29 protein-coding genes (1 of these 29 running past the window's edge) are annotated in these 57,671 nt (G+C 65.2%); 14 read left to right on the top strand and 15 right to left on the bottom strand.

The window, feature by feature from the left end:
• From pseC to ACOYYX_RS19435, 8 genes are all read left to right on the top strand, one after another.
• Window positions 1-129 carry the 3' portion of a UDP-4-amino-4,6-dideoxy-N-acetyl-beta-L-altrosamine transaminase gene (pseC, locus tag ACOYYX_RS19400; RefSeq protein ID WP_422931561.1) on the top strand. Its footprint begins 1,074 nt before the window's first position, so 129 of the gene's 1,203 nt are visible here — the last part of the coding sequence; its start codon lies off the left edge, out of view; its stop codon occupies window positions 127-129.
• Window positions 126-851, top strand: coding sequence for a cytidylyltransferase domain-containing protein (locus ACOYYX_RS19405; RefSeq protein ID WP_422931562.1), 726 nt, complete (start codon window positions 126-128; stop codon window positions 849-851). The genes pseC and ACOYYX_RS19405 overlap by 4 nt, the downstream gene beginning before the upstream one ends.
• Window positions 852-1,916 carry a UDP-2,4-diacetamido-2,4,6-trideoxy-beta-L-altropyranose hydrolase gene (gene pseG / locus ACOYYX_RS19410; protein WP_422931563.1) on the top strand — a complete coding sequence of 355 codons (1,065 nt, stop codon included), beginning with the start codon at window positions 852-854 and terminating at the stop codon, window positions 1,914-1,916.
• Complete coding sequence (locus ACOYYX_RS19415; RefSeq protein ID WP_422931564.1) at window positions 1,891-2,499, top strand: formyltransferase family protein; 609 nt, start codon at window positions 1,891-1,893, stop codon at window positions 2,497-2,499. Before pseG ends, ACOYYX_RS19415 begins: the two co-directional genes overlap by 26 nt.
• Window positions 2,500-2,545: 46 nt before the next feature.
• The gene (gene pseI / locus ACOYYX_RS19420; protein WP_422931565.1) at window positions 2,546-3,610 is read left to right on the top strand and encodes a pseudaminic acid synthase; all 1,065 of its coding nucleotides are present in this window, start codon (window positions 2,546-2,548) and stop codon (window positions 3,608-3,610) included.
• A 32-nt stretch (window positions 3,611-3,642) separates the two neighbouring features.
• Window positions 3,643-4,995, top strand: coding sequence for a lipopolysaccharide biosynthesis protein (locus ACOYYX_RS19425; RefSeq protein WP_422931566.1), 1,353 nt, complete (start codon window positions 3,643-3,645; stop codon window positions 4,993-4,995).
• Window positions 4,992-6,536: a hypothetical protein gene (locus ACOYYX_RS19430; RefSeq protein WP_422931567.1), complete on the top strand. Its 1,545-nt coding sequence runs from the start codon at window positions 4,992-4,994 to the stop codon at window positions 6,534-6,536. Before ACOYYX_RS19425 ends, ACOYYX_RS19430 begins: the two co-directional genes overlap by 4 nt.
• Window positions 6,537-6,678: 142 nt before the next feature.
• Window positions 6,679-7,329: an RNA polymerase sigma factor gene (locus tag ACOYYX_RS19435; RefSeq protein WP_422931568.1), complete on the top strand. Its 651-nt coding sequence runs from the start codon at window positions 6,679-6,681 to the stop codon at window positions 7,327-7,329.
• A gap of 133 nt (window positions 7,330-7,462) precedes the next feature.
• Here ACOYYX_RS19435 and ACOYYX_RS19440 read toward each other — a convergent pair whose 3' ends face one another.
• Together ACOYYX_RS19440 and ACOYYX_RS19445 are read right to left on the bottom strand one after the other, a co-directional pair.
• On the bottom strand, window positions 7,463-9,631 hold the full coding sequence (locus ACOYYX_RS19440) for an Ig-like domain repeat protein (RefSeq protein ID WP_422931569.1): 2,169 nt from the start codon (window positions 9,629-9,631) through the stop codon (window positions 7,463-7,465).
• A gap of 13 nt (window positions 9,632-9,644) precedes the next feature.
• Window positions 9,645-26,708 (bottom strand): PKD domain-containing protein, encoded by a 17,064-nt coding sequence (locus ACOYYX_RS19445; protein WP_422931570.1) that lies wholly within the window; start codon window positions 26,706-26,708, stop codon window positions 9,645-9,647.
• Window positions 26,709-27,456: 748 nt separating this feature from the next.
• Here ACOYYX_RS19445 and ACOYYX_RS19450 point away from each other — a divergent pair.
• Entirely contained in the window at window positions 27,457-32,592 is a 5,136-nt protein-coding gene (locus ACOYYX_RS19450) for a protein kinase domain-containing protein (protein WP_422922856.1), read from the top strand.
• A gap of 73 nt (window positions 32,593-32,665) precedes the next feature.
• Here the strand turns inward: ACOYYX_RS19450 and ACOYYX_RS19455 are convergent, their stop codons facing one another.
• From ACOYYX_RS19455 to ACOYYX_RS19475, 5 genes are all read right to left on the bottom strand, one after another.
• Window positions 32,666-35,476, bottom strand: coding sequence for a sigma-70 family RNA polymerase sigma factor (locus ACOYYX_RS19455; protein ID WP_422922858.1), 2,811 nt, complete (start codon window positions 35,474-35,476; stop codon window positions 32,666-32,668).
• 244 nt (window positions 35,477-35,720) lie between these two features.
• Entirely contained in the window at window positions 35,721-35,996 is a 276-nt protein-coding gene (locus tag ACOYYX_RS19460; RefSeq protein WP_422922859.1) for a hypothetical protein, read from the bottom strand.
• Window positions 35,997-36,021: 25 nt separating this feature from the next.
• Window positions 36,022-37,029, bottom strand: a complete 1,008-nt coding sequence (ahr, locus tag ACOYYX_RS19465) for an NADPH-dependent aldehyde reductase Ahr (protein WP_422922861.1) — start codon at window positions 37,027-37,029, stop codon at window positions 36,022-36,024.
• Window positions 37,030-37,163: 134 nt separating this feature from the next.
• Complete coding sequence (locus ACOYYX_RS19470; RefSeq protein ID WP_422931640.1) at window positions 37,164-38,123, bottom strand: alpha/beta fold hydrolase; 960 nt, start codon at window positions 38,121-38,123, stop codon at window positions 37,164-37,166.
• 143 nt (window positions 38,124-38,266) lie between these two features.
• The gene (locus ACOYYX_RS19475) at window positions 38,267-38,872 is read right to left on the bottom strand and encodes a CGNR zinc finger domain-containing protein (protein ID WP_422922863.1); all 606 of its coding nucleotides are present in this window, start codon (window positions 38,870-38,872) and stop codon (window positions 38,267-38,269) included.
• A 130-nt stretch (window positions 38,873-39,002) separates the two neighbouring features.
• Here ACOYYX_RS19475 and ACOYYX_RS19480 point away from each other — a divergent pair, with 130 nt between their 5' ends.
• The gene (locus ACOYYX_RS19480) at window positions 39,003-40,157 is read left to right on the top strand and encodes an NAD(P)H-dependent flavin oxidoreductase (RefSeq protein ID WP_422922864.1); all 1,155 of its coding nucleotides are present in this window, start codon (window positions 39,003-39,005) and stop codon (window positions 40,155-40,157) included.
• A 75-nt stretch (window positions 40,158-40,232) separates the two neighbouring features.
• Here ACOYYX_RS19480 and ACOYYX_RS19485 read toward each other — a convergent pair whose 3' ends face one another.
• Together ACOYYX_RS19485 and ACOYYX_RS19490 are read right to left on the bottom strand one after the other, a co-directional pair.
• On the bottom strand, window positions 40,233-40,664 hold the full coding sequence (locus tag ACOYYX_RS19485; RefSeq protein WP_422922865.1) for an ISAs1 family transposase: 432 nt from the start codon (window positions 40,662-40,664) through the stop codon (window positions 40,233-40,235).
• A gap of 22 nt (window positions 40,665-40,686) precedes the next feature.
• Window positions 40,687-41,400, bottom strand: coding sequence for an ISAs1 family transposase (locus ACOYYX_RS19490; RefSeq protein ID WP_422922867.1), 714 nt, complete (start codon window positions 41,398-41,400; stop codon window positions 40,687-40,689).
• A gap of 197 nt (window positions 41,401-41,597) precedes the next feature.
• Between ACOYYX_RS19490 and ACOYYX_RS19495 the strand changes: the two genes are divergently transcribed.
• The gene (locus ACOYYX_RS19495; protein ID WP_422922868.1) at window positions 41,598-42,239 is read left to right on the top strand and encodes a zinc ribbon domain-containing protein; all 642 of its coding nucleotides are present in this window, start codon (window positions 41,598-41,600) and stop codon (window positions 42,237-42,239) included.
• Between the two features lie 76 nt (window positions 42,240-42,315).
• On the opposite strand, the gene ACOYYX_RS19500 is transcribed toward ACOYYX_RS19495, so the two are convergent.
• Window positions 42,316-45,396: a serine hydrolase gene (locus ACOYYX_RS19500; RefSeq protein ID WP_422922870.1), complete on the bottom strand. Its 3,081-nt coding sequence runs from the start codon at window positions 45,394-45,396 to the stop codon at window positions 42,316-42,318.
• A gap of 506 nt (window positions 45,397-45,902) precedes the next feature.
• On the opposite strand from ACOYYX_RS19500, the gene ACOYYX_RS19505 reads away from it, so the two are divergent.
• Window positions 45,903-49,253 carry a PAS domain S-box protein gene (locus tag ACOYYX_RS19505; protein WP_422922872.1) on the top strand — a complete coding sequence of 1,117 codons (3,351 nt, stop codon included), beginning with the start codon at window positions 45,903-45,905 and terminating at the stop codon, window positions 49,251-49,253.
• Window positions 49,254-49,265: 12 nt separating this feature from the next.
• On the opposite strand, the gene ACOYYX_RS19510 is transcribed toward ACOYYX_RS19505, so the two are convergent.
• From ACOYYX_RS19510 to ACOYYX_RS19530, 5 genes are all read right to left on the bottom strand, one after another.
• The gene (locus tag ACOYYX_RS19510; protein WP_422922874.1) at window positions 49,266-50,399 is read right to left on the bottom strand and encodes an acetate/propionate family kinase; all 1,134 of its coding nucleotides are present in this window, start codon (window positions 50,397-50,399) and stop codon (window positions 49,266-49,268) included.
• Window positions 50,400-50,455: 56 nt separating this feature from the next.
• On the bottom strand, window positions 50,456-50,890 hold the full coding sequence (locus ACOYYX_RS19515; RefSeq protein ID WP_422922876.1) for a CBS domain-containing protein: 435 nt from the start codon (window positions 50,888-50,890) through the stop codon (window positions 50,456-50,458).
• A 414-nt stretch (window positions 50,891-51,304) separates the two neighbouring features.
• Window positions 51,305-51,562, bottom strand: coding sequence for a hypothetical protein (locus ACOYYX_RS19520; protein ID WP_422922878.1), 258 nt, complete (start codon window positions 51,560-51,562; stop codon window positions 51,305-51,307).
• A gap of 177 nt (window positions 51,563-51,739) precedes the next feature.
• Window positions 51,740-52,300 carry a DUF1440 domain-containing protein gene (locus ACOYYX_RS19525; protein WP_422922879.1) on the bottom strand — a complete coding sequence of 187 codons (561 nt, stop codon included), beginning with the start codon at window positions 52,298-52,300 and terminating at the stop codon, window positions 51,740-51,742.
• 285 nt (window positions 52,301-52,585) lie between these two features.
• Entirely contained in the window at window positions 52,586-52,870 is a 285-nt protein-coding gene (locus ACOYYX_RS19530) for a DUF2171 domain-containing protein (protein ID WP_422922881.1), read from the bottom strand.
• A gap of 1,416 nt (window positions 52,871-54,286) precedes the next feature.
• On the opposite strand from ACOYYX_RS19530, the gene ACOYYX_RS19535 reads away from it, so the two are divergent.
• Window positions 54,287-54,991 (top strand): ferritin-like domain-containing protein, encoded by a 705-nt coding sequence (locus ACOYYX_RS19535; protein WP_422922883.1) that lies wholly within the window; start codon window positions 54,287-54,289, stop codon window positions 54,989-54,991.
• Between the two features lie 351 nt (window positions 54,992-55,342).
• Window positions 55,343-57,454: a catalase gene (locus ACOYYX_RS19540; RefSeq protein ID WP_422922885.1), complete on the top strand. Its 2,112-nt coding sequence runs from the start codon at window positions 55,343-55,345 to the stop codon at window positions 57,452-57,454.
• The last annotated feature ends 217 nt before the right edge of the window (window positions 57,455-57,671 follow it).

Raw genomic sequence — 57,671 nt, forward strand, 5'->3', positions numbered from 1 at the left:
CTCTGCCCCGTCGCCGAGGCGGCGTACGAGCAGGTCCTCTCGTTGCCGATCTTCCCCGCGATGAGCGATCGCGATGTCGAAGACGTCATCGTCGCCGTGGACAAGGTCGTCGGAGCCTACGCCTCATGAAGGTTGTCGCCATCGTCCAAGCCCGGCTCGGGAGTACCCGACTCCCGCGCAAGGTCCTGCAAGACCTCGACGGCGAGCCGATGCTCGCGCGGGTCCTGAATCGACTGCAACGCGCCCGGTTGGTCGATCAGGTCGTCGTGGCGACCACCACCGAAGCCAGGGACAGTCCCCTGGTGGAGTGGTGCGAGTCGTCGGGCTGGCCGGTCTTCCAGGGCAGCGAGACCGACGTCCTCGATCGCTACCTCGGCGCGGCGAAGGCATTCAACGCCGACGTCGTCGTGCGGATCACCTCGGACTGCCCCCTGATCGACCCCGGCGTCGTGGACCTCGTCGTCAAGGCGCTGTTGATCCGGCAGCCGCCCCTGGACTACGTGAGTAACATCCTCACGCGAACATACCCTCGCGGTTTGGATACCGAGGCCTTCCGTCACGCGGCGCTTGAAAGTGCCTGGATCGAGGACCAGGACGTGTCATCGCGCGAGCACGTCACGCCCTATCTCTATCGCAAGCCCGGCCGATTCCGACTCGGCGGGGTCGAGAACGAGAAGGACGTGTCGCACCTCCGCTGGACCGTCGACACGGCCGAGGACCTCGAGTTGATCCGCCGGATCTACGAGACCTTCGGCCATGACGAGATGTCCTGGCGTGAAGTCCTCGACCTGATCGAGCGGAACCCGGAGTGGTCGGAGATCAATCGCCACATCGAGCAAAAGGTCATCTGAATGAGCAGCCGAGATGCCACGCTCCTGATCCGGACGGACGCCGGGCCGGCGATCGGGTTCGGCCATGCGATGCGTTGCCTCGCACTGGCCCAGGCCTGGCAGGACCAAGGCGGGCGCGTCGTCTTCGCCATGTCCGCGAGCGTGCCATCCTTCGAAGACCGACTCCAGCGCGAGGGGATCACCTTCCGGCAGATCCTCGCCGATCCGGGAAGCGAACAGGATGCGGCTTCGACTTTGACCCTCGCCGAAGGTGCTTCGGCCATCGTGCTCGATGGTTATCACTTCACGGACTCGTTTCAACAAACCATCAAACGAGGAGGGATACCGCTTCTGGCTATCGATGATGATGGCCATACGTCTCATCGTCATGCCGACATCGTCCTGAATCAAAACATCTCGGCGCATGAGATCAGCTATCGTTCCGGGCCGATGTTCCTCCTCGGGACACGATACGCAATGCTGCGTCGCGAATTCCGAGAGGCTACCTGGATCGATCGCGACTTCAGCAAGTCGGCCTCGAAGATCCTGGTCACGCTCGGCGGCGGCGACCCTGGCCTCGTGCTCTCGAACGTCATTCAGGCATTGTGCCGTCTCCATGTCCGAGACGTGAAGATTCGCCTCATCGCAGGGCCGGCTTCAGGACGACTCGAAAGCCTTCGTCAGGGCCGGGAAGTCCTGGGATCGCGACTTGAGATCCTTGGCGCTGTTGAGGACATGCCTGCTGAAATAGCCTGGGCCGATATTGCCTTGACGGCCGCCGGAAGCACCTGCTGGGAACTCGCATTCATGGGGTTGCCCGCCCTCACGATCGTGCTGGCGGAGAACCAACGAGGGATCGCTCGAGGGATGGACGCCGCCGGAGCGACGCGGAACCTCGGCTGGCATCAGGATCTCTCGGCCTCGACGTTGACCGAGGGATTGGAGGCGCTGATCGAGGATCACATAGCTCGCCGGAGCATGTCGGAGCGGGGCAGGACGATCGTGGACGGGCGTGGGGCGGAACGGGTCTGCCGTCAAATCAAAACCCTCGTGGCGGAACATGCAAGTTCTCCTACTCTGCAATAACCGCGTCGGCTGGCAGGTGACAGACTGGCTCCGCCGTCGCGGCGAGGAGTTGATGCGCGTCGTGGTCCACCATCCAGGACGCCGCAAGTTCGGGCCAGAGATCCTCGAGGCATCCGACCTCAACGAGTCTCGGGTCTACGACGGCTCGCGCCTCGATGAGGCGAGCGGCCTCGCCGAGATCCGGAAACTAGGGGACGACACCGCCGTATCGGCCCTCTTCGGTTACATCCTGCGGGAGGCATTCCTCCGCCTCTTCCCCACCGTCTGCGTCAACATCCACTCATCGCACCTCCCTTACAACCGCGGGACGTATCTGAACGTCTGGAGCATCGTGGAGGGGGCGCCCTTCGAGTTCTTCCAGAAAGCTTGGCCCTCGATTCGGAACGGAGCTTGCCAGCGAGTCCCCCAATCGCCCGACGCCGAAACGTGCCACACGGTCGAGGATCTCACGCAGACCGATGAGATCAACCTCGATCGCGAGTACATGGGCCGAGAGCTCATCGACATCCTTCGCGCCCGCACGTTCCCGCCCAACGCTGGAGCCTATTTCAGCAGGACGGACGTAATGTCGACATGCGGTTGAGCCTGTCCTACGAACCCGACGCACAAACGCCGAAACGGAGCGAAGCATGATCCCTCAACATTACATCCGGATCGGAGACCGGCGGATCGGGCGAGGATATCCCACGTTCGTCATCGCCGAACTCTCGGCCAACCATAACCACGACATCGAGCAGGCGATCGCGATCATCCGCGCAGCGAAAGACGCGGGTGCCGACGCGATCAAGATCCAGACATATACGCCCGACACCCTGACGATCGACTGCGACCGTGAGTGGTTCAGGATCGGTGGAGGGACCCTCTGGGAAGGGCGGAACCTCTACGAGCTCTACGGCGAAGCCTACACGCCCTGGGAGTGGCAGCCGAAGCTGATGGAGGTGAGCCGCTCGCTCGGCATGGAATTCTTCTCGACCCCGTTCGACGCAACGGCCGTCGATTTCCTCGAAAAGATGGGGATGACCTTCTACAAGGTCGCCTCGTTCGAGATTGTCGACCTCCCACTCCTCCGGCTCGTCGCGAAGACGGGTAAGCCCGTCATCATGTCAACCGGCATGGCCTCGCTCGCCGAGATCGACGAGGCGGTCCGGACACTACGCGACGAAGGGTGTCGAGAGCTGGCCCTGCTCCAGTGCACCAGTGCCTACCCTGCACCGCCCGAGGAAATGAACCTCAAAACGATCCCCCATCTGGCCGACGCGTTCGGGGTCCCGACCGGGCTGTCCGACCATACGCTCGGCATCGCCGTGCCGGTGGCGGCCGTGGCCCTCGGAGCCTGCATCGTCGAGAAGCATATGACGATCTCTCGCAAGACCCCCGGTCCCGACTCGGCCTTCTCGCTCGAGCCCGACGAGTTCAAGGCAATGGTCGATTCCATCAGGACCGCGGAGAGCGCCCTGGGGAATGTCCACTACGGCGTCGGGGCCCGCGAAGCCAAGAGCCGGGTCTTCCGGCGCTCGCTCTTCATCGTCCAGGACATCCAGGCCGGCGAGCCCTTCTCCGAGGCGAACGTCCGCTCGATCCGCCCGGGCTATGGCCTGCACACCCGCCATCTCGGCGAAGTCCTCGGCCGACGGGCGAGCCAGGATATTCAACGCGGGACCCCACTCTCGTGGCAGCATGTCGCGGGCAGTTGAACGATCACGAAGCCTTCGAGGCAGCCTTTTTCATGGCCACCGACCAGAAATCCGAACCGACGACCGTGACCAGGCCCTCTGACCCGGCCCCGGCTCCTCCCCGCGCGGAGCCAGCCTCCCAGCGCTCGGCGGCCAAGCTTACGGCGATCTTCACGGGGGGCAACGTCCTCTCGACAGGCCTGCGATTCGTCGGGGGGATCCTCACCGCACAGGTCGTCGCGCCGGCGACCCTGGGCATGTTCAACGGGGTCTCCCTCGTCCTCGGTTACCTGACGTTCTTCCAGCTCGGGATCATCAACGGCCTGAACCGCGAACTGCCCTATCACATCGGTGCCGGCCACCGCGAGAAGGCGCTGGATCTGGCCTCGGTCACGCAGGCGTGGTCGCTGATCGTGGGGTCGGCCGTGGCGGTCGTGCTCCTGGTGATCGCGGCCTGGCAAGGCATGGTGGGTAACTGGGAACTCGCCGCCGGCTTCGCGACAGTCGCCTTTGCCTCGTTCCAGTATTACTTCGCCCAGTTCTATCTCCAGGTCACCTTCCGCACGGGGGGCGACTTCGCGCGACTGGCCATCGTCAACGTGGCACATAATGCCTTCGCGATCGTCATGATCGCCTTCGTCTGGCTGGTCGGGTTCTACGGGCTCTGCCTGAGGCAGCTCGGCGTGGCCATATTTCAGGCTGTCTTGCTCTGGATCTGGCGCCCGCTGAAGGTCGGGCTGAAGTGGGATTGGCCTCTCTTCCGACACCTCCTCAGGATCGGCTTCCCGATCATGGTCGTCGGGCAGATCTGGCAGTGGTGGACGGTCTTCGACGCTACCCTCGTGCTGGCACACCTGGGAAAGCAAGGGCTCGGACTCTATACCCTCGCGACGGTCACCAGCACGACATTCTCACAGCTTTATCTCTCGACCTCGCAAGTCATCTATCCGAGGATGGCTAGCCAGTACGGCCGGACGGGGCGGCTAGATGATCTCCTGAGCCTCTCCATCAAGCCCACGCTGGCGCTCTCGGCGATGATGCTGGGGTCGGCCGTCGTCGGCTGGTTCCTGATGCCGACGGTCGCCCGGATTGTCCTCCCCAACTACGTCGAGGGCGTGCAGGCGGCTCGGTGGACGCTCGTCGCCACGGCGCTCATGGGATTGAGCCCGCCGCTGAATATTTTCACGGTCGTCCGAAGATTGGAACTCTACTGCGCGGCCAACGTCGCGGGCCTGACGAGCTATTACCTGTCGCTCCGCTGGCTCGGCCAGGGGCATCCGACGCTCGAGACATTCCCGAAGGCGATGGCTATCGGTTATGTTGTGTACTTATCTTTATGCTTTATCTTCATCTACGTGCTTCTCCGAAAGGAGCGGCGGAGCCAAGCCCGGGGCTGCACGACATGAAATTCGGGAAGCACACACTTTTCGGTTTCAAGCCCCGGGCTCCGCTGTTCGTCCCGCATCGAGTCCTCCTCGAGATGGAGGAAGAGCTCGGCCGGCCGACCTTCCAGGGGGTTCCCATCGGCGCGACTCTCGCCGATCTCTTCTTGCAAGACCTCTACCTCGGCAAGAAACGCTGGGCCGTCGCTGATGCTTGGAAGGCGCGTCTGCGGTACGCGGCCCACTGGTTCCTCGGGCCTCGCATCCGTCGATCTCATCGAGCCAATGTCCCCACGCCGACGCCCGGCAAGATCCTGGTGACCTGGCTCGCGGAACGTCCTCACTTCCGCGACCTCGTCATGCCCGTCATCGAGGCCGTCGGCCCGGGACTCTGCATCGTCCTCTGCGCCAGGAGTTCGATGCTGGAGAAGCTGCCGGAGGGCTGCGAAGGATACTCCTGGGACCAGTTGGCCCCTCCGGACCTCGCCGCCTGGAGGCGGGATTATCGCCGGTGTGTGGGACGTTGGCACAAGACCCTTCGGGCCGCTCTACGCAAGCATGGGTTACCGAGGAGGATCGCCCCGCACATTCAGGACACGATGCTGGTCAACTCCCAGGTCGTCGCCCAGATCGGGACATTCCTGGAACTCGCCAGGCCGAGGGCGGTCCTGACGGAATTCGACCGTAGCCCGACGTCCTCGTGCCTCGTGAAGGCCGCCCAGCATAGGGGCGTCCCCACGTTCACGATGATCCACGGGGTCGTCAACCCTCCTTACGGCATGATCCCCCTGCTTGCCGACCTCGCCCTTTGCTGGGGAGAACGCCAGCGAGAGCAATTCATCGAGCTCGGGACCGACCCCAGACGCCTCCGCGTGGTCGGGTGTCAGCGGCTCAACCCCGAGCTCGAGGCCTTACCCGCCTCGGTCAAATCCAAGCTCGGATTGCCTCTCGAACAGCCCCTCGTGATGCTCGCGACGAATCCGATCGCGATGGAGGATCGGCGGACCCTCGCCCGGACGTTCTGCGAAGGTGTTGTCGCCCACGAGGCACTCTCCGCCATCGTCCGATTGCACCCATCCGAGCGACTCGACGACTATCGAACGCTGATCGAGGAATACCCGTCGGTGAGATTCCTGGGGAACGAGACCTTGAGCCTCGATGAATCGATCGCCGCCGCGGATGTGGTCGTTTGCCACAATAGCGGCGTCGGGCACGATGCTCTCATCAAGGGCCGACTCGTCGTCGTCCTGGACGTGCTCCCGACACCGCTGGGAAATGGAACCGAACTCATCGAGGAAGCGGGATGCCCCAGGGCCCGAGGCGCACGCGAATTTCTCCACGTACTGACGCGAGTCCTGACCGATCCGCTGGGTCGAAGTGGGCTCGAAGAGAGCCGAGCCCGCTATGTCCACGGGTTCTGCTCGACCTTCGGCGAGGACGCCGCCAGGAACATCGCTCGGATCCTCCTCCGGGCCGAAGACTTCTCCGAACATCAGCCACGGCCATCCGGCGAAAGTGTCGAGGACGACGATCCATCCAACTCTCGCCGCCTCCGCGCCATTTGAGCGCCGGGCGAGGGGTCGAACGCCCTTCCCCATCCCGCGGCTCGTCGGGTCGATAGTCTGACGATGACATGATTCGGCCTCGCACCACGAGACCGCCATGATGCGTCGGACCGCGCGAACCTGCTATCATGGAACGATAGCGATGCCCGGAGAGGCGGCCGAGGGGTCGGTCGTCTCCCTATTCGGAGCCGACGGGATGGAGCGTGCCGAGCATTCGGAAACGAGCGTGAGCCTCCTCTTGCGATTGCGCGGAACGCCGTCCAACCAGGTCTGGAGCGAATTCTTCCGCCGTTACGAGCCCAAGATCGTCTCGTGGTGTCGCGCGAGGAATTTGCAGGAGGCGGATGCACTCGACGTCACTCAGGCGGTCCTCGTCAAGCTCGTCGAGCGGATGGCGACGTTCCACTACGACCGGGGCCGGAGCTTCCGCGGCTACCTCAAGACGCTCACGCATTACGCCGTCATCGACGTCCTGAATGCCCGCAAACGCCCAGGCCAGGGGCGTGGCGGGCCCGAGGAGATCCAGGCCCTCGAGACGCTCGAGGCCCGCGAAGATTTGGCCCGTCGGCTCGAGGAACAGTTCGACCACGAGCTCATCGACGAGGCCATGAGGCGGGTCTCGAGACGGGTCGAGGATCGGACCTGGAAGGCATTCCAGTTGCTGACCTTCGATGACCTCCCGGTCAAGGAAGTGGCCGATCGCCTGGAGATGAAGGTGGCCTCGGCCTACGTTTCGAAGAGTAAGGTCCTCAAGATGATCCGCGAGGAGATCGATCGACTGGAGCAAACCTGAGACTCATCGCACTGGCCCAAACACCTCTTACCAATATTGATTATCATATCATTTTGACTCCTTCTCGAGAATTGCAATCCGGGGTGGTTGAGAAAACCGTCCCATCCCGGCCGAGGTCCCATCCGTCGAGGGATCAGTTCCAGCGAGACTTGGAGTTGCGGGTGGTCCAGTTTCGTGGGTTGGTAGAGAAGAACCAGTTGCGCCCGTTGCCGGCGGCGAGGCCGTTCGGGTGGCTCACGTTGTACGTCACCTTCACGCGGCTATTCACGGATGTTGAGTCGCTCGCCTTCCAGTCGGTGAGGATCTTGCGGAGCGAGTCCCCGGGTTGCGTCAGCGTGACCGACCCGTCGATGAGGATGTTGTTGCCGTTGCCGAGCTGGATGGTGTGCTGGCCGAGGCCACCGACGACGAGGTTGGCACCATTCCCAGCGGAGATATAGTCGTTGCCATCCCCGGCCAACACCACGTTGTCGCCATTGCCGAGTTGTACGGTGTTGGAGCCATCGCCGACCGTTACGGTATTGTCGCCGCTGCCGGCGGCGACGTAGTCGTTGCCATCCCCCAGATTCACGGTGTTATGGCCATTGCCGAGTTGGACAACGACGTTGCCATTGCCGGCGGTCACGGTATTGTTCCCGTTCCCGGCGGCGAAATAATCGTTGCCGTTGCCAAGCATGACTGTGTTGGCACCGTCGCCGAGCACGACGACGTCCGTCCCGTTGCCCGAGGTGACGACGTTCGTGCCGTTACCGGCGCGGATGTAATTATTCCCGTTGCCAAGCGTCACCACATTATCGCCATTGCCGACGCTCACGAGGTCGGTGCCGTTCTGCATCGTGATGATGTTGTTGCCGTTGCCCAGGAAGACCTGGGCGTTGCCCTGGCCCAGCGAGAAGACATGGTTGCCGTTGCCGAAGTTGTAGAAGCTGGAGGCCCCGGCCACGTCGTTGGCGGTCACCGTCTTGTCACCATTGCCCCCGAAGACCTGGTTGCTGCCCGTGCCGAAGGTGAAGGAGTCGTTACCTCCTCCGGCCTGGATATAGTTGTTGCCGTTGCCCTGGACGACGGTCGTCGCCAGGGTCAGGCTCGGGGTGAGTTGGAAGTTGTCGTTGCCCTCGCCGCCGAGGATCGAGATCGCCGTGAAGGGCTGGAGGAACGTCCTGGAGATCCAGTTGTTGTTGAGGGTCGCCGAGACCTTGAGGCCGGTGGTCCCGTCCGACTTCGAGCCGGTCGGGCTGATCTGGGCATAGTCGCTGCCGCTGGCCCCCGTGATATACAGCGTCGTGCCGACGACCGACACGCCCGCCCCGAGGATCGCCTGCGTCGCGGCGGCCGAGGAACTGGTCAGCAGGTTCGCGTCACCGGCATACACCGCCGTGATCGCATGGCTGCCCACGGCGAGGGACGACGTCGAATACTTCGCCGTGCCGTCGGCGGCGAGCGCGACCGGAGCTCCGGCCTTCACACCGTCGACCCAGAACTGCACGTATTCCCCGGCCGGCACGGCCAGCCCTGGGAGGTTGGTCGAGACAGTCGCTACGAACGCGGCCGCCTGGCCGGGGAGCGTCGGCGGCGTCGAGGCAACAATCGAGGTCGTCGTGGCTCGTTGCAGGATCGCGAACGTGGCCGGGGCCGACTGACCACTCGAGTAGTCCGCATTCCCCGAGAAGACGGCGACCACCTGATAACGACCGGCATTCGTCGGAGCCTGCGAGAGCGGCGAGGCCAGGGTGGTATCAGACGCGAGGAAGTATCTCAGACTCACAGCACCGAGGTCGATCCCTCCCAAACCATACGCATGGGCGATGGCCGAGTGATACGACGTGCCCTCAAAGGTGGAACTCGGCGCCGAGATACTGAAGCTCGGGCTCGCCTTACCAATTGTAATGGACGTCGATGCCGAGAGGCTCTTGCCTCCATCCTTGTCGGTCGCCTGGATCGTGACGGAGAAAGTGCCGGCCGAGTTGAAGGTATGCGAGACCGTCTGAGAGGTGGCGTTCGCATACGTACTCGTCGTTCCATCGCCCCAGTTCACGACGAACTGGAACCCGGCGGATGCGTCGACCAAGGATGGATCGATGGCCTTGATGGTGAACAATCGCGACTGCCCGACAATGCCCGACTCGACGCCCGTGATGGAGGCCGTCGGCGCGACGTTGTTGACCGTGATCGTTCGGGTCTCCGGGGAACTGACGGCTCCGCTGAGGTCGGTCACGACCACGGCGATCGCATAAGCACCCCCCGTCGCGATACCCGCGGGATTGTCGAAATATGTGTGTTCCGGCGTCTGGAAGCTCGACACCCCCGCTGCGACATCAACCGAGGTCCGGGGCGATCCATCTCCCCAGTCGATGCAGGCCCGTGTGCGGCTGATTCGAACCCGGATCCGCGAAGGTTCCAGACACGGAGACCCCACTTCCCTCGTTGAGCGAGGAGACGATCGGCAATAGCGAAGTGATCGTCGGGGCGACGTTGAGCACCTCGATCGTGGCCGAGGCGATGTCCGAGGCTCCCGCGGCGTCGGTGACGCGGACCCGGACCGTGACGGTTGCCGACCCGTCGAGGTTCAGGGCGGAGAAGGTCGGGCTCGGACCAGTCGCGTCATTGAACTCGCCGGTCCCCTTGAAGTCCCAGGCATAAGTGAGCGTCGAGGCGGGCTGATCGACGTCGAACGAGCCCGAGAGGGCGTCGAGCGTGACCGTGCCCCCGGCGTTGACCGTGTACGGGCCCCCGGCCGAGGCGTGCGGCGGGGAGTCGAGCACGGGTAGCAGGCCCGAGGCCCTGTCCTGGCCCCCCGCCCCGTCAGAGACCACGAGGCGTACGCCGTAGTTCCCGAGTTCAGCCGGTGTGAACGTGACCTGGGGTCCGGCCAGTGTCGCGAACGGGGTTCCATCGGGCGAGACGATGGTCCAGGTGTAGGTCAGGGATTCGGCGGCTCCCCCCACGTCGATCGCCAGGGCGGAGAGCACGACCGGGGTGTCCATCGTCGAGGAGTCGGGCAAGCTCATCCGCTGGATGACCGGCGCCACGTCGGCCACCGCCAGGGTCCCGGAGGCGGCCGCCTGGCCGTTCGGCGTGCTCGCGATCAGAGTCACTGAGTAGTTGCCGTAGATCGGCGGCACGAATGAAATATTGGTCCCGTTCCCGCTGACGGGCAATGGCCGTCCGTCCGTCCCCTTGACGTTCCAGGTGTACGTCACCGCGCCGCCGAGGGCGTCGAAGGCGGCCGCGGAGAGGTTCACGCGAGAGGCCTCCATCGAGCCGGTCGGGAGCCGGAACGAGGTGATGCTCACCGGCGAGGCCGACACCAGAATCGAGCCGGTTCGACTCGTCGACTCGCCTTCGGGATCGGTGACGGTCAGGGTCACGCCGTAGGAACCTGCGACCGAGGGCGAGTACGTCAACTTCGACCCCGTGAGGGTCTGCGCAGGGCCGGAGGGCGGAGTGATGGTCCAGGTATAGGCCAGCTTGTCCGCGTCGTCAGGCACGTCCGTCGCGGCCCCTTCCAGATTCAGGGGGAACCCGACGTAGCCTCCCGTTGGGATTGTCCAGCCGGTGATCGTCGGGGCGATGTCGGCCACCGAGAGGGTCACGCGGCTGGGCGACGACGCGAGCCCGTCCTTCTCAGTGGCGGTCGCGGTGATGGTGTAATCGCCGCCGGCCCGGAAGGTGAAGGGGAGTGACGTCCCCTGGTCGTTGAACGTTTGCAGGCTCCCGTCCGGACTCAGGACCGTCCAGTCGTAACGGATCGTCGGCAGTTCGGCGGGGACCGTACCGGCCAGGGGCACCGTCAAGGTAACGGATTGGCCCTCGGCGATCGGACCGGCGGGCACCTTGATCGCGCCCAGCGTGGGAGGAACGTCATCGACGAGGATCGTCCCGAGTACCTTCGAGCCGATGCCACCGAACGAGTCCGTCACAGTCAAAGAGACGCTGTAGGAACCGTGGTCGGGAGGCGTGAAGGTCGGGGCGTCGCCGACGAGGAAGGACACACTCTTATCAGGTCCGGTGATTGTCCACGTGTAGCTAAGAGGATCCTTCGAACCGCCGGGATCGGTGGCCGTGGCCGAGAACGTCACCGGGCTCCCTTCAGGCGTTCTCGGCGGGATGATCGCCGAGATGATGGTGGGGGCCACGTTGGCCACGTCGACCGTCGCCGAGGTCCGCGCCGTCAGGCCGATCGAGTCGGTCGCAGTGACGCTAACCGTGTACTTTCCCGGGATTGTGTACGTATAAGAGACCGGCACTCCCTCGAATCGACTCAGGTTCCCGTTCGGGTCGACGACCTGCCAGGTGTAGGTGAAGGTCGAGTTCGGGTCGGGGTCGATGGCACTCACGCTAAAGGTTGCCTGGCCCCCTTCGATGCCGGTGGTCGGGACGACCAGGGCACCCGCAGGGATGGACGGTCCGGGGTTGACGACCCGGATCGTGGCCGACTTCGTCGCCGACCCGCCATAATCGTCGGTGGCGGACAGTTGCACGAGATACGCGCCATACTTCGGCGTGAAGCCGGGAGTCGCCCCAGTCAGGGTCTGCACATGGCCGGTGTTCTGCTCGGTGACGGTCCAGGTATAAGCGAGGGGCTCGACCAGGCCGGCCGGCTTTTCGGCGGACGCCGAGAGGGAGATCGGCTGGAATGCCGAGCCGGTCGTCGGCACGACGAACGAGGTGATCGTCGGCGAGACGACCTGCACCTGCACCGTCTGGCTGTAGCTCGCCTGCCCCCCTTCGTCGTCCTTCACCACAAGGGCGACGGTATAGTTGCCGGGGACGAGTGGGGTGTACGCGTTGGAGTTGCTCGTGGCGTACTGATAACCGATGAGGAGGCTGCTGTCGGCCAAATAGGGCTGCGAGGCGTCGGTCGCCGGCAAGGTCACAGGCTGGCCGTCGGGGCCCGTAACCGTCCACGTGAAGGTCAAGGGCTTGATGCCCATCTGCAACGAGGTCGCGACCGCGCCGAACCTCAACGGTTGCCCCTCCGAGCCGATCGACGGGACCTGCCAGAGGCCCGTCGCGATCACCGGGGGTGCATTGAGGACATCGACCGACAGTGTATTCGACGGATTGGCATAGGTGCCGTCGCTATTCGTGATCGAGGTGACCGAGATCGGGAAAGTTGCACCTGGGCTGGCCATCCTGGCGTAGGTATGCGTCAGCATCTTCACATCGCCCGAGACCGTCGTCGGGCTCGAGCCGTCGCCCCAGTCGACGGTGTAGGAGAGGATCGCGGCCGTCCCCGGCTGGTTCACGCTGACATTGAGCACGAACTCGTTCGCCACACCTTCGGTGACGGTCGACGTCATCGTCGAGAGCGACACCGACGGGGCGACGTTGTTGACCGCAGACTGGGACGACTGGATCACGTCGCCGCCGTTCGTCGTCGCGGTGACGGTGATCGGATAGGCGGCGTTGTTCGGCAGATTATCGCCGTAGACGTGGCTGAACGCTTGCGAGAGGCCGCCGCTGCCGGCGAGGCTGGTGACCGATCCGTCGCCCCAGGTGACGAGCCAGGAGATCACCGAGGCACCCGGTCCGGCGACCGTCGCCATGAAGGTGGCGATGCCGCCTTCGTCGATCGGGTTCGGGGTCGTGAGGCTCAACGTGGGGGCAACAGGCGTGACGGTGTATGCCGCCTGGAGGACGGTCAACATGCCGTCGGGTGCCACCAGATCCGCACGAATCGAGGCGACGCCGGGCGTCGCGAGGAAGCTGGCCGGGACCGCGAGTGGCTGGGAGGCCGGGATGTCCTGCCCGCCGGGCACGGCCATGCCGTTGATGATGTAGCGGACCAGGTACGTCGGATTCGCATTGCCGGGGGCTGGGTCGATGATCGAGCCGACCGACAGCGTGATCGCACCCGATGCGCTCCCCTGCGGGACGGTCGGAGTGCTGACGTTGAGGACGCCGGTCGGGGCGATGGATATGATCAGCAGCGAGTTCGACATGGATGCGGTTTTATCCGCGCCCGGCCCGTAGGAAGCCGTCACGCTCAGGGAGTACGTGCCCGCCGCCGAGATGTTCAGTGACGAGAACGACACATCGAGATTGCTTGTGCTCCCATTCAAGGTGGTCGAGCCCCCCGGGCCGGTCAGGATCCAAGCGTAGTTGGGCGAGCCCGGGGCCGTCGCGGTGGCCGTGAGCCGGTTCCCCGCGATCAGGCTGCTCGGCGAGACGAGCGTCACCGTACCTTGTCCCGCCGCGGCGGTGATGGTCCCCAGGACGCTCGAGGTCGCCAAGGCCCCCTGGTACGCCGTGACCTTGGCTGTCGCATAAGAGTCGGGCTTGTTGTAGATGTGGCTCGCCGTCGACGCGCTGGCGTCATAGGTCGTTGTTGTGCCATCGCCCCAGTTCACAACCCATGACGTCACGGGGTCGGTCCCCGGCTCGCTGAACTTGAGGTCGATGCTGAACGGAACGCCAACGATGGCCGAGCCGCCCGGGGCCTGGACGGTCGGCGGGGTATCGGCGATCGTCAGGACGCTCGAGGCGTAGGCCGACGCCTGGAAAACCTGCCCGCTGTACTGGACCGGGTTCTGCGTAGTGGTCACCTGGACCGCAACGGGATAGCTGCCGCGATTGTTGATCCCGAGCGACTGGAGCTGCGCCCAGCTCAGGTTCACGATCGGGCCGAAGGCGTCGGTGAACTGGCCGTCCCCGTTGAGATCCCAGGCGAACGAATCGCCCGGGAGGTTGGCTTGGTCGGTTGCGATGAGGGTCACGCCATTGCCCTCGGCGATGGGATTGCCGGAGACGAGCGGGGAGATCGTGATGGACGGGTTCGGCGAGGTGAGCACGAACACCTGCTGCGTCCCCACGCCATTGTTCAGATCATTGAACGAGATCGCCCCATATCCCGCCGGCCTGATGCTGCCCGAAGTCCCGGCGGCGGGGAGACTGCCGGGGCCGTTGTCGATCAGGACGGGGCCGTAGACCTTCCCATTCGACGTCGTCGCAACCGATCCATAGACGGCAACCGACGACGTCGCGGGGAGTCGAGAGCCGACGACATTGACGACATCGACCTTCTGTTGGCTGCCGCCGAGGTTGATCGTCGCATTCGACCCCGTCCCCAACGACTGGATGTTGACCATGAGCGGGCCCGAGCCGCCGTTGACGGTGAGCGCCCCGGCCGAGCTTTGAGCCACCGTCTGATTGACGTCCAGCTCGCTGTTACCCGAGTCGAAGTTGACCGTGGTCGAGTTCGAGCCGCCCCCCAGGTCATAGAGGCTTACCAGGTCCCCGCCCCCCCCGCCGTTCACGACCAGGGGCGTGCCGCCCGTCGCATACCTGACCTGGAACGTGTCGGCACCGCCGCCGCCGTTGACGGTCAGCTTGCTCATATTCTGGAACGATGTCAGGTACTGGGCCGGCGTGGGGATCGCCCCTTGCAAGATGTCGAGGTAGGCGATCCCGCCCCGACCGCCGGATCGACCCGCGCCGCTCGCCACGATTAATGATTTTCCGTCGCTGATGAGACCCGTCGGGCTCGTCAGGCCGTTCGCACCTCGGCTATCGCGGACGAGTTGCTGGAAGGTCAGCCTGCCCGTCGAGGTGTCGCGGGAGAAGGCGGCAACCGAGTTGCCCGTCGCGCTGGCGACGAACACGAAGTTCCCGTCGGAGCTGACCGCCACGGAGCTGGCCCCATCCAGGCCTTGCACGCCGGCGCGCCCGTTCGTGGACGTATCACCGAGGAGCGTCAACGCCCCCTTCGACCCGATGGCCACGTGGTAGAGTGTGCCCAAGGCGCTCGAGCTGGAGGCGTAGATGTCGCTGCCGTAGAACGCGAGCCCGCTCACCGAAACGAGGCCGGTGACGCTGTTGTAACTTCCGAGATTCGAGCTGAAAGCGAAGAGGGTCGGGGTCGCGCCGTTGGAGAAGGCGTACAGGCTGCCCTTGTTGTACGCCAACACGCTCGAGTTGGCGAGCGCGTTGAACGAGGCCTTGTTCGAAGACTTGATCGAAGCGGCAACCTCATTTTTGGAATTGATGATCGATGCCACGTCGTAGGCATAGATAGATTTGTCGACGGCGACATAGATCGTCTTCCCGTCGGACGAGGTGGTGATCGCGGTCGCCCCCGACGTGAAATCCTTGAGGCTCGTCTGGCCGAGGTAAGTCGAGCCCGAGAAGATCGTCAGGACGTTCGAGCCCGGGGCCATGACGAATCCGAGGTCCTTGCCGTTGCTGGACGTCGCCGCCACCATCGAGGCTCCGACCAATCCCGAGGCGAAATTGAAGTTCGTGATGTACGAGGCCCACGTTCCCTGGACCTTATCGAAGATCGCGACCGCGCCATCGCCCGGAGATACCCCATAAATAAAGCGGCCGTCCGGAGTTGTCGCCACCGCCTGGAGGCCGGAGAGTGCCAGCGTAAAGCTTTGTCCCTGCGCGACCCTCTGGAAGGTGGCAGAACCCAGGATCGAGCCGTTGAATGTCAGGGCAGCGACCCCGTCGGCGGACGAACACGCGATGTAGAGGTCGCCGCCGACCAGGGTCAGATCTCTCGGCCCGGAATCGACGACGACTTTCTGAGTGGGGATCGTTTGCGATATCGGCCCCCCATTCGCCCCGGTCAACGCGACCCGATAGATGGTGCTGTCCCCCTCGGAGGAGATCAGGATCTGGTCGCCGTTGGTCCCCGTCCGGATCAAGTCGGTGCCGTTATTCTTGCCCGAGACGGGCGAAGCATAGGACAGCGTCCCAAGACTGACGGCGGTATCCCGATCGACATCGACAGCCACGGAGACGAGTCTGCCCCCCTGCGTCGCGACAAAGAGCGTCTTGTTATCGGCCGAAGAAGCCGCCGCCGACGCCCCGGTCAGGTCCACGGCGCGGTAGCCATTCTGGAGAACCCTCGTCTGCGAGCCGTCGAGGGTGTGACCCGCGGGCTTGAGTAGGGCAAGCGAATTGGTCGTCGACGAGACCCCGAAGGCCATCGTGCCGTTGAAGGCCAGGTCGGACGCGGCGAAGCCCAGGGTGCTGGTGTTCTTATAATTCGAAGCGAGATCGTCCGGGTTGATCGAAGGCCCGTACGCGTCGTTGGCCGGGTAGATGTACGCGCCTGTCATGCCGCCCGAGGCGTTGGTCAGGTAGAGGGTCTCGCTATCGGGGCTCAGCTTGATCCGATCCATCGAGGTCAGGTTGCCAGACAGCGGTGTATAACCTATGCGTACCAGGGTTTGCTGCGCGTGATTCGGGCCGGGGGGCTCGACCGAATAGACCGCCAGGGCACGCCCCGCGGGCGAATCCTCGAGGGCGAAGACGACCGACATGAACTTGCCGAACTGGCGCGGCACGGCCATGTCGAGGACGGTCGTGTTCGCGGCGAGTTGATACGAGCTGATGTCATCGATCAACGCCCCCTGATTACCCGGGCGGAAGAGGACATAGTAGGCGTTCCCGGAGTTCGCCTCCTTCTCGACCGCCAGGTATACGTCGGGCGCACTCGTGCTCGATTGGCCGATCACCGCGACCGGCGCCTGGAAGGTCCAGGTACCGGTGTAGCTGAGGACCGCCTTGGAGGGCGAGCCGAGCTGCCCGCTCGACGAGAGCGAGAACGCATCGAAATCCGACGACGTATTGTCGTCCACCGGCGAGCTGATGACGACGCTGCCGTCGCCGACGGCCAGCGACTGGGGATGCCGGTACTGGAGCGAGACGGTCGAGGCTTGCCGGAAAGTGCCGGATGAAGAGTCGAACGTATAAGCCGTCATGCTCGAGAAGGTCGCGGGGCTGGCCGAGGTGTCCCCATTGAACAGCGTGACGAGAACCCCGGTGGAATCATCATAGGCGAACGCCTTCCCGGGATTCGTGCCCCTCGTCGGCGTGGCGTTGCTGACGCCGGTGATGGTGCCAAGCTTGACGATCTGGGTCGGGTCGTTGGTCTTCGACAGGGCGTAGTAATCGAGGGTCTGCTGGGCCTTGTTGTACACGAAGAGGAGCTTGCCACCGGCGCCGACCTGGACCTGGTTACCCGTGCCGATCGCGAGGGCTTGCGCACCGACCTCGAATTGCTGCTGATAGTAGCCCGGCTCATTCGTGAAGATCGTCACCGTCCCCTTGGATGTGCTGGGGACGTAGAGTTGGGTCGAATCCGCGCTGAAGCTGACACGCCCCGTACCACCGGGGATGCCCATCAAATAGCCTCCCCCCGAGCTGATGACCTTGCTCGAGGGATCGCGAGTGAGGACCAGGGCGAGTCGGGAGGTCGTGTTGGGGATGTCCGTAGCGGGGACCAGCAAGACGGTCCGGCCATCCGGGCTGACGACGACCTGGCCGATGTCCCCGGTGGACGAGAAGGATGTCGATGACAGCAGCAGGCCGGTGGTCGCGTCGACCGGATAGACGAGGAGCGTCGAGCCCGATGTCCCATTGTTCTGGCCGACGAGCAACTGCGAACCGTCGGGCGTGATCGCCAGGGCACTCGGCGGGAGGTTCCCCGGCAGGGCGACCGTGGTGACGTAGGACAGGAGGCCGGTCGAAGCCGCTCGCTTGAAGACGGCGACCCCCTCCGTGCTGGCCCCGGCGGCATAGACGAAGCTGCCGCTCGGCGTCGAGACGACCCACTGGGCGCCGGCCAGGCCGGTGATATTCCCCGTGACGGGGGTCGGCGAGAGGGGAGCCGTCTGGCTCTGCGTCAGGACGGCCGTCCCCTGCGTCAGCGTCACGAGGCTGCCGTCGATCAGGGCGTTGACCGGCTGCCCGTTGCCCGAGATGCTCAGAGTGTCCCAGCCCGACGTGTCCCCCTTGACCGTCACCCGCCCGGCGCCCGTGCTGTCGATCAGCGTGTACCCATTGACCGCGACTGCCGAATTGCTGACCGACCAGTTATTGGTATTGGCGGGGTTGTTCGCGTCGCCGTTGAGGCCGTTGATGACCAGGCTCTCGACGTTCGGGTTGATCGCCGTGAAGAGCCCGCCGGCCATCGGGGGTGTATTGACGACGACGGTGGCCGTATCGTTCCCGTCGCCGCCGTTGAGCTTGTAGCTGCTGACGGCGCCATTCACGCCGGAGACCGTGAACGAGTCATCGCCCGGGCCGCCATTCACATTGACGAATTGCGGCGTGAACGTCGCGCCCGGCCCGCGGTCGGCCACGTCGATGGAGAAGGCGTCGTTGAAGGCGCCAAGGCTCACGTTCAGCGTGCCGATGTCATTCGTCGTGTTCAATGCCACGGCGAGCTGACCCAGGGAGAGCTTTGCCTGGGTCGACGACAGATAGCTGAGGCTGCCCGAGAGCGAAGAGGTGGCCGCGGAGCCGTCCACGACCAGCGAGTTCGTCCCGACGTTCACGGATGGGCCGTGCTGATCGAGGAAGGCGACCGTGCTGGTCTTGGTCCCCGGGGTCAAGGTGAGCGTGTTATTGCCGCCATAGGCCTGGAACGTCAGGTTGTTGAGAGTCCCGGACCCGATGATCGTCGCATTCCCGTAGCCGTCGCGATTGTTGACGTTGCCGTTCACCGTCGTCGTCGCGGGGAGGTTCCCCAGCGCCAGGGTGTTCGCCTGCGACCCGAGATTGACCGTCAGGTTGTTGACCCCGGCCCCCGAGTAGTCGATCGCGCCGAACGGCTTGGTGCCGGTGACGACCCCGTCCGAGATGCTCCTCGACTCGGACGTCGCCGAATTCCAGTCATCGAGCACGAGGCTGTTCTGAGTGCCGGCCGCCGTGAATGTGAGAGCCCTGGCGACGTCATCGAGGCCCGAGGTGAACGCACCATACGTCCCGCCGACGGAGAGCGTGTTCTTGCCCGAACCCAGGTTGATCGACGTCGGGATACTGACGCGCTGCACCCGCACCGACTGATTGCTGTTGCCGAGGCGGGCGGCGAACAATCCCGAAACCCCCGAGGCGTCGAGAACCTGAAGAGTCCCCGCGGAGATGACCGCGTTGTCGATCCCCCAGCTCGTGCTGGCAGAATTGGACGAGTTGGCGAAGTTAACCGCCTCGACTCCCGCTCCTGCCATCACTAACGGTCGGGCGGAATTGATTGGTGAGATCGCCGAGGGATCGCCGGAGAGGTTCACATTCAGCGTATCGCTCCCGCCACCGCCGACGACGTTGAGGGCGGCCACGCCGACGTTGGCGTTGATGGTGTCGTTGCCGAGCCCACCCAGGAAAACGATCGAGCTGGCGCCGGAGTGCCTCCACTGTTGCGAGAATGATCCGACGCTCAGCCCCGTAGCGTTGAGCGTCACGGTCCGACCCGTGTTATCCAGCGAATCATCATAGGAAACGCTATCGACGTTCGAGATCGCGACGTTACCGAGCCTCGAGAGCAGGCCGGAGCCGACGACGACGGAGCTTCCCGCCCCCGTAGTGCCCTTGATCGTGGCCGAGGCGCCGGTGGTGTCGAGCCTGGCATCGGCGTTGCCCTGGAGCGTGACGTCCAGGGGCCCGGAGGTCGACTGCACGTCGAGGTGGCTGCCGGAAGCCAGGGTCAGTTGCGTCGACCCCGCCAGGGTCGACTGGACCGTCAATCCGACCGCCGTGGAAGCCGTGATCGAGACGTCCTTGATACCGTTCAGCGCCGTCGAGGCCGACGAGGAGTAGAGCTGCTGCGACGTCAGCGTGAGGGTCGTAGGATCGCCCGAATTCACGAATAAGTTGGCCGCGCTGCTGCCGCTCCCCCGTATGACGGCCTCGCCCACAGGGAGGTTGAACACGCTGTTGCCGGCCCCCTGCCCATCCAGGGTGACTTGGACCAGCCGGCTGACCGCCTTCTCGCCGTCGTCGGGCTCCTCCACCGTGAACTGGTCGTCGCCGCCGTTGCCCCGGATCGCGAGTTGGTCGCCCTTCCCCGGCCGCCGATCGAGCACCGTCAAGGGACCCGAGACGACCTGGACGTCGTCGGTCCTCGTCGAGCCGACGGTAAACGCATCGGCATTCGTGCTCCCGACGATCGTGATCGAGTCGGCCGAGCCGTCGTCGATCGCCGGGGCATTCGGGTTGGAGGACGAGCCTTCCATCTGGCCCAGGTTGAGGGCGAGCGAAGTGACGCCCGCGGCGTTCAGGTCATCGGTCGATAGCGAGACGGTATCGGAGCTCCCCCTGCCATTGACCGTGATACTCCGGATGTTGTAGGCCGTGATCGTTCCGGCCGAGGTGCCATTGGCCGAGACGCCAATCGTGATGGGGGTCACGCCGCCGAGGCTCGTCCCCTTGCCGAACTGGTACGACTCGGCGGAGGCAGTCCCGTTGATCTCCAGGTCATTGGTCCCGCCACCTCCATGAACGATCAACGTGCCGTCTCCGGTCGTCCAGTTGATCGTCTCGATGCCGGTCCCCCCCCAGATCGTGTTGTTACCGCCGCTGGCGGAGAGAAAGTCGATACCCGCCCCGCCGAACAGGGTGGAATCCCCCCCCTGTGTCTGGAGCACGTTATAGCCCGTGCTCCCCGAGACGTCGAAGGTGACGTCCGTGGCCGACTCGTTGATGAACTGGCTGTTACCCTCGCCCTTGATGTGGATCGCGAGGCCCGGGTCGTAGGTTCCGACCGACGAACCGATCGACAAGGAGTCGGATCCTGTCCCGAAATCGCCGTTGATCGAAGTCACGTTATCGAAGACCTCGACGGAGCCGAAGGCCTGGACCTGGACCTTCTCGCCGAAGAGCGAGCCGCGACCGATCGTGTCGACCCGAAAATCCTCGTTGACCTCCCCCTTCCCGACCGCGCGACCCGCCGAGGCCGAGCCGACGTAGAGGTTCAAGGCTCCCCCGTCCATGCTGCCCAAATTGGGTGCGGCCTGGGCATTGAGGACCAGATAGCCGACGGTGAAATCGACCGACTTGCTGATCCCGATGACCGTGACCGTGGTGTGGGCCGTGATCTTGCCCCCCTTCGAACTGTCGTATCCGAGGCCGACGTTCGCGCCGGCAAGCGTCACGCCGAAGGCCCGGACGTCGCCATACGCCGAGCCGCCGAAGGCGAGCGACTTGTCCGACTTGTCGATGTAAAGGCTCGCACCTCCCCTGATGCCGTAGTCGTCCGAGCCCAGGGTGAAGTTACTCGAGAGGTTGAGGTCGAAGTCCCCGGTGCTGTGAAAGCTGCCGGACCCATTCACGTTGAAGACGTTGAAGAGATTGCCCGAGAAGGATCCCGAGATGTCGAAGGTGGGCTGGTTGTTCACCCTGCCGAAGGCCACGTCGGCCGAACCGTTGAGGGTGAAGACGTCGAGCAGGTTCAGCGAGGCGTTGTCGACCTTGATGTGGACGTTGTAGCTCGACGCGCGGGTGTCGACATCGAGCGTCAGCGTGCCGCCGACCTCGAAGACGCCCGCGACGCCGATCGTCCCGCCGTCGCCGAGTCCGAGGCCGACGTGAAATACCAGGCCGTTATTGGCGCTGTTCGCCTGGCCGTAATAGAGGGTGGCGGTGCCGGCGACGTGGAGCGCCGGGACATTCGCGACGCTGATGTTGCCGTCGACCTCGAGTTGGAGCGACTGTGCACCCACCAGCAGTTCGAAGTGGCCGGCGATCGAGAGGCCGCCGAAGGCCAGCGAGCCGGCGGCGTAGACCTGGCCCGTGTGGGCCGCGATCGTCTGGTCGACGAGCTTCGGGTCGCTGAAGTCGAGCGTCTGCGGCTGGGAGGTGGTATTCAGCCCGATCGCGAACGTGGCGTTCGCGAAGTTCGTGCTGGTGCCGGGGAGGCTGAGCTGCGTCTCGAATCCGAGCGCCCCGAAGAACCCGTCGGGGCCGATGTTCAGGACGCCGGTCGCCTCGGCGTCGAGGATGCGGCCCGCGCCCGGGGCCTTGAGCGTCGCCGTGGCGTCCACGTTCATCTGGAACCCATTCACCCCGGCCACGATGCGGAAGCTGCCGTAGAGGTCGAACGTGCTCAGAATGCCGAGGTGAACATTGATCAGCCCGTTGCCGTTCGTGTCCCCCGAGCCCGGAGAGATCGAGTCGCCCGGGTCGCCAAACTGGAGGGCGAAGTATGGGCCGGGAGCGAGGACTGAGCCTCCCTTGATCGCGGGCGGCGCTGCCGGCACGGTCACGGTGGGCACGGGCACCCCGTCGGGCCCGATCAGGGCGGGGAGAGGCGGCAAGGTCACCGTGCCGGGCGGGACGCCCTCCTTGTGGGCCTCGAGCGCATTGATCGTGTCGACGAGCCGCTCCGGCACGTAGTACGTGAAATCGCGGCCCGTCGTGTTGACGAGCAGCTCCATCGAGCCCGATTCCTCGAGCAGGCCGGGGACCCCCCGCTGGAGCGTCAGGTCGATTCGCGCCGCCAGTTGCGGCACGACCGGCTTGCCGTCGACCAGCTTGGTGATATCGATCCCCCGGACGGCGATCAGGCCCAGGGCCTCGAGATTCAGGAGGTTGAACTGCTGCCCGCCCGCCCCCAAGGTGATCTGGAGCTGGCCGTCGACGAAGAGGTCGAGGTCGATCGAATGGTCCGCCGATCCCTGCGCCGCCTCGTCCGAGATCTTCGCGGCGAAGGCCCCGTCGAACGAGACGTTGGCCCCGATACCGAGGACCGAGTTGGCGAACTGGAGCGTCCCCTTGCCGTCGAGTTCGAGGGTCTCGGGGGCGAGGGATAGGTCCTCGGTCTCGCGGCCGGGGAGGGTGAGCGAGAGTTGCTTGCTGGTGCTCGACGTGTTGACCGCCAGCAGCAGGTCGGCGTTCGCCGCCGAGAGGCCCGCCGAACGAAGGAAGGAGAGGCCGGGCGAGTTCGAGTCGAAGTTCAGCTCGACGGCCCCATAGAACTCGAGCGCACCGCCGGCCGGCTTGTCGAGGATCAAGGTCCCCGCCGCCGTGACGAGGTCGCCCGCCTGGATCACCCCCGCGATCGAGACGCTGCCCGAGACGTCGAGCCGGACCTGGGTGTCGTCCGCGTCGTTTGTGACGGTCAGCTTCACCTGGGCGTAGCCGCCCGAATTCCCCGCCGATCCGCCGAAGACGAGGGCGGCCGTGTCGGGCGAGCCGACGGTGGCCTGGCCCAGCAGGTTGAACTCGAACGCGGTCCACGAGCTGAACGCCGGGTTCACCAGATCGCCCGCGGCGTTCCGGAACGAGAACGTCATCGTCCCCTTGAGCTCGACGGCCGAGGTCGTGCCCTCGTCGCCGCCGGGCAGGTCCGCCAGCATCATCAGGGTCAGGGGGGCATTGGGATGCTTCGCGCCGATCGAGCTGAGGTCGCCGAAGATCTTCACATCCGCCGAGACGCTATTGGCCAGCGTCATCGCGCCGTTGATGAGGAACTTGCCATCGGTCGTGATGATGATGTCGACGTCGGCCTTGAAGGCATACTGGCTCGCGTAGGCGTCGTACAGCGTGGCCCCCGCCTCGATCCGCATCACCTGGTCCGCCTCATCGACCGAGGCCCCGTCACCGCCCGTCACGGCGAGCACCGCGGACGACCCTGTTCCCCACCTGGCGACGTAGAACGTGGTCGAGCCGTCGACGACCTTCCACTGCGAGGGTGCCCCGCCGATATCCTGGATGTCGGAGACGGTGGCGGACGTGCTGAGGCTGACGTCGTGATCCTTGAACAGCGCGATCAGGCTGGCAGGAGCCGGGGTACTCTGGCCGCCGCCGAGGTCGCCGGCGAGCGAGTTCGACGCGGTGAACCTCGCCTGCGAGACGTCGAGGTTGCCGGCGTCGTTCTTGCGGACGAAATAGGTCGACCCCTGGAACTCCACCATCCAGAGCGAGCCGGCCGTCAGCGTGGTCGCCTTGGTCTCGTCCGAGGTGCCGGTGACGGTGTACCCCTGCGAGGAGAAGGCGTGATCCGTCGCGCCTCCGATGGCGACGGCACCCGAGTTCAGCTCATCGATGACGGCATCCTGGTCCAGCACGACGCTGAAGATGCGGCTGCCGCCGCTGACCTGGTTGACCACCTGCTGCTTGAGCTGGTCCTGCCACTGCTCGGCCGTCAGCCTGGCCGTCGGCTTGAAGATCGGCGACTTGAGCTGGCCGGGATCCGTAGGGACGGGGAGCGGCGTGGCGTTGAAGCTGATCCCTCCGCGGAAATCGGTGAGCGCCAGGCCCGACGTCGGGTCGAGGATCACGGGCACGTCGGCGCTGAGGTATGCCGAGAGCAGCCCCTTCTCGCTGAAGCCGACGGCGATCGAGGCCCCGATGCCGGCGAAGTCGAAGGCCCCCTTGATACCGCCGTAGAAGACGGTGCTCGAGAAGTCGATCGAGTCGTCGGGCATGACGTTCCCGAGCGCATCGAGCTTGATGAGCCCCGCGATCACCGTGCCGCTGACCGTGCCGCCGAACAGATCCCCCGCGGCAGAGACAGAGAAGCCCGAGAGGCCTACGATGGGGAACTCGCCGTCCTCGAGCTTCTCCGGGTCGATCACCATCGAATCGACGCTCCCTGAGAGGGAGACGGGGCCGTAGGTCCCCTTGACGCTCGCCGAGACATCGATGGTGAAATGCGAAGGCTCCGCCGCGAAGTCCGACCAGTCGAGCCCGAGAGACTGGAGGTGGAACGGCAAATAACTCGGCAGGCCGAGCTTGCTCCCCGTCCCGCTGTCGAAGTCGGCCTCGATGCTGAGGGTGCTCGGACCGAGGACCGAGCCGTCGGCCCCGATCGAGAGGTCGCTCGCGGATCCGGTGAGGGTCAGGCCCACCTTGTCGATGGCGACCGAGGCCGACGCCGAGGCCAGCGCCAGCACCGGGTCCGAGCCGCTCGCCGTCGGGTCGAAGACGACCCCCGTCCCTGCGAAGGTGATCAGGCTCCCGACCTTCGCGGTGATGGAGTCGGCCTTCAGGGTGAAGGAATTGGGAGCGCCGGCAGCGTCGAACCCAACCTCGGCCGAGACCCGGGTGCCCGTCACCTTGACCTTGCTCTGCTCGCCACCGACGGACAGGCCATCGGCCCCGACCGCAAAGCTGCCGAGCGTGACCCCTGCAGTGTTGCTGAACGCGAAGCCGCCGAGCGTCACCGATGGGTTCGTCACCGTGATGTTGGCACCGATCTGGACGTCGCCGTTGTACGTCACGGTCCCCCGGGCGAAGGAGAAGCCGTCGCTATCGACCACGAGCGCGGGCTCGTCCTCATCATCGGAGGCAAGCTTCCCCGTCAGCTTCAGGGCCGGCACGGTCACCGCCACGGCGCCGGCGGTGAGGATCTGCTGCGAGCCCTCCTGGCCGGGGTCATAAGTGATGGTCAGATCCTCGGCGGAGGCCTCGAGTATCCTCGGAATGGTCAGGTCGAACGTGTCCGCGTGGAATGAGAATGCCCCCGGCACCGAGAAGCTCGTCACCCTCCCCGTCGCCGGGTCGACATCGCCCGCGATCGCGAACGTCCCGACCAGGGTCGTGGCGGTCGCGCCCAGTGGCGCATCTCCCGAATCGGGGGTCGTCCCGGCCTTCTGGAAGGTCAGGCTCGCCGAGTCGGCCGAGACGCCGACGTTGACGTTGAAGCCGCCCGGCCCGAAGCTGAGCCCCGCGAGCACCGGCGAGACGTTCACCAGGGCGATCGGCCCGAGTGTCGCTGAGGCCTTCATCGCCTCCGAGGTGTAGTTCCCCTCGTCGGCACCGACGGGCTGCCCGGCGGGCAGGAAGGCGAAGGCGCTCACGGTGAAGCTGTCGTCCGCGAGCGAGAAGCCGGCCGCGTCGAGCGTGAAATCGGCCGAGGCGCTGCCGAGCGTGACCGCCCGCGTGCCCCCGGCATAGAAGTCGACGGTCACCTGCTCGCCGGCGATGACCAGGCCGTCATCCTCTCCCCGAGTCATCGTGAAGTCGCCGCCGACCCTCGCCAGCGTGCCCGAGTCGCCCGCGACCTTGAAGTCGACCGCGCCGGCCAGCCGCAGCACGCTCGCGCCGTCGTTGAAGTCGATGGCGACGTCCCCGTTCGCCGTGCTGATCTGCTGATGAATCGCGTGGCCGGTCTGGTTGACCTCGAAGCTGAGGCCATCGGGAGTGTCGCCGATCGCCAGGCCGTCGACGCCGACGATGCCCAGCGAGTCGGCGGAGCTGCCGGCCTTGAGCACGCCTGCCGCCCCCGTCGATAGCAGTTCGAATGCCCCCGTTGCGCCCAAGATCGCCACCCCTTGGCCGGACCCGAACACCATCGAGGCCTGGGCGACGACGACCTTCACCCCGGAATTCGCCCCGTTCTCGGTCAGCCAGAACGCCCCCTGGATCTGCTCGCCACCGACCGACATCGAGCCTCGGAACGACGCCGACCCGGCCTGGCCGTCGGGCACGTTGAAGAAATTGATCAGCGACTGCGAATCGGCCGCGGTCGAACCCGAGAAATCCACCTGGTTCTGGCCGGGGTCGATCCGGACCGTCGAGGCGTCCAGCACCTGCGAGGCGAGCCCCCCCGCGGGTAGGTCGCGACACTCGAGAGCCTCGAGCAACAGCTCACGTCGGTTTCGGAGGAGGACCCGGCGGTCGTCTTGACGGGGTCGCTTGCGGCTCATGGGTGAATTCCTCGGGGCAGTCGCTCGATGGAGAGTTCGACGGTATTGACGAGTCGGCGGAGCAACTCAGGCCGGTGCGCCCGCGCATGTCGGGGCGCACCGCTCCCGGGGTCTCCGGCGAGGCTCGGGCGTTGGGGCGTTGGCGTCTCGAGTTCGCGAACGCTGGACGGGGTCGAACCGGCAGGTCGGCCGCCATGCCCTCGGGGTAAGAGCGGCGACGGGCGAGCCTATTCCATGACCCAAACTCAGCGAACAACGGCAACGAAGTTGGGCCCCGGCTTCGGGGCTTCCGGGACATCCTCGGGGTGGAAGCGTGGATCCTGTTGGTGTCGCGCATTGACCCTGGAGGATCGGCATCCGGCCGAAACCTCGCGCAAACGGCCCGTCACGACGGCGTGCGTGACGTCCGGTGCCGAAGGCACTACCACCTAGTCTGGGGTTCCGGCCGATTTCTAACTCGGCCTCGGGGAAAAAATCGAAGGCCCTCCTCCGGGTCGCTCGCCCCCCCCGGCAATTGGACCATCTTGATGCCCATTCGCATCGCCCGAGGCGCCGTCTGTTGATATCGCGTCATCGATGAATCAGACTCATTCGGCGAGAACCGTCGACAGGGCGGACTCGCCCGTGTACCCTTCGGCCGATCCGCGAGGATCTCTTGCCTGCCATCGACATGTGACGAGACCGAGCGGCCGATTCCCCGTCGACGAGACGACGGTGCCGGCCCGACCGTGCGAGATAAGGGCGACTGATGACCGACTGCCTCGGCCCCGACGAGCTACGACGACTGCTGGATGACCACCTGGACGGCCCCTCCCGCGAGGCCGCCGAGGTCCACATCGAAGGCTGTCGCCAGTGTCAGGGGGCCCTGGAACTGATGGCCGCCGGTGAAGGGCTCGGGCCCCAGACCATCGCGGCCGAGGCCGACGATGACTCCGACCTCGTCCGCCGGATCAAGGAGCACGGCCCCCTATCCGACTCGCCGAACAAGCCGCTCCCCTGGCGGACCCGGACGGGGACGATCGACCCTCGCGTCAACTCCCTGATCGGGAACGTGGCCAGGTCCGACCGCGGGTTCGAGATCGGGAACCCCTTGCCCTCCATCACCGGCTTCCGCCTCATCCGGGAGATCGGCCGGGGGGGCATGGGGACGGTCTACGAGGCGATTGAGATCGCGCTGGGGCGTAAGGTCGCGCTCAAGGTCCTGCCGCGATCGGCCTCGTCCACGTCCACCACCATCGAGCGATTCCGCCGCGAGGCCCGAGCCGCCGCGAGGCTGCACCACACGAACATCGTGCCGGTCTTCGGCGTCGGCGAGGATGCCGGCCACCTCTTCTATGCGATGCAGCTCATCGAAGGGGAAGGGCTCGATCAGGTCCTCAATCGGCTGCGTAACGAGCAGGCCAGGCCTCCATCGGACACGACCTTGCGCTCGGTCGGGCTCCCCGAAGACCCGACCGATCCGGCCGGATCGGTCGGGTCTTCGGGGTTGCTTGCGACCGAACCGGGGTCGGGAAGCTCAGGGATCTCGTCCGCCTCCTCGGGGCTGGCCGGCGGGTCGTCGAAGTGGTCGGCCGACTCGGCCACGTCCATCCCGATGCGCTGCCGGATCGCGGCCAGGATCGGCATGCAGGTGGCGGAGGGGCTCGAGTTCGCCCATCGCCGGGGCATCCTGCATCGCGACGTCAAGCCGTCGAACATCCTCATCGACGAGGCAGGCGCCGCCTGGGTCGCCGATTTCGGGCTGGCCAAGGCCATCGACGCCGAGGCCGAGGCCCTGACGCAGACCGGCGACATCGTCGGCACCCTCCGCTACATGGCGCCCGAACGCTTCGAGGGCAAGTCCGACGCCCGGGGCGATATCTACTCCCTGGGGATCGCGCTCTACGAGTTGTTGACCCTCCGACCGGCCTTCGACGAGCCGAACCGACACCGGCTGATCGAGCGCCTGCTGCGGGACGACCCGCCCAGGCCGAGGTCGATCGACCGGGGCATCCCGCGCGACCTGGAGACGATCGTCCTCAAGGCCATCGCCAAGGAGCCGGGGGCACGCTACCCATCGGCCGGCACGATGGCGACGGATCTACGCCTCTTCCTCGCCGGAGAGCCAATCCTCGCCAGGCGGATCGGCACGGCCGAGCGGGGCTGGCGATGGGCCAGGCGCAACCCGGTCGTCTCGGGGCTGACGGCCGCCGTCATCCTGACGGTCTCCGTCGGCTTCTCGCTGACCTTCTGGAAGTGGCGCGAAGCCGCCGAGCAGAACGTCCGCGCCGTCAGGGCCGAACTCGACATGGGCCACCAGCGAGACCAGGCGATCTCGGCCAGGCGCGAGGCCAGGAGCCTGGCCGCCAACCTCACCCTCGATCGCGGGTTGAGCCTGCTCGCCGATGGCGATTGGATGGCGGGCCGGCATTGGGTGGCCAGGAGCCTCGAGGCCCCCGAACTCCCCCCCGAGTCCCGACGCCTGGCCCGGCTCAATCTCTCGGCCTGGAGCGACGTCTCCCCCCGCCTCGTCCGGATCCTCGCCGGCCCGAGGCCCTTCCACGCCGTCGCATTCTCGCCCGACGGCACGGTCATGAATGCGCTGGACGACGACGGTGTGAGCCTGCGGCGCTATTCCCTCGCCAACGGCGAGGAGATCGGCGACGCCTTGCAACTGCCCCCGTTCGCCGAGGGGGATCGCGATATCTTCATCGATCCAGGGAGCCTGCTCTGGAGCCAAAGGGCCGAGGGGAATTTCTGCCAGATTATCGACGCCGCGACCGGCAATCGCGGGTTCGGCCCGATGCCGATGGTGAAGGTGGGAGGTGAGAACTACCTCCATAAGTCGCCCGACTCCTCGGCGCTCGCCGTGACCATCGCCGCCGATAGGATCGCCGTACTCCAGGCGAAGACGGGGCGTCGCCTCGGCCCTCCCATCGACGTGGGCCCGATCTCAAATGAGCACTTCGCCCTCTCGCCGGGCGGTCGGACCCTCGTGACGGTCGGGCCCGACGGCGGCCGATTCTGGGACGTGGCGACCGGCACCCTCGCCGGCAATGCGACACTCATGTCCCCCCGGGTCGAACGGATCCACTACGATCCACTGGGTGGTATCGCCACGCTCGAAACCTCCAGGCCGGAGATCTCCGGCCTGGATATCGGCTGGGTCCTGCGCTTCTGGGATGGGAGCGGACGGCCGGTGGGCGAGGCGCAGCCGATGGCCGGCCCCATCCCAGACTTCCAGCATTTCGAGTTCTCCCCCGAGGGGACGTCGCTCGCCGTCATCGACCACTACGGCCGTCTCGGCTTGTATGACTGCCGCCGAGGTGAACGCAAGGAGCAATTCCTGGGGACGAGCAGTTTCGTCAGGGCGATCGCCTTCAGCCCCGATGGGACGACCCTGGCTTCGGGGACGATCGACGGGCAGACCCAGCTCTGGAACGTCGCCTCCGGCCACCCTCGCCCGGTGACGATCCCGCAGCCAGGGCCCATCAGGGCGCTACACTTCAGCCCCGATGGCCGTAGGCTCGCGGTCCACGCGCACGACGGCACGGCCCGCATCTGGCAACTCCCGGATCGCTCCATCCCGGAGGAAGGGGCCAACGGCCCGAACCGCCGGCTCGTCGTCGACGGCGGCGCGACGTTCGCGCCGGGAGGGGGACATGCTTTGATCCTCGGCCCTCGGCAGAACGCCAACCGGATCGTGGCCTCCGACAACCGCCCCGTGGGCGGCCCGCTCCAGCGTGCCTGGCCGGCGGCCCCCTTGCTGGCGAGCAGCCCGGACGGCCGACGCTGGGCGACCGCCTCGCACGACCCGAACTCGATCGCGAGCGAGCTGCGACTCTGGGATGCCGAGGGGCGCCCGATCGGCGACAGCCTGGCCCATCGGAACTGGATCGTCCGGCTCGCCTTCTCCAAAGATGGGAAGACCCTGGCCGCGACCGGCTACGGCGGCCGCGTCTGGCTCTACGACGCCGAGACCGGCAAGCCGGCCAGAGCCCCTTTGCGAATCGACCGGGTCGGGATGAGCCTGGCCTTCTCGCCCGACCGGCGGCTCCTCGCCGTCGGCACTGGCCCGAGCTCGCCCGTGGGCCTCTCCGTCCAGCTCCAGCTCTGGGACTACGCCGCCGGCCGCCTGGAACGCACGGTCGACCTCCCCGAGTGGGCCACCGGGTTGACGTTCAGCCCCGACGGCCGTTCGCTCCTCGTGCGTTTCGACCACACGCTTTATCAGACGTCTTACACGCAGTATCGGATCTGGGATGTCGCCACGCTCTCGCCCCGCGGCGAGCCGCTTTCGTGCCCGGCCCCACCGCGAGAAGCCGTGGTCTTCCTCCAGGACCATCGGCTCCTCACGCGAGGGCCGGGCGGCGTCTGGGAATGGGACTTCGCCACCTCGCGCCCGTCCCGGCTCGCGATCCCCATGCCGGGCTCCGTCCAGGCGCTCGCCGCCGACCCCTCGGCCCGCTGGATCGTCAGCCTGAATGAAGCGGGAGCGGCCCAGCTCTACGACGCCTCGACGTATCGCGCGGTCGGCCCCCTGCTCCGGGCCGAACAACCGATCGTCGGCCTGAGCTTCACCGACGACGGCAAATCCATCGTCGCCGCCGTCGACGGCTTCCGCATGCGGACCTGGCGTATCCCCGAGGCATCCCCCGATACCGAGGGACAGGCGAGCGAGCCCGAGGAGATCCGCCGGCTCGCGATCGCGACCGGGGCCTCGTTCGACGAGCACTCCGGGTCGGTTACAACCTTGAGCACCTCGGAGTGGCTCGACCTCTCCAGGGACCTCGGGGCCGAGCCCGAGGAGGTCGAATCCGAACCCGAGCAGGTCCGAAGGCTCGAACTCTTCGCCGACGCCGCCGAGGCAGAGGGCAACCCACTCGCCGCTCTCTGGCATCTCGACCGCCTGGCTAAACTCCGCCCCGGAGACTGGACCGTCCTCGCGCGTCGATCGCAGGCCCTCGCCAACGACGGCCAGCTCGGACGAGCCGAGGCCGAACTCGCCGGCGCGGCGAGCCTGGCCCCCCGAGGGGCCATCCGCGACTGGCAGTCCTGCCGGTCGATCGACGCCCGCAAAGCCAATCGACCGGATCTGGCCCTCTGGTACGCCAACCGCCTCGTCGCCGACGACCCGAATGACTGGCGGGTCCTCGCCGAGCGGGCCGAGATCCACGACATCCTCGGACAGGTCGACCGGCGGAACGGCGACCTCGAACGGGCCGCGGGCCTTGGGATGAGCTCGACCCTCGTCGGGAGGCACGCCGAACGCCTCGGCGGCAGCAATCAGTGGCCGGAGGCGGCCGCGATCCTGGGCAAGGCCGATCTTCGCGACGACCAGCCGTCCGAACTCCGCTCCTACCAACTGACGATCGCGTCGCTGATGGCCAGGAATCAAAGGATGTACCGCGAGGCTTGCCGGAGGAGCCTCGACCTTGCCCGACGTCGTGTGCCGAACTTCACCCCTGGCGACACGGCGTACCTCTGCGCGATCGGCCCCCGTGCCCTCGACGACTACACCGAATCGATCGCCATGGCGACCGAGGCCCTCGCCGCGATCAAGCCTAGCGACAAGCTCCAACGCCACTGGACCCTGAATACCCTGGGCGCCCTCCTCGTCAGGTCGGGCGAGACGTCTCGGGCCATACGCGTCTTGCAGGAAGGGATCGCGGCCGATGGCGACCCCAACGTGGCCCAGGATCATGCCTTCCTGGCCCTGGCCTACCTAACCCTGGGCGACCGCCCGAAGGCCAAGCAGCACCTCGAACACCTCGCCCGCATCAAGCCGACGGGCGACTTCTGGCAACTCTCCGAGGTCGTCCTCCTCCGCCGCGAGGTCGAGGAGAGGCTCGGCGAGCTCCCGCTGGAACTGCCCGCCGACGTCTTCGCACCCGGACCGCCATGAAAGCATCCCACCAGCCAAACCGGAAGATCTCTGCCGATGGGATCATGCGGACTCCACATCAACCACTTCTCATCTATTTTTGCTCAAGCAATTTTTCAATCTGTCGACCGAAGTAGGCCTCCCAGATCTTGTAGAAATCCTCCTCGGTCATGGTCGATTCCTCGAACCCCATCTCTTTGCCGAGGGCTTTCATCTCGGTGACGCCTTCCTTGGTGTTGATGCCGCTATGGAACGCGAGCTTCCCCTCACGGTCGATGAGGACGATGGTCGGGTAGCCGATGACGCCATAGCGATTGGCCGTCACACCGTTATAGGAACCGGAATCTCCGCCTGAGCCTTCATCTAGGGCCGAGTTCAGCGTCGTCTTCTTGAATTCGAGGACGCGGCGGATCTTCGCCATCTCTTCGCCCGGCGTGTGGATCGACACGAAGGCCACACCGCGCGGCTCGAATCTCTGCCTGAGCTTCTCCAGCGTCGGCAGGGTGTTGACGCAAGGGCCGCACCAGACGCCCCAGAAGTCCAGGAAGATGGGCTTGCCGCGGAGATCCTCCAGAGAGGGGACCTTGCCCTCGGTCGAGCCCACCAGGGACCACTTCGGGGCCGGCGTGCCGAGGGCCGGTGGAGTCGGGCGGGCCGCCTTGGCGGCTTCGGCCTGAGCCTTGAGCTGGGCGGCGTCGAGCATCGGCTTCAGCTTGACCGTCACCGCTTCCGGCTCGGGCAAGGCCAGGAATTTGCTATTCACCATGAGCTTGCCGTAGCGAAAGTTGAGAGGGACCATCCCCAGCGGCAGGTCCCTGATGGTGAACCGGCCGTTCTCATCGGTCTTGCCGAATCGGCTGCGGCTGGCATACGACCCTCCCGGCTCGATCCAGGCTCCCGCCAGGGGCTTGTCGTCGAGACCGACCACCTTGCCGCTGATCGTCCCGCCTTTCGCGAGCTTCACCGGCTCGATGGTCTGGCGTCGATCCGGAGTTGAAGGTTGGAACCGGATTGACTTCGTGTCGATCCCGGCGAACCCCTGCCGGGTCACGGCCAATTCGATCAGCACCGGCTTGTCGTCCGGCCGGGTCATCGGGATCTTGCGGATCAGGAAGTTCCCCTCCGCGTCGGTCTTCGCCATGTGACCTTCGTGGGACATGCCGCTCCCGCCGTGTTCCTCGACCCAGATCATGGCCACCTGCGCCCCTTCGATGGCCTTGCCGGCCTCGTCGACGACCTTGCCGGCGAGTTCCCCAAGTTCCTTCGGGTCGGGGTCCGGGACCGACACGTCCACCACGAGATTTCGGCCATCGGCCTTCGGCTCCAATCGGGCTTTCTCCGGCCCCGAGATCGTGGCGGACTTCCCGGCTTCGTCCTCCAGGCGATAGCTGGCGGGACTGCCGCCGAGCCTCGTCACCGACTCCAGGGTATCGGGACGAAAGCCAGATTCCCACTCGAGGGTCAGCGCGACGGAGGAATCCTCGAGTTTCTCCGAGACGTAGGCCGTGACCTTGCTTCCTTCGGTCGGCAAGGTCAGCCTGGCGATACCCGGTCGGCTACCATCCTCCCCGTTGCGGAAGAATCCCGACGGATTCGAGGCGAAGACGGATCCTCGCTGCGGCTTCGCACCACCGGCGAGATGTATCCGAAAATCCCAGACGGTGCCTCGCCTGACGAAGTAATCCTTGCGATGGGTCGGCTCGCCGCGGGAGACGGCGAATTCCTCGATGACCTCGACGCCCCGAGGTGCCCAGTAGCCGAGTGGCGCGATCAGCGTCCAGGCGCGGGCATTGCCCGGCGTCAGGTCGACGCTGAACCGGCCGTCGGCGTCCGACGTGGCGGTCCGGATCTCACCGCGATGGGCGGCACCAGAGTCCCCCGCCATGACCTGGATCGTCGCGCCGGGGACCCCCTCGTTCGTCCCTTCCACCACCACCGATCCCATCAACGCATAAGCGATCGTCACAGGACGGAGCGTTTCGGATTTCGCCTCCTCGGCGGGCTTCTTCACGACCCCCGGCGCCTGGGCAACTCCGGGCTTGTCGTCGATGGGTTGGGCGATCGCATGCCAGGCGAAGTAGCTGCCTCCGAGGCCGAGGCCGATCAGTGCCAGGGCCACTTTCATCTGGTTCAAGAGCATCGAGTTCTCGACTCCCCGCGCCAGGACGGCGGCCGCGTTGCCCGCGACGAACCCTAGCGCAATCCGAAGGGTGGATTGGACCAACGCCACGGAGATCGCCGACTCGGCCTGGCCGGCTGAGCCCGCGACGAGGAGACCGACGGGCACGGCCACACCGCGGCGAACCAATCGCTCGCGCAGGCGAGTCCTCGCCCTTGCCAACCTGCCCCGAACCGCGACCGACGACAGCCCGAGCCGGAGGGCCGCGACGTCGTAGGTCAGGCCTTGCAGGTAGCATAGGACGATCGGGGCGCGGAGGCGCTCGGGCAATCCCCGGATCTCATCGTGGAGGACGTCCCAATCGAGGTCGGGATCGCCTTCCGTCGTGAGTTCGCCCTCGGGAGACAGCCCGGCGAAGCGCTGGTTGAGAGCCTGCCGGCGCGTCGCGGATCGCTTCAAGCGATACGCGACATTGTGAGCGACGCCGAACAGCCAACTCGCCAGCGAGCCATGGCTCCGGATCAATCCCGCCCGATTGGCCAGGACGAGGAAGACGGCCTGGAAGGCGTCCTCCGCGTCGTGTACGTTGCGCAGGACGCCCCGGCAGACCCGATACACCATCGGGCCGTGCCGCTCCACAAGTGCTTCGAAGGCCGCCTCCGCGGCCTCATCGCGCCTCGACACGAAGCGGTCGAGCAGCTCCGCATCGGACAATGCCGCGACCGTTCCTCGCTGGAACAGCCGATGCACATCCTTGAGACTTCCGTCGTCCTGCATTCCCGCCATGTCTGCCGGTCTCCTCGGTTTTCGACCTCCACCGAGTAGTCCCCGCTAGCGGCGAGCGCCTCATGGATTTCTCCAGATCCGATCAAGGGGGGTCTCGCCACCACCTTGAGCCATCCTCCGCCTCGAACCCGGCTTCACGATCTTGAGCACGAAAACGAGGGCCTCTCGCGATCAATCCCCCGGCGTACACGAAGATCACGACGCCAGCTCCCGTGAAAGCGCTCGACTGCAACGCCTCCAGCAACTATTGCGATTCATCTGTAGCGATGGGTGTCGCGACCAGGAACGCGGCCGCGCCCGCCAGGAGGCTCTGGATGAGGACACCCGTCATCGCGCCATCGATGGCGTTCGGATATGGTCCCTGGAGTCTCCACCCAAATCTCCACGCCCCCAGGGTCGGCCCGATGAAGACAGGCACGACCGCGAGGGCGAAGAGAAACCACCAGGACAACCAGCAAGCAAAAGCGAACGCCGCGATCAAGATCATCAGGCGACCGATGGTGTATCGCGGCTTTCGCACGGAGATCCCTTCCTGAGCGATAACGTCAGAAGTCGGCGTCGAGCACGATGCGATACCGCGCCTTGCCCGCCTCGAGACGCTCGAAAGCCTCGTTGATCCGGCTCATCGGCATGTGCTCGGTCTGCGGTGTCACATTGTGACGCGCGGCGAAATCGAGCATCGTGGCCATCTCGACGGGAGAGCCGGTGGGGGACGAGGAGAGGCTCCCTTGCTTGAAGAGAAGCGAGAAGATCGGCACGGGGATCGGTTCGAGGACCGCGCCGACGACGTGCATCCGGCCGTTCGGGGCGAGCAGGCCGAGCATGGCCTCCCAGTCGAGCGCGACATTCACGGTGACGATCAGCAGATCGATCGAGTTGGCCAGGGACTTGATTGCCGCGGCGTCCCGGCTCGAAGCCACGTGGTTCGCCCCGAACCCGCGGGCCTCCTCGAACTTGCTCTCGCTCGACGTGAACGCCGTCACGTCGCAGCCATAAGCCGCGGCGAACTTCACGGCCATGTGCCCGAGGCCGCCGATCCCGACGACTCCGACGCGCGACGTGGGCTTGGCGAACATGGCGATGGGGTTGAAGACCGTGATGCCGCCGCAGAGCAGCGGGCCGGCCTCGGCGAAATTGAGCTTCTCCGGGAGCGGGACGGTCCAGGCCCAGTGCGACCGCATGTGCGTGGCGAAACCGCCGCGGTGGCCGATGATCGTCGGCACGACCTGGCCGCACAGGTGATGGATTCCCGACATGCACTGCTTGCAGTGCATGCAGCTCCCCGCGTTCCAGCCGACCCCGACGCGCTGGCCGACGCTGAGCCCCTTGGAGGCCGAACCGACGGCCGTGACCCGGCCGATGACCTCGTGGCCCAGGATCGAAGGATACTGGGAGACACCCCAGTCGTTGTTCAGCACGGACAAATCCGAGTGGCAGAGGCCGCAGTTCTCGACCGCGACCTCGACTTCCTCGGCGCCCAGCGGCCCGAGGTCGATCGTCTCCAAGGTCAACTTCTGCTTCGCACCCTTCGCGACCCACGCCTTGCTGCTCATGCACATTCTCCAGATCATCAACGCCTAACGGCCGAAATCCGACGGAATCATAACGCAACGGTCGACCGATTTCCCGCACGAACTATCAGGCGCATAGGCGGGTCACGAGAGGGCATTGACACTCTCGGGACTTATCAGAGGTTCCCGACGAAATCCCGCACGATCCCGGCGATTTCATCGGCGGCCGTGTCGAGGGCGAAGTGGCCGGCATCCAGGACGTGGACCTGGGCCTCGGGGACGTCGCGTCGATAGGATTCAGGCTCGGAGTTGTCGAACGACTTATCATACTTGCCCCAGACGACGAGCAGCCTCGGTTTCGTCTTCTGCAGCCAGGCCTGCCACTTCGGATAGGAGGCCACATTGTTGCGATAGTCATAGAAGAGGTCGGCCTGAATGTCGGCCTGGCCGGGCTGGTTGAGGAAGGCGAACTCGTCGGTCCAGAGGTCGGGATCATAGCGCTCGATGTCCGGGTCGCCGCCGACGTGCCGCAGTTTCGTGGCCTCGAGCGAGAGCAGGTTCTTCCGCAAGGTGGCTTCATGCTTCGCACGGTCGGCCCAGAAGGCTCGTCGAGCCGCCCACAGCGGACCCAGGCCCGTCTCGTGGGCCACGGCGTTCTGGATGATGAGGTTCTGCAGCCGCTCGGGATGGGCGATCGCCACGCGGAACCCGACCGGCCCGCCGTAGTCCTGCAGGTAGAGCGTGTATCGCGTCAGGCCGAGGACCTCGGTGAATCGGGTCATGGACTCCGCGAGGTGGTCGAACGTGTAGGCGAACGCCTTTGGGTCGGGCCAGTCGCTGTGACCGAAACCCGGATAGTCGGGCGCGACGAGGTGATAGCGGTCGGAGAGCCGCGTCAACAACGTCTCATACATCCTCGATGACGAGGGGAGCCCGTGCAGCAGGAGGATCGTCGGCGCGTCCTTCGGGCCCGCCTCGCGATAGAAAATGTTGATTCCATCAACCTTGACCCGGCGATAGGAAACCCCCTGCCGCACCTCCGGCTCCTTCGCCGCGGCATGCTCTTGCCGAACTACGGACAGAACGGCAAACCCCAGCAACGTCCAGAGGAACGAGGCTCCGGCCCGAGACTGCATCACGGCAACGTCCTCCCTTACAGGCATGTTCACCCGCCTGATTGAATTCATCGTGCGGATCGTCGGGCAAACGTGGCGACGATCGGGAGCATTGATCCCACGAAGTAACGAATCACGTCCTTACTCATGAAATCGAAATCTCATCAATCCTCGGACTGTTCGCGGAGCCTCGCGCGGAAGGCGGCCACCTTCGCCCGGTTCCCGCAGCCGGCGGACGTGCAGTATTTCCGGCAGTGGTGCCGGGTGCGGTCGTAGAACCAGAGAACGCAAGAGCCACTCTCACAGCGGCGGATCAGCTCGAAATCGCCGTTTGCGAGGAGGTCCGCGACCGCTTCGGCGAGTGGCCCGAGGTATCCCTCGGGGGTCGAACCGTGATAGATCCGCCTGAACTCCGGAGATGAATCACCCGGGACGAGTGCGCCGTGGCTCGTCGACAAGACGAGGAATGCGTTGATCTCGGCCAGGGAGGGACGCTTGCCTTCCTTCCTGGCCTCGATCGACTTCAACGTCGCCGCGCGCAGGCGCCGGGCGGCATCCAGGAGTGCCCCGCGACGCCAGGGCGCAGGTTTGACGGCGACGGGGACGCCGGCGAGCCCCAGCCAGACCTTGACGTCCTCGTCCGCCTGTAAGGTGTCGGTCACGGCGCCGGCGACCATCCTGACGGTGTTGACGAAGTCGATCGCCAGGTGATCGCCGATGAAATCCAGGTCGTGCGCCCGCTTTGCGGAGCGATAGGGTCGTCGGCTCATCGTTCGCCCGCGACTGAGGCGGAACCCATCCATAACTTGCCAAGCGTCATCATGCCGCATATCATTGTAACCAGTGTCAGGCGCCTTTTCTAGTGACAGGATGACCACATCGCGGGAGGGAGTTCCGGCCATGACAGGACAGGATCCGACGCCGTCGACGGCCCCGGCCTGGAACCGGACGCGGCTCTCGGCCGAGCTCGGGATCGAGTATCCGATCATCCAGGGGCCGCTCGGGGGCCTCTCCTCGCAGAGGCTCGCCGCGGCCGTCTCGAACTTCGGCGGCCTGGGGTCATTCGGTGCGCACGGCCTGGTCCCCTCGGCGATCAAGGATGTGATCGCGGAGATCCGCTCGCTGACGGACAAACCCTTCGCGATGAACCTGTGGGTCTCGATGGAGGACGAGGGAGCCTCATCCACCGGGGCGGAAGCGTTCGCACGGAGTCTTTCGGCGATCGCCGGCCATATCGAGGGCCTCGGCGCCCCCCTGCCCTCGTACAAGCCTTACGCTCCCATACGTTTCGAGGATCAAGTCCGGGTCCTGCTGGATGAGAAGGTACCGGTCTTCAGCTTCATCCTCGGCATTCCGCCCAGGGAGATCCTGGACGAATGCCGGAAGCAGGGGATCATCCTCATCGGCACTGCCACGACTCCCGATGAGGCCGCCGCGCTCGAGCAAGCCGGTGTCGACGTGGTCGTGGCCTCGGGCTTCGAGGCGGGGGGCCATCGCGGCTCGTTCTTGCGAACCTCCGAGGAGTCGTTGACCGGGACCATCGCGCTGATCCCGCAGGTCGTCGACCGCGTCAAGATCCCTGTGGCGGCGGCGGGAGGGATCTCCGACGCCCGGGGCATCATCGCAGCGCTCGCCCTGGGCGCAGAAGGGGTGCAGATCGGGACTGCCTTCCTGGCCTGCGAGGAATCAGGGGCGAGCCTCCTCCATCGAGAGGCCCTCCTGAGCGGCCAGGCCGGTCAGACGGCCCTGACCCGGGGATTCACCGGCAGGCTCGGGCGAGGGATCAAGAACCAACTGCTTGACGAACTCAATCGCCCGGGGGTCGAGATCCTGCCGTATCCGCTGCAACGCCACCTCGTGCGGAACCTCTCGGCCCCTGCGGAGAAGGCCAACGTCCCGCAACTCGTCCCGCTCTGGGCCGGCCAGAGCGCCAATCTTGCTCACCACACGAGCGCCACGACACTCCTGCAAAGCCTCGTCGACGAGGTCTCTCCCATCGCGGGTTCCGTCGCCCTATGGAGCATGCAGGTAGGAGGCTCAAGCTCCGAGCCTTGAACCACTTGAGCCGTTCACAACGACGCCCAAAGCTTTTCCATCATACGTCGTCTCGCGATCCACGGCTAATCACAGTTAGAAGATGCCCAGCGTGGCGAAGAGATCGCTGATGCGGCTGGCATTCCTTCGCATCGCCCCGGCGATGTTGGTGCTCCCCGTCGATCGTATCAAGCCGAGGGCCAGGTTCCGTAACGCCGCAAAGACCTCGGGGCCGAAGCCTTTGCGAATCCGGCTGGCATCTTCTCCCAGGCTCACGTCTCGCACATGGTGCGAGCGGTTCTCGATGGTCCAATGGCCGCGCGACCAGCGCAGGAGTTCCTCGGCACCGGCCATCGAACGCGGCACGCTGGTGATGAAGTGGCGGGTCTCCGTGGTGCGCTTGCCGTCGCGCAGCACGACCGAGTCGATTCGGCCGACCTGGCCCACTCCGGGCCAGTCCAGATAGCCGTTCAGGGCCGTCGTGGCCGTCGACGTGCGACGCTCGGTGCGGCCATGTCCTTTCTCCAAGGTGGTCGCTGTGTCGATGGCCTCAAGCCAGAGCGCCGCTGCCGGGGGAAAGAGCCTCTACGGCTCCCGGGGCGAAGGCCGCTCGGATGTCGGCCGGGAGTGCGGGCTGATTGTCCTTGACCACCCAGAGGTAATGGCCGCCGCTGTCGACGATCTGACGGCTCAGGTCGCGTTGACAGAAGATGGCATCGCCGGTGATGAGACGGCCCTCGAGGACCAACCCCGAGAGGAGCTGGAGGGCGGCCTTATGCTCATTCGTCTTGTCCTTGGCGCCGTCGGGCACCTTGGCCTGGGCCACGGTCAGCCCGGATCGGTGGGCGACCAGCGAGAGCAGATGAACGGCTTTGTTCAGGCCATCGAAGCTGCCGCGAACCGACTTACCGTCCAGGGCGAAGGGGGCAAGGAGGCCTTCGTCCTCCGCGGGGATTTGGCCGAGCAGGGCCTCGGCCCAGCGGGTCAAGGCCGCCTCCAGTGCGGCCGGCGAGAGGGCCATGAGGACCTTGCGAATGCCGCCGGACTTGGGAGGACGCCTAGTGAATCCGAGGCGATGCATGAACGCGATGTCCTGGTCGTGGGCCCATTGGCCGATGGCGGCATAACTGCGGGAGCCACACATGATGGCGCAGCAGGCCAAGGCGAGGACGGCCGATAGGGGATGCTGGCGGCCGTGTCGACTGCGAGGGTCGAGGACCTCATCGAGGAAATGGAGCAAGCCGAGATTTGAGGGTGCGTCCATGCCAAGGATCTCGAAAGGGGTCGTTCTAAGCCGAAGACGCTTCTCTAACCTCCCCACAATGAATCCGTCAATAGCCCTGTCTCGCGATCGGCATCGACGGATCTCGGCTTTGAGGGTATGAGAACGTGGGAGAGGCCATACCCTGATGGCCAAGATACGGTCAGCCGGGTGTTCCTCAAGGAGGAGGGAAGCGTCCGATGTATTGCTCCGAGTGTGGGACGCAAGGGTTGGGGAAGTTCTGCACCAACTGCGGGACCAGGCTCGCCGCCGCGACGGCGACGGCCTTGGTCGACCCGCCGACGCCGGCCCCAATCGTCGACTGGCCTCGCGAGGTTCGCTATGACCTCCTGATCGCCCACCCCGAGGTCCGCGAGCGGCTCTCGAACGCGGGGAACAAGGCCACCGCGGGCATCTCGGCCGAGCAGGCGATGAAGTTCTACGACAAGTTTTTGGCGAAGGCCGTGGGGGGCGTCGAGCTCAGCGACATCGCCACCATCGCCGTTCCCATCCTGACTCGCATGGGCCTGCAGGCGACGAAGCAACGATCCGAGAGCTTCGAGGCCCCACCGGGCCGCACCATCGTCGCGGCACTCTGCTCGCTGGCGGCCCGGGGCCAGAAGGTCAAGGAAGTCTACCAGGCCAGCGACGGCTGCGCGATCGAGGCCGTCCTCCCGTCCGACCTCTGGTCCTGGGAAGGCACCCTGTTCGTGACCGTCGCCTCCGACGGCCATCGATCGCGGCTCGACGCCCGGACCAAGATCGGCGGCCAGGTGTACGACTGGGGTAAGAGCAACCGCTGCCTCGATCGCCTCGTGCAGGACGTGCGATCGTTCCGTTGATAGGAACATGGACGAATCAATTCCATCCGGCGACGCCTCGAACATCTTCGAGGCGTCGCCGATGGCGTCTGGCCGATCAATGCGCGGCGCGGGCCCCAGGGCCTCGGAGGACGCGGCCAGGCAGTGCCTTGGTGGGATTGCCGTCGTCCATGACGACCTGGCCGTTGACCAGCACGAACCGGATCCCCTCGGATCTGAGGGTCGACTCGGCCAGAGTGGCCCTGTCACCGATGCGGTCGGGGTCGAAGACGACGAGGTCGGCGGCCATGCCCGGCGAGATCCGGCCACGGTCGCGGATGCCAAGCTCGTTGGCGGCCACCGAGGTCATCCGGGCGATCGCCTGCTCCAGGGTCAGAACGCCCAGCTCGCGGACGTAATGCGAGAGGATCCTCGGGAACGAGCCGTAGGCCCGGGGATGCGTCGAGGTGATCGACGGCGGGACGGGGCCGGCGTCGGTGCAGAACGACATGAATTCCTGCTCGATCCCCGCGATCTTGTTCGCCTCCGACATGGTCTCGGGCAAGGCGAACGCCCCGTCCTTGACGGCGTCGAAGAAGACGTCCCACGGATCCTTGCCGAGGTTGCGTGCGACCGCGCCGAGCGGCCTGCCATCCTGCGCCTTGTAGGGATCCGACTTCAGCTCGGCGATGACGACCTTGTCCCAGTTCCGGCCCATGTGGCGATACCAGTTCTCCCAGTCGGCCTGGGTCTCCATCTCCTGTCGGATCGCGGCGCGGGCCTTCGGATCACCAAGTTCGCGGAGGAGCCCGGCGTTCCCCCCGGCGGAGTGCCTGGGGTGGATGAAGGCAGCGAGGCCCAGGCCGTTGTTGACGTAGGGGTAGATGTCGGCCCCGACCTGCTTGCCGGCGGCCCGTGCGGCCTTGATCCGGGCGATCGCCTGTTCCATCTTGGGCCAGTTCGCCCGCCCGGCCGCCTTGAGGTGGAAGATATGCACGGGCGTGCCCGCTTTATCCCCGATCATGAGGGCTTCCTCGATCGCTTCCAGCAGGCGATCCCCCTCGTTGCGCATGTGGGTGAAGTAGCCGCCGCCGTGCTCGCCCGCCACCTTGGTTAACTCGATGATCTCCTCGGCCGAGGCGAAGACGGCCGGGGGATAGATCAGGGACGTGGACACACCGATCGCCCCCGCCTCCATCCCCTCGCGGACGAGGTCCTTCATCTTCGCGAGCTCGGCAGGAGTGGCCTGGCGGTCGACGTCGCCGATCACCACCTTACGGACCTGAGTATGCCCCACGGTCTGCACCATATTCATGGGCATCCCGGCCTGGTCGAGCTTCGCGAAAAACTCGGCCATCGACGACCATCCCGCCTTCTTGGCGGCCTCGGCCGCGAGCGGGGCATCGGATTCTCCCTCGCCCGCGTTGATCGTCGTGATCCCCTGCGAAAGCAGGTTGTCACCGCCGCGAGGGTTCGTGAGGAACGGCGCCGCCGTCTGGCCCATCATGTCGATGAACCCCGGGGCGATGACGAACCCATCGGCGTCGATCACCCGCCCGGCCTTCGCATCCCCGAGCTTGCCGATGGCCGCGATCTTCCCCTCGCGGATGCCGAGGTCGGCGCGATACCAGGGGGTTCCACAGCCGTCGACGATCCGGGCATTCTTGAGCAGCAGGTCGAAGCTCGGCGCAGCCTTACCCGCGACCTGATCCTTCGCCTCCTTCTTGAGCTCGACCCAGTGCGAGAGCGCGAAGTAGTCGGGGCCCACCACGCTGCCGACGCCCGTCAGGCGATCGCCGTTGCGGTCGAGCTCGAAATCGATCGTCGAAGGGCCGTGGTAGTCGGCTCGGGTCGGGATCGAGCCGGCGATATTCACCTCCAGGCGGCCCTCGCGCAGGACGACGCCCTCGAGCTCGACCGCGGCCCTGGTGCCGAGGGCCACGCGGGCGGTCCTGGGAGGCAAGAGCTCCATTTTCAGGCTGATATCTCCCCGGGGATGGGCGAGCTTGCCGACCCAGCTCCCCGCCCAATCCGACGGGATGTCGGCCTCCTTGGGCGAGGGGGGTCGCTTGTCGTCATCGTCCTTCTTCGCCCCGTCGGGGAAGATCGCCCGGGTGAGTCGCCTGGCAATCGACGTATTCAGGCCGTCGGTCTCTGAGTTGATGAGGACGACGACCGCGGCCTTGTCATCGGGATAGAGTTTGAGAGCCGTCGACACGCCGGGCATGCCGCCGGTGTGCGAGAGACAGCGATGGCCCCGGTCGGTGGTGACCAGCCACGACACTCCCGTGGCCGCGTCGCTGCTCCGAGATCCGGTCGGCTCCTGCATGGCGCGGGTGGATCGCTCGCTGAGCACGCGGGCGCCGTCGATCTCGCCGGAATTCATGTGCATGCGAGCGAACCTGGCGAGGTCGTTCGCGCTGCTCCAGACGGCCGAGGCCCCGGGGTGGTCGAAGTCGTAGTCGCCGACCGCCACGAACCGGCCCGAGGCGTCCATGCTGTAGGGGATTGCGGCCTCGGCCTCACGCCCCGGCCGGACGCGGTCGGACGTCCGGCTCATGCCGGCCGGGTCATAGACCTCGCGCTCCATGAACGTCCCCCAGGGGGTGCCCGAGACGACCTCGGTGATGTGGCCGAGGAGGCCATAGGCGAGGTTCGAGTACTTCCAGGCCTTCCCGGGCTCGGTGGCGGCGAACCCGTAGCGGCGGATCGTCTCGTCGACCGGCGCCGGCTTGTGGCCGTCGTAGAAGAAGTTGTAGTGGAGCGGCAAACCCGAGGTGTGATTCGCGAGCCGACGCACCGTCATCGCGTCAGCCGCCCCGATCCTCGCGGCGAGCTTGCTCCCCGGGAGATACCGGTTCGCAGGGGCATCGAGGTCGATCTTCCCCCGATCCACCAGGACCATCAGGCCGGTCGCCGTCATCGGCTTGGAGATCGAGGCCAGGCGGTAGATCGTGTCGGGGGTCGCGTCCGTCCCGGCCTCGATATTGGCCTTGCCGAAGCCCTCCGCCCAGACGGTCTTGCCTCCCTTAACGGCCGCCACCGCAACCGAGGCGACCTCTCCTTGCTCGACCTTCTCCTTGATGAAGGCGCGGACTTCCTTGAATTCCGGAGGCGCCTCGGCCACTGCCTCACCCCCCGACGCGACCAAGCAGAAGAGCCCCAACAGATACACACCGAAAGGCCTCGAACTAGACACGATGCGCTCCGTGGAAGCCAAGGAAGAATTTGCGGCATGCAACTTGCTGCCTAGCAGTGCAACCTAGCCGATTATTTCTGACCGCTCAAGGGCCGGCTGCCGCATCCTCGCGCTCGAAAGGCCCTGCGAATCACGACATCCGCGGCGAATTTCGAGGAAGACGCCCATGACATGGCCAAGTCCGAATCCATTCGTGGCTAGAGCCTACTCAAGGCACGGGTGAAAATCTCCAAGTGGATCGATTTTTCCGGCCCGAAACCGTCCGAGGACTAACGACCCTGAAGTCCGATCTGGTAAGATCGGGCCCACCGGGAAATCCAACGATAGTGATAACGCAGACAAGCTTCGGCATTAATTCAAATTTACATCCGTCAACTCAAGAACAAGTTACCAAATCAGCCCCTCGACATTAAAAAGCCATTTCATTTGCAAATTTCCCACAACAAATGCCAAGGAGCCCCCTGGAACCTCACCCCGCTCGCCCCATTGGGTCGAGGAGACGGATGATGGCGGCCAAAGACGACGAGCAGGACGGACCTTCCGCCGTCGCCTTGCCCGACGACCAAGCCCGGCTCGCCGCTCGCCGGAGAGCCGAGGATGCGTTGACGCCTCCGCCCGATTGGCAGCGGCCCTCGCCGGAAGGCCATGGCCCCGAAGCCGTCGAGCTCGACGCGTTGATCCACGTCGATGCCGAAGGCAATGTCACGGCGATGAACGACGTCGCCGAGCGGCTCACCGGCTGGACGCGTGCCGATGCCATCGAGGCCTCATTGCCCGAGATCCTCGCCTTCGTCAATGAGACGACGCGGCTCCCGGTCGAGAATCCCGCCTTACGGGCCTTGAAGGGGGAACCCCCGGTGGCGACCGAGCCCCGGGCCGTCCTCATCGCTCGCGACGAGACGGAGCACCTCCTCAACGTCGCCGCGGCCCAGGTGCTCGACGAGGCCGGCCAGGTTAGGGGCGCTCTGCTCATCTGCCGCGAGCGGATCGAGCACTTCGCCCGCGAGGATGCCCGGGCCCTCCTCGCCGCCATCGTCGAGTCGTCGGAAGACGCGATCATCAGCAAGACGCTCGACGGCGTGGTCCGCACCTGGAACGCCGGGGCCGAGCGGCTCTTCGGCTATACGGCCGCGGAGGCCATCGGCCAGCCGATCACCCTGATCGTCCCGCACGAGCGCCGGGACGAGGAACTCGAGATCCTGCGTCGGCTTCGCTACGGCGAGAGGATCGAGCACTTCGAAACGATACGGGTCGCCAAGGATGGTCGACGGCTCGAGATCTCCCTGACGGTCTCTCCCCTGAGAGATGAGAGCGGCCGGGTCGTAGGAGCCTCCAAGATCGCGCGTGACGTCACGGAGCGCAAGCGGATCGAGCGTGCTCTGCGGGCGAGCGAGGAGCGTCACCGCTTCCTGTCCGACCTGGCGTCGGCCACCCAGCAACTCACGGATCCGACCGAGGTCATGAGGGTCAGCGCCCGGCTCTTCGCCGACCATCTCGGCGTCGACCGCTGCGCCTATGCCGACGTGGACGACGAGGCGACCTTCGTCATCCATGGCGACTACGTCCGCGACGTCCCCAGCATCGTGGGTCGATGGCCGGTCGCCGGCTTCGGCGAGGAATGCCTCCGGCTCATGCTGGCGAACGAGCCATACGTGGTGGACGACGCGGTCAACGATCCGCGCATCGGCCCGAACCACCTCCCGGCCTACCGGGCGGCCACCATCCAGGCCGCGATCTGCGTCCCGCTGCACAAGGACGGGAAGTTCACCGCGTCGATGGCCGTCCACCAGAAGGAGCCCCGCCACTGGACCCCCGAGGACGTCCTGCTCGTGCGGACGGTCGTCGACCGCTGCTGGGAGACGCTCGAGCGATCCAGGGTGACCCGCACGCTCCGCGAGAGCGAGGCCCGCTACCGCGCGATCGTGCAGGCCTCACCCGAATGCGTGAAGTTGCTCGCCTCAGACGGGACCCTGCTCCAGATGAACAGGGTCGGTCTCCGGATGATCGAGGCGGACTCGGCCGAGCAGGTCATCGGGCGCTGCGTCTACGACCTCATCGCCCCCGAGTACAGGGCCTCGTACCGCGAATTCAACGAGCGGGTCTGCCGGGGCGAAAGCGGGACGCTCGAATTCGAGGTCGTCGGCCTGAACGGCACGCGCCGACACGTGGAGACCTCCGCGGTCCCCCTCGGCTCGCCCGACGGCGGCTACACGAACCTGGCCGTCACCCGGGACACCACCGAACGCAAGGCCGCCGAGCGAGAGCTGCGCGAGAGCGAGTCGAGGCTCCGCCAGGCGGCCGCCGATGCCGTCCGAGCCGCCGAGACCAACGCAAAGTTCCGCGCCTTCTTCGAGCAAGGGTCGAACTTCGCCGCGGTCCTCTCCCTCGACGGCACCCTGGTCGAGGCGAACCGGCACTGCCTCGACGCCTGCGGCTTCCGACGAGAGGACGTGATCGGCAAGCCCTTCTGGGAATGCGGCTGGTGGAGCCGCTCGCACGCCTTGATCGACCAGATCCGCGACGCCACGCACGCGGCCGTCGCCGGCCAGGGCTCCCGGGCCGAGACCCCGTATTACACGGCCGATGGCAGCGAACGGATCGAGGACCTCATCATCGCCCCCGTGACCGACGAGTGGGGCCGCGTCCTGTTCATCGCCGCCACCGGAGCCGACATCACGGACAGGCGCCGGATGGAAGACGCCCTACGCGAGCAGGATCGGCGCAAGAATGAGTTCATCGCCCTCCTCGGCCACGAGCTCAGGAACCCCCTCGCACCGATCCGCAACGGCCTGCAGGTCATGCGGCTCGCGGGCGAGGACCCCGTCGCCATCGCCCAGGCCCGCGCCATGATGGACCGGCAGCTCGGCCACATGGTCAGGCTCATCGACGACCTGCTCGACGTCTCCAGGATCGGGCAGAACAAGATGTTCCTGCACAAGGCTCCCGTCCTCCTGTCCGATGTGGTGGGCAACGCCATCGAGACCGCGCGGCCGATGATCGAGGAGGCCGGCCGCGAGCTCGTCGTCGCGCTCCCGACGGAGCCCGTGGTCCTCGACGCCGACCTCACCCGGCTCGCCCAGGTCTTCAGCAACCTCCTGACCAACAGTGCCAAGTATACGGAGGGGGTCGGCTCCATCCGACTCGAGGCGGAACAGATCGATGAAGGCGTGCTCATCTCGGTCCAGGACACCGGGATCGGCATCCCCCAGGAATCGCTCCCCAAAATCTTCGACATGTTCTCGCAGGTGGATCGCAGCAACGAACGATCGTCGGGGGGCCTCGGCATCGGGCTCTCGATCGTCAAGGCCCTAGTCGAGATGCACGGCGGCACCGTGACCGCGTCGAGCGACGGCCAGGGCAAAGGGAGCCGCTTCAGCGTGCAATTGCAGGCTGTCCCTGACGAAAACCTTCAGCCGGGGAACGCCTCACCGCCCGCGAACGGGCGCCCCGAGAGCGCCCCGAAGCGACGCATCCTCGTGGTCGACGATAATCAGGACTCCGCCCGATCCATGGCCAGGGTCCTCAAGCTCCAGGGAGACGAGACCCTTGCCGCTTTCGACGGGATCGAAGCCCTGCAGGTCGCGGAGCAATTCCGTCCCGACTTCATCCTGATGGACGTCGGCATGCCGCGCCTCAACGGCTACGAGGCGACCCGCCAGTTCCGCGAGCAGGACTGGGGCCGCAGCCCATTTATCATCGCCCTGACCGGCTGGGGCCAGGAGATCGATCGCGTCCAGTCCCGGGAGGCCGGATGCGACGGGCACCTCGTCAAGCCAGTCAACCTCGCAGACCTCGAAACCCTGATGAACGAACTGGCGAGGAACAACATTCAGCCCGCCTCCGAGAACAAGCTGTAAGCTGGGCTCGGTTCAACCGGGGCCCTCGAGCAACGCGGCGACTTCGCGTGCGATCTGCCTTTCCTCGTCGGCGGGCACGAGCCAGATCGGCACGGGCGAATCCTCGGCGCTAATGCGACTCGGCTGATCCGGCCGAGCGGCAATATTGCGCTCGGAGTCGAGGCGAAGCCCCAGGAATTCCAGGCCTTCGAGAGCCCGGCTGCGCATCGAGGCCGAGTTCTCGGCCAACGCTCCCGAGAGAGCGAGGGCGTCCATCCCACCGAGCACGGCGGCGAAGGCTCCTATACATTTGCGTATATGATGGGCATGCACGGCCAGCGCCAGTTCAGACCGACGATCGCCCGCTTGTGCAGCCGGCTCCAGGTCGCGGAGGTCATCGCTCCTGCCGGAGAGGCCGAACAGCCCGCTCCTGTGATAGAGCAAGTCCTCGAGGCTCTCGATCGTGAACCCCTTGTGCCGCAGCAGGTAGAGGACGAGCCCTGGGTCGAGGTCGCCCGACCGCGTGCCCATGACAAGCCCCTCGAGTGGGGTCATCCCCATGCTGGTGTCGACGCTCTTTCCGTCCTTCACCGCGCAGAGACTTGCCCCGCCGCCTATGTGGCAGAGGACGTATCGAGACCGTCGCATGCCCTCCTTGAGATACTCGGGCAGGCGTTCGGCCACATTCCGATGGGCGATCCCGTGGAACCCAAAGCGCCTGACTTCGCCCTCGCCGACGTCGAGCGGCAGTGCATAACGCCAGGCGACCTCGGGCAACGTCCGGTGGAAGGCATTGTCGAAGACGGCCACCCCGGTCACCCCCGGCGCCCGCCTCGACACGGCCTTGATCGTGGCGAGGTCGATCGGGTTATGCAGCGGGGCCAAGTCCGATAGCGACTCGATCACCTCGAGCACCTCGGGAGTGATCCTCGCGGGCCCGTCGAACCGGGAGCCGCCGTGGACGACGCGATGGCCGATCGCGTCGAGTCCCAGGGGCAGGCACTCGACGACCGCCATCTCGGCCGCCTCGACCGTCGCATCACCATGGACGTGGTCGACCTTGCCATCCTTGAGGAGCGTCCCGTCTTCCGGCCCCGCGTCGCCCGAGATGTCCAGCACCTTGTACTGGAGCGTCCCGCTTCCCGGGTTCAATGCGAGGATCTTCATGGTTCCTCCGCTGCCCGACCATGCCGACGACGTTTCCCATGGCGGCCAGATCGAACTTACGAAGCCAGGGCCTTCGTGAATTCGGGAATGGCGAGGGTGGGTTCAATCACCTCGATCGTATCGGCCGCGCGGGCGAGGTCGTTCTGGGACACGATACCGGCGAGGTGCTTGTCGCGGTCCATGACGATCAGGCGGCGGACCTCGTACTCTTCCATCAGTTCCATGGCGTCGGCGGATTCCTGGTCCTCGAAGCACCAGATGACGTCATCGGTCATGACGTCGCTGACCGCGGTGGTCACCGGATCCATGCCGGTGGCGGCGGCACGTACGGCGAGGTCACGGTCGGTCAGCATGCCGACGACCCTGCCGCGCTCGTCGCAAACGGGCATCAGGCCGAGGCTGAGATCCTTCATCTTGCGGGCGGCAATTTGCAGCGTGTCGTTCTGGCGTACGCATTCCACACGCGTCGTCATCAGTTCCTTGAGCTTCATGGCGGCTACTCCAGATGCAATATCAGGAGGTCGTCATATTCAAAGAGCCAGGACTCGTCGAGTTTCCCAGCTTGTTGAATTTGGTTTTGGGGTTGGGGTTGACATGCCTTCCCACTGCAAACCTCGCGCCAAACCAGCTCAAGGGCAGATCGCGCATCAAAACGAATACCGAATCAGGCTGCGCCGACATCACAAGAGGCAACGCGACAGCCTCAAAGTCCGAGACGCACCGCCAGCGCTCAGGACGATCTTCTCACGCGAAATCAGGTGTTCTTCTAGGCTTTGTGTCTGCGACCTAAACCATACAACCGAGCTCATCACGCTGGGCTGTCCCGGCGGGCGTATAATAAACCTCGAGGCCCTCCCTGACCTCGAGGACGAATCGATTCGGGGACGTGCGGCATCAGACGGGGATTAGACCCAGATCGTCGCGTCCTGAGAAGCGGGGGACGTCTCGGCCTTTGCTACCGGCTCCGTGTCGGTGAATAGCGGCAAGATTGTCTGGCGCATTTTCTTCTTCGCCGCGGCCGGAGCCTTTCCTGTGAGGAGGCCGATCTTGCGACGGAGTCGTGCGCTCACCCCTGCGCGGGCCGCCTGGCTCTGATGAGCATGGTACATCGCAGGCCCGAGCGTCGGGCCGTACTTGCGGACATAATTCTCGAGACGTCTCATGATGGATCTTTGTATCCCGTTATCGGCCCTGATTGGCCGTCATTCGCCAGCCGTTCTTCCATCAATAAGTACGTCCCCGGGAACATGTTGGTTCATTTTTTGGGCGGCTCGAGGCCCGGGTATTTGCATTGGCCAAGGATGAGTCCGGACACCTCGTCAGGCGAGCGAGTATTCGATTTACGCCATCAATTCAGCCTCGACCGACCTCACCTCTGGCTCGTGGCTTTTCGGGGTCTGGGACAGGAGGCGGTCGGCCAGCGAGAGGACGCCCTCGGCCACAAGTCCGAAGACGAGGTGGGCGGCGAGGCCCCGCGCATGCGTCTGCCAGGGGAAGGCTCTCGGACCTCGCGACAGGCCCAGCGCGGGCGTGGCTCCCTCGTCGGCGATCAGCCACAGGGCCGCACCGAAGCCAAGCCCGCGGACGACGGCCGGGCCCGGGATGTGGCGGCGGACTGCACCATAGACAGCCCCCGAGCCGACGCCGATCCCGTAGTGGAGGGCCGTCCCCAGGTTCGCTTCCTGATCGCGGGTCAGTTCGGCACCGGCGAGACCGGCGACCTTCTCTGCCGCGACTTCATAAGCCGTCTTCCCGCCATGCGCCCAGTCTTCCTGCAGGCGAGCTTGAAGATTCTCTCGTTCGTAGAATGTCGAAGTCACGGTGCTGAGCGCGGCGGTGGCGACAGCACCGGCGATTGCCCCCGTTGTCAGATCCAGCGGGAGGCTACGGTCCTGGGCCATGATCCAAACTCCGATGTAGGTTGTAGAAGCAAGGATCGAGGAGAATGCTTATACGAAATGCGGCATAATCAGAATAGCTCGAAGGCCGTCAAAGCTCGCAATTCTTAGGACCTCGCATCCCGAAGACCGCCTACCTTACCGTTCGACGGATACCGTCATAACACCACAAGCATCCTCAGATTAGGTAAGCGACAGAATCGCAAATCGCAAGTGAACCCTGGAAACGACAAGGGCCGGAGAAATATCTCCGGCCAGATCGCCTCAATCAAGGTTTCGTCGCGTCGATTAAGCCGGCTGCCATTCTTCCTGGACCTCGCGATGGTCCTTGCTCAGATGGATGTGGTCGTGGACCTTGGCCACCCAGCTCAACGGGATGAGATGGTGTTGGCCGTCTGGGCTGTCGCTCTTGGTGAGCTTGATCTCTTCCCCTTGGACGTGATCAACCTTGCCGACCTTCGTGCCGCAAGAGGCGTAAACGTCCATATGCTCCTTGATATCCGCGGTGGAACCCACGGCTCCGGTGCTCTCAGAGAGGGACGCGCCGGTCTTATGGGGATGAACGGTAGCCATTATTGTCTCCTGAATCTCGGTAAGACTCAAAATTCGGCTCATGATCGAGCCACACTTCTTGTCCAGGAGGGGCAAACTGCGCGCCGAAACAGGCAATCAATCCGAAATAGCTTGAAAACGTGGAATCATCGATGCGTACAGCCCTTCCCGCGTCAAGCGAACGGCCGAGAGGAGCGTGAATTTGTCTCGTTCGTTCAGCATCAAATCGGAACCCTGGGGATGAGATCAGAGAAGACCTCGACCTGATGGTGGAATCCCACGCCGGACAGTATTGCCTCTTCACTCGCCCTCGACTCTGCATAGGCAGGCTCAACCCGGAGCACAACATTCAATTTTGATTCAAATCACTTCCGTTTTCTAACTACGTCTTCAAATCGTTGGAACGTCTGAAGGCGAACGATTACTTTCGATACCTCCTGCCCTTGCGAACTCCGATCATTCCACATCGAATAGAGACATTAGACACGAACCCCGCTTGATGGCTGACGACCTCGTCCTCAAGGAAGCCGATTCCAAGGCACAGGCAGGGTCGAGGCTGCTTTATGGAACGCGTCGGTGAACTCCGACGCGTGTCATACGGCGAGCCACAAGACGGCTCGTCGTTCGACTTCCAAAGCATCCCAAGCGATCAAAAGAATCTCATTGACAGAGGCCACTGGAACTTCGAAGCGATAAAGACTGCCGAGAAATGGGAAGTTGGCAGACGCCACGTACCGTCCGAGGAGCGACGCCGACACATTCGGCCAGAGTGGCAAGGGAATGAGGCCCCGCGAAAAGGTGTCTCATTCACGTCCAAACAAAAACACCGGACAAATCGACAAAACGAGCATTACGAAGAAATTCGATGGTACGAGACATGCGGAACACAAAAATCCCCCCAACGTGGCCGGGATGTAGCTCGAGGCCAATTGCAGGCGTTTGATCTCGAAGCGATCCTGGAGTCGAGGCTTTGCAATAACGATCGCGAGACCTGCATCGCAACTGGCGTTTAATGGCTTGCCGTTCATCCGAGGTGCAAGGCTGATGGACTGCACATTCATTGTTCCAATTGATGCCAGAGGACAGGTCTCCTGGCCTTTGCAAAGGCCCTCGACAACCACAAGTCCTCATCCACCTCCATCTCCCCGGAGCCGTAGAGAATCGTTCGAGACCGTCGCGTTAGGGCCATGACCATCGGCAAAAGCCGGATACATGGTCCGTCCTTCTGCGATCCCACTAACTCTCCGGTGCCCAGTCCCGGAAGATTGATCCTGACTCGATGGTAAATCCAGGGCATGACCCTGGTGTTCCGCGGCTTGCGATCCCTCCCGATCCTTTAATAAGGATGTCGACAGACATCAATACACCGACTTTGTCGAAGTTGGGCTGGGGGATCGTACGCCTTGAATTCATCACCTTTGATTCGGAGCGACTGATATGCGGACGTTTACCACCCAATCGGACGAGATTCTTGCTGGTGTGAATCCTAAGGCCACCGAAGAGGCCATCGCCAGTGACGAGCCTCCCCAGGTTTCCTCGCGCCGCCGCTTCATCCGCAAGTCGGCCGCGGTCACGACGGCGGCCACCGGCCTGATCGTGTCGAACTCCTCCCGGTCCCAGGCGACGGGTATCAACTACAACAACTTCCACGAGATCCAGTCTGACGAGAATGAGCACGTCGCGTTCCTGCTCAATGCCCTCGGCAGCTCGGCCCGGCCTCGGCCCACGTTCAAGAACCTGCGGGCCGCCAACCTCAACCAGTTCATCAGCATGTCCGCCACCTTCGAGAGCGTCGGAACCGGGGCCTATCCGGCGGCAGCCCCTTTCATCCTCGACCCGGGCAGCCTCTCCATCGCCGCGAGGATCGCGATCGTCGAGGGCCGGCATGCGGGCTATCTGACCACGCTCGTCAACCAGCCTCTCGTGCCCGACGAGAGTGCCTTCCAGCCGCTCCTCTTCCCGAACGATGTCGCCTCCGCCGCCGGCAATTACATCGCCAGCCTGAACGGCGGCCCGCCCCTGACCTACCAACTGGGCACGCGTTCCCCGCAAAACGACCTCTTGATCCTGAACTTCGCCCTGGCCCTCGAGATGCTCGAACAAGAATTCTACAACATCAACGTCCCTCGATTCTTTCCCTGATCGAGCCTGAGCCCTTCGCCGAGGATCGACGGGATCGTCTCGTCCCGAACGTTCCTCAAGGCCGGCGAAAACCTCAAATGTGAGTTGAGCCCCTTCGTCGAGGCGAGATCCGACACGGGATATCGCCACCTCGAAGGGGCTTTCCACATCCGGAGAATCGCCGTCCAACTCAGCATGTAAGCCCGCCTGTGAAGGAGGACTCTTCCTTATCGCGGGAGCACTCGATGATTTCTCGCCGTAAGCCGCTCGGCCGCTCCGGATCCGTCTTTGGCACAAGGCTTGCCGCAGCACCCCTTGATACTCCCACCTGCGCATCGACGGACTGGACCCACCGTAAGAAGGAATACGCGAATGGCCGAGGCGAAAGACGACGCACGCACCGCAGCACGCTTTGGTGCCGATGAGGTGACGGTCGGCCCTGGTGGCGAGACCCATCAGACGGCCGACTCCAAGCACCCCACGATGACCACGCAGCAGGGCATCCCCGTCTCGGACGACCAGAACTCGCTCAAGGCCGGGGCCCGCGGGCCAACGCTGCTGGAAGACTTCCACTTCCGCGAGAAGCTCTTCCACTTCGACCACGAACGGATCCCCGAGCGCGTCGTGCATGCCCGAGGCTTCGGGGCGCACGGCTACTTCGAGAATTACAAGCCGCTGACGGACCTCACCCGCGCAGATCTCTTCCAGCGAACGGGAGAGAAAACGCCGGTCTTCGTCCGCTTCTCGACGGTCGCCGGCAATAAAGGCTCGGCGGACCTCGCTCGCGACGTCCGCGGTTTCGCCGTGAAGTTCTACACCCAGCAGGGGAACTGGGACCTCGTCGGGAACAACATCCCCGTCTTCTTCATCCAGGACGCGATGAAGTTCCCGGACCTGATCCACGCCGCCAAGCAGGAGCCAGACCGGGGCTTCCCCCAGGCGCAGACGGCACACGATAACTTCTGGGACTTCATCTCGCTCTCGCCCGAAAGCATGCACATGGTCATGTGGATCATGTCCGACCGGACGATCCCGCGCTCGTTCCGGTTCATGGAAGGCTTCGGCGTCCACACCTTCCGGCTCGTGAACGCCGAAGGGAAATCGACCTACGTCAAATTCCACTGGAAGCCGAAGCAAGGGCTCCAGTCGGTCGTCTGGAACGAGGCCGTGAAAATCAACGGCGCCGACCCGGACTTCCACCGACGCGACCTCTGGACGGCCATCGAGTCCGGCGACTACCCGGTCTGGGAGCTCGGCCTGCAACTCTTCGACGACGCGTTCGTCGAGAAGTTCGAGTTCGACGTCCTCGACGCCACGAAGCTCATCCCCGAGGAGCAGGTTCCGATCCAGGTGGTTGGCCGGCTCGTGCTCGATCGCCGCGTCGACAACTTCTTCGCCGAGACCGAGCAGGTCGCCTTCTGCACGCAGAACGTGGTCCCGGGGATCGACTTCACCGACGACCCGCTCCTGCAAGGCCGCAACTTCTCGTACCTCGACACGCAGTTGAAGCGGCTCGGGAGCCCCAACTTCACGCACATCCCGATCAATGCGCCGAAGTGCCCGTTCGCGCACTTCCAGCAGGATGGCCACATGGCCATGCACAATCCGAAAGGGAGGGTCAACTACGAGCCCAACTCGCGGGGCGAAGGGGGCGGTCCGCGCGAGAATCCCGCGGAAGGCTTCCGGTCGTACCCCGAGCCGATCGCCGCGACCAAGGTCCGGGCGCGCTCCGAGACGTTCTCCGACCACTACAGTCAGGCCCGCCAGTTCTACATCAGCCAGACGCCGCTGGAGCAGACGCACATCGCGAATGCCCTGTCGTTCGAGTTGAGCAAGGTGGAGACCCCGGCGATCCGGTCGAGGATGGTCTCTCACCTCCTGAACATCGACGCCAAGCTCGCCGAGACCGTCGCCAGGAATCTCCGGCTCAAGGAAATGCCCAAGCCCGCCACGGCCGCGCGACCGACGCGGCAGGACCTGAAGCCCTCCCCTGCCCTGAGCATCATCAAGAACGGGCCCAAGAGCTTCGCCGGTCGCAAGGTCGGGGCCCTCGTCACCGACGGGGTCGATGCCGGCGTGCTGGCCGCCCTGGAGAAAGCCCTCAAGGCCGAAGGGGCGATGCTCAAGCTCATCGCGCCCGAAGTCGGCGGCGTCAAGGATTCGGCGGGAGCCTGGCACGACGCCGACGAGAAGCTCGAAGGCGGCCCCTCGGTGGTCTTCGACGCCGTGGCGATCCTCCCGTCCAAGGAAGGAGCCGCACTCCTGGCGACCCTCCCGGCCGCACGCGACTTCGTCGCGGACGCCACGGCACACCGCAAATTCATCGGCTACGCCGCCACCGCGACACCCCTGCTGGAGAAAGCGGGCGTAGCCGAGGCCCTCGATGAAGGCTTCATCCCCCTGAACGCCGCCGCCGACAGCGAGGCCTTCCTCGCCGCCTGCCGGAAGATCCGCTTCTGGGAACGCGCCAACGCCGAGCGATAAGCCTGGTTCGATCCGTGATCTCGAAGGCCGGGAGCCGACACATTGTCGCCGGCTCCCGGCCCAGCTTCCTTCGTCCGGGAATGCCGGATGCCATCCAATCGAAGGATCCACACGCATGCCCTACAATCGCAGATCGATCCTATCCGCAATTGCCTGCGCGCTGCCCCTCGGCCTGGGCCAGCGTGCCAATGCCGCGACGCCAACGGACCTCGCGACC

The organism is Singulisphaera chitinilytica (genome assembly GCF_049331405.1).
GTDB lineage: Bacteria > Planctomycetota > Planctomycetia > Isosphaerales > Isosphaeraceae > PoT.

Coding starts and splice junctions, on each gene's coding strand:
- ACOYYX_RS19515 (WP_422922876.1), bottom strand. CDS start 50,890: ATGAAGCTCAAGGAACTGATGACGACGCGTGTGGAATGCGTACGCCAG.
- ACOYYX_RS19490 (WP_422922867.1), bottom strand. CDS start 41,400: ATGGACGCACCCTCAAATCTCGGCTTGCTCCATTTCCTCGATGAGGTC.
- ahr (WP_422922861.1), bottom strand. CDS start 37,029: ATGAGCAGCAAGGCGTGGGTCGCGAAGGGTGCGAAGCAGAAGTTGACC.
- ACOYYX_RS19510 (WP_422922874.1), bottom strand. CDS start 50,399: ATGAAGATCCTCGCATTGAACCCGGGAAGCGGGACGCTCCAGTACAAG.
- ACOYYX_RS19525 (WP_422922879.1), bottom strand. CDS start 52,300: ATGGCCCAGGACCGTAGCCTCCCGCTGGATCTGACAACGGGGGCAATC.
- ACOYYX_RS19535 (WP_422922883.1), top strand. CDS start 54,287: ATGCGGACGTTTACCACCCAATCGGACGAGATTCTTGCTGGTGTGAAT.
- ACOYYX_RS19475 (WP_422922863.1), bottom strand. CDS start 38,872: ATGAGCCGACGACCCTATCGCTCCGCAAAGCGGGCGCACGACCTGGAT.
- ACOYYX_RS19540 (WP_422922885.1), top strand. CDS start 55,343: ATGGCCGAGGCGAAAGACGACGCACGCACCGCAGCACGCTTTGGTGCC.
- pseI (WP_422931565.1), top strand. CDS start 2,546: ATGATCCCTCAACATTACATCCGGATCGGAGACCGGCGGATCGGGCGA.
- ACOYYX_RS19455 (WP_422922858.1), bottom strand. CDS start 35,476: ATGGCGGGAATGCAGGACGACGGAAGTCTCAAGGATGTGCATCGGCTG.
- ACOYYX_RS19425 (WP_422931566.1), top strand. CDS start 3,643: ATGGCCACCGACCAGAAATCCGAACCGACGACCGTGACCAGGCCCTCT.
- ACOYYX_RS19405 (WP_422931562.1), top strand. CDS start 126: ATGAAGGTTGTCGCCATCGTCCAAGCCCGGCTCGGGAGTACCCGACTC.
- ACOYYX_RS19520 (WP_422922878.1), bottom strand. CDS start 51,562: ATGAGACGTCTCGAGAATTATGTCCGCAAGTACGGCCCGACGCTCGGG.
- ACOYYX_RS19470 (WP_422931640.1), bottom strand. CDS start 38,123: ATGCAGTCTCGGGCCGGAGCCTCGTTCCTCTGGACGTTGCTGGGGTTT.
- ACOYYX_RS19530 (WP_422922881.1), bottom strand. CDS start 52,870: ATGGCTACCGTTCATCCCCATAAGACCGGCGCGTCCCTCTCTGAGAGC.
- ACOYYX_RS19430 (WP_422931567.1), top strand. CDS start 4,992: ATGAAATTCGGGAAGCACACACTTTTCGGTTTCAAGCCCCGGGCTCCG.
- ACOYYX_RS19415 (WP_422931564.1), top strand. CDS start 1,891: ATGCAAGTTCTCCTACTCTGCAATAACCGCGTCGGCTGGCAGGTGACA.
- ACOYYX_RS19450 (WP_422922856.1), top strand. CDS start 27,457: ATGACCGACTGCCTCGGCCCCGACGAGCTACGACGACTGCTGGATGAC.
- pseG (WP_422931563.1), top strand. CDS start 852: ATGAGCAGCCGAGATGCCACGCTCCTGATCCGGACGGACGCCGGGCCG.
- ACOYYX_RS19480 (WP_422922864.1), top strand. CDS start 39,003: ATGACAGGACAGGATCCGACGCCGTCGACGGCCCCGGCCTGGAACCGG.
- ACOYYX_RS19505 (WP_422922872.1), top strand. CDS start 45,903: ATGGCGGCCAAAGACGACGAGCAGGACGGACCTTCCGCCGTCGCCTTG.
- ACOYYX_RS19435 (WP_422931568.1), top strand. CDS start 6,679: ATGCCCGGAGAGGCGGCCGAGGGGTCGGTCGTCTCCCTATTCGGAGCC.
- ACOYYX_RS19495 (WP_422922868.1), top strand. CDS start 41,598: ATGTATTGCTCCGAGTGTGGGACGCAAGGGTTGGGGAAGTTCTGCACC.
- ACOYYX_RS19445 (WP_422931570.1), bottom strand. CDS start 26,708: ATGAGCCGCAAGCGACCCCGTCAAGACGACCGCCGGGTCCTCCTCCGA.